This is a genomic window from Pseudomonas sp. EA_35y_Pfl2_R111 (assembly GCF_963970955.1).
Classification (GTDB): Bacteria; Pseudomonadota; Gammaproteobacteria; order Pseudomonadales; family Pseudomonadaceae; genus Aquipseudomonas.
On record NZ_CAXAOM010000001.1, the window covers coordinates 508,467 to 565,249 of the forward strand.

At 59.7% G+C, this 56,783-nt stretch carries 57 protein-coding genes (2 of these 57 cut by a window edge); 20 read left to right on the plus strand and 37 right to left on the minus strand.

The window, feature by feature from the left end; translation table 11 throughout:
• From AACY25_RS02610 to AACY25_RS02620, 3 genes are all read right to left on the minus strand, one after another.
• Positions 1–370, minus strand: partial view of an NAD(P)-dependent oxidoreductase gene (locus AACY25_RS02610; protein WP_339522343.1) — the beginning only. Its footprint begins 536 nt before the window's first position; 370 of the gene's 906 nt are visible here — the first part of the coding sequence; it begins with the start codon at positions 368–370; the stop codon falls past the left edge of the window.
• Positions 371–454: 84 nt separating this feature from the next.
• A complete protein-coding gene (locus tag AACY25_RS02615) occupies positions 455–823 on the minus strand; it encodes a DUF5064 family protein (RefSeq protein ID WP_339522344.1) in 369 nt (122 codons plus the stop codon).
• Positions 824–897: 74 nt separating this feature from the next.
• A complete protein-coding gene (locus tag AACY25_RS02620) occupies positions 898–1,215 on the minus strand; it encodes a DUF2288 domain-containing protein (protein WP_339522345.1) in 318 nt (105 codons plus the stop codon).
• A 309-nt stretch (positions 1,216–1,524) separates the two neighbouring features.
• Between AACY25_RS02620 and AACY25_RS02625 the strand changes: the two genes are divergently transcribed.
• The 12 genes from AACY25_RS02625 (at position 1,525) to AACY25_RS02675 (ending at position 11,943) form a co-directional block, all read left to right on the plus strand.
• Entirely contained in the window at positions 1,525–2,646 is a 1,122-nt protein-coding gene (locus AACY25_RS02625) for a branched-chain amino acid ABC transporter substrate-binding protein (RefSeq protein WP_339410013.1), read from the plus strand.
• 118 nt (positions 2,647–2,764) lie between these two features.
• Positions 2,765–3,688: a high-affinity branched-chain amino acid ABC transporter permease LivH gene (gene livH / locus AACY25_RS02630; RefSeq protein ID WP_339410014.1), complete on the plus strand. Its 924-nt coding sequence runs from the start codon at positions 2,765–2,767 to the stop codon at positions 3,686–3,688.
• Complete coding sequence (locus AACY25_RS02635; RefSeq protein ID WP_445262107.1) at positions 3,685–4,953, plus strand: high-affinity branched-chain amino acid ABC transporter permease LivM; 1,269 nt, start codon at positions 3,685–3,687, stop codon at positions 4,951–4,953. Before livH ends, AACY25_RS02635 begins: the two co-directional genes overlap by 4 nt.
• On the plus strand, positions 4,950–5,717 hold the full coding sequence (gene livG / locus AACY25_RS02640) for a high-affinity branched-chain amino acid ABC transporter ATP-binding protein LivG (protein WP_339522346.1): 768 nt from the start codon (positions 4,950–4,952) through the stop codon (positions 5,715–5,717). The genes AACY25_RS02635 and livG overlap by 4 nt, the downstream gene beginning before the upstream one ends.
• Positions 5,717–6,418 carry an ABC transporter ATP-binding protein gene (locus AACY25_RS02645; protein ID WP_339522347.1) on the plus strand — a complete coding sequence of 234 codons (702 nt, stop codon included), beginning with the start codon at positions 5,717–5,719 and terminating at the stop codon, positions 6,416–6,418. Before livG ends, AACY25_RS02645 begins: the two co-directional genes overlap by 1 nt.
• A gap of 170 nt (positions 6,419–6,588) precedes the next feature.
• Entirely contained in the window at positions 6,589–6,675 is an 87-nt protein-coding gene (locus AACY25_RS20880; protein ID WP_442963444.1) for a hypothetical protein, read from the plus strand.
• Positions 6,676–6,973: 298 nt separating this feature from the next.
• A complete protein-coding gene (locus AACY25_RS02650) occupies positions 6,974–7,684 on the plus strand; it encodes an rRNA pseudouridine synthase (protein WP_339522348.1) in 711 nt (236 codons plus the stop codon).
• Positions 7,685–7,732: 48 nt separating this feature from the next.
• Positions 7,733–8,194 (plus strand): YehS family protein, encoded by a 462-nt coding sequence (locus tag AACY25_RS02655; RefSeq protein ID WP_339522350.1) that lies wholly within the window; start codon positions 7,733–7,735, stop codon positions 8,192–8,194.
• A 120-nt stretch (positions 8,195–8,314) separates the two neighbouring features.
• Positions 8,315–9,085, plus strand: coding sequence for an SDR family oxidoreductase (locus AACY25_RS02660; RefSeq protein WP_339522351.1), 771 nt, complete (start codon positions 8,315–8,317; stop codon positions 9,083–9,085).
• A 163-nt stretch (positions 9,086–9,248) separates the two neighbouring features.
• Entirely contained in the window at positions 9,249–9,944 is a 696-nt protein-coding gene (gene tsaA, locus AACY25_RS02665; RefSeq protein ID WP_339522353.1) for a tRNA (N6-threonylcarbamoyladenosine(37)-N6)-methyltransferase TrmO, read from the plus strand.
• Between the two features lie 78 nt (positions 9,945–10,022).
• Positions 10,023–10,436, plus strand: a complete 414-nt coding sequence (locus tag AACY25_RS02670) for a VOC family protein (RefSeq protein WP_339522354.1) — start codon at positions 10,023–10,025, stop codon at positions 10,434–10,436.
• A gap of 175 nt (positions 10,437–10,611) precedes the next feature.
• A complete protein-coding gene (locus AACY25_RS02675; protein ID WP_339522355.1) occupies positions 10,612–11,943 on the plus strand; it encodes a sensor domain-containing protein in 1,332 nt (443 codons plus the stop codon).
• Between the two features lie 48 nt (positions 11,944–11,991).
• On the opposite strand, the gene fpr is transcribed toward AACY25_RS02675, so the two are convergent.
• The gene (gene fpr / locus AACY25_RS02680; RefSeq protein ID WP_339522356.1) at positions 11,992–12,771 is read right to left on the minus strand and encodes a ferredoxin-NADP reductase; all 780 of its coding nucleotides are present in this window, start codon (positions 12,769–12,771) and stop codon (positions 11,992–11,994) included.
• A 123-nt stretch (positions 12,772–12,894) separates the two neighbouring features.
• Here fpr and AACY25_RS02685 point away from each other — a divergent pair, with 123 nt between their 5' ends.
• The gene (locus AACY25_RS02685) at positions 12,895–13,821 is read left to right on the plus strand and encodes a LysR family transcriptional regulator (protein WP_275961221.1); all 927 of its coding nucleotides are present in this window, start codon (positions 12,895–12,897) and stop codon (positions 13,819–13,821) included.
• Between the two features lie 11 nt (positions 13,822–13,832).
• Here the strand turns inward: AACY25_RS02685 and AACY25_RS02690 are convergent, their stop codons facing one another.
• Together AACY25_RS02690 and erdR are read right to left on the minus strand one after the other, a co-directional pair.
• Positions 13,833–14,204: a diacylglycerol kinase gene (locus AACY25_RS02690; RefSeq protein ID WP_339523803.1), complete on the minus strand. Its 372-nt coding sequence runs from the start codon at positions 14,202–14,204 to the stop codon at positions 13,833–13,835.
• A 52-nt stretch (positions 14,205–14,256) separates the two neighbouring features.
• Complete coding sequence (gene erdR, locus AACY25_RS02695; protein WP_339410031.1) at positions 14,257–14,907, minus strand: response regulator transcription factor ErdR; 651 nt, start codon at positions 14,905–14,907, stop codon at positions 14,257–14,259.
• 199 nt (positions 14,908–15,106) lie between these two features.
• Between erdR and AACY25_RS02700 the strand changes: the two genes are divergently transcribed.
• Complete coding sequence (locus tag AACY25_RS02700) at positions 15,107–15,994, plus strand: DMT family transporter (protein WP_339522357.1); 888 nt, start codon at positions 15,107–15,109, stop codon at positions 15,992–15,994.
• Positions 15,995–15,997: 3 nt separating this feature from the next.
• Here the strand turns inward: AACY25_RS02700 and AACY25_RS02705 are convergent, their stop codons facing one another.
• Complete coding sequence (locus tag AACY25_RS02705) at positions 15,998–16,708, minus strand: tRNA-uridine aminocarboxypropyltransferase (protein ID WP_339522358.1); 711 nt, start codon at positions 16,706–16,708, stop codon at positions 15,998–16,000.
• 155 nt (positions 16,709–16,863) lie between these two features.
• The gene (locus AACY25_RS02710) at positions 16,864–18,561 is read right to left on the minus strand and encodes an OmpP1/FadL family transporter (protein WP_339522359.1); all 1,698 of its coding nucleotides are present in this window, start codon (positions 18,559–18,561) and stop codon (positions 16,864–16,866) included.
• Between the two features lie 310 nt (positions 18,562–18,871).
• On the opposite strand from AACY25_RS02710, the gene AACY25_RS02715 reads away from it, so the two are divergent.
• Positions 18,872–19,273 (plus strand): quorum-sensing-regulated virulence factor family protein, encoded by a 402-nt coding sequence (locus tag AACY25_RS02715; protein ID WP_339522360.1) that lies wholly within the window; start codon positions 18,872–18,874, stop codon positions 19,271–19,273.
• Between the two features lie 3 nt (positions 19,274–19,276).
• On the opposite strand, the gene AACY25_RS02720 is transcribed toward AACY25_RS02715, so the two are convergent.
• The gene (locus tag AACY25_RS02720; RefSeq protein ID WP_339522361.1) at positions 19,277–19,477 is read right to left on the minus strand and encodes a hypothetical protein; all 201 of its coding nucleotides are present in this window, start codon (positions 19,475–19,477) and stop codon (positions 19,277–19,279) included.
• A gap of 35 nt (positions 19,478–19,512) precedes the next feature.
• Positions 19,513–21,915, minus strand: coding sequence for a xylulose 5-phosphate 3-epimerase (locus AACY25_RS02725; protein ID WP_339522362.1), 2,403 nt, complete (start codon positions 21,913–21,915; stop codon positions 19,513–19,515).
• Between the two features lie 129 nt (positions 21,916–22,044).
• On the opposite strand from AACY25_RS02725, the gene AACY25_RS02730 reads away from it, so the two are divergent.
• Together AACY25_RS02730 and AACY25_RS02735 are read left to right on the plus strand one after the other, a co-directional pair.
• Positions 22,045–23,448, plus strand: coding sequence for an MBL fold metallo-hydrolase (locus AACY25_RS02730; RefSeq protein WP_339522364.1), 1,404 nt, complete (start codon positions 22,045–22,047; stop codon positions 23,446–23,448).
• 131 nt (positions 23,449–23,579) lie between these two features.
• Entirely contained in the window at positions 23,580–24,701 is a 1,122-nt protein-coding gene (locus tag AACY25_RS02735; protein ID WP_339522365.1) for an LOG family protein, read from the plus strand.
• A gap of 160 nt (positions 24,702–24,861) precedes the next feature.
• Here the strand turns inward: AACY25_RS02735 and recX are convergent, their stop codons facing one another.
• The 3 genes from recX to AACY25_RS02750 all read right to left on the minus strand — a co-directional run bounded on the left by recX (position 24,862) and on the right by AACY25_RS02750 (position 26,983).
• Positions 24,862–25,326: a recombination regulator RecX gene (gene recX, locus AACY25_RS02740; RefSeq protein ID WP_339522366.1), complete on the minus strand. Its 465-nt coding sequence runs from the start codon at positions 25,324–25,326 to the stop codon at positions 24,862–24,864.
• Between the two features lie 11 nt (positions 25,327–25,337).
• Entirely contained in the window at positions 25,338–26,381 is a 1,044-nt protein-coding gene (recA, locus tag AACY25_RS02745) for a recombinase RecA (protein WP_339522367.1), read from the minus strand.
• Positions 26,382–26,470: 89 nt separating this feature from the next.
• Positions 26,471–26,983, minus strand: a complete 513-nt coding sequence (locus tag AACY25_RS02750; RefSeq protein ID WP_339522368.1) for a CinA family protein — start codon at positions 26,981–26,983, stop codon at positions 26,471–26,473.
• Positions 26,984–27,061: 78 nt separating this feature from the next.
• Between AACY25_RS02750 and mutS the strand changes: the two genes are divergently transcribed.
• Positions 27,062–29,635, plus strand: coding sequence for a DNA mismatch repair protein MutS (mutS, locus tag AACY25_RS02755; protein ID WP_339522369.1), 2,574 nt, complete (start codon positions 27,062–27,064; stop codon positions 29,633–29,635).
• Positions 29,636–29,773: 138 nt separating this feature from the next.
• Positions 29,774–30,097: a ferredoxin FdxA gene (fdxA, locus tag AACY25_RS02760; RefSeq protein ID WP_090248347.1), complete on the plus strand. Its 324-nt coding sequence runs from the start codon at positions 29,774–29,776 to the stop codon at positions 30,095–30,097.
• 563 nt (positions 30,098–30,660) lie between these two features.
• Here fdxA and rpoS read toward each other — a convergent pair.
• From rpoS to AACY25_RS02805, 9 genes are all read right to left on the minus strand, one after another.
• The gene (gene rpoS / locus AACY25_RS02765; RefSeq protein WP_339522370.1) at positions 30,661–31,671 is read right to left on the minus strand and encodes an RNA polymerase sigma factor RpoS; all 1,011 of its coding nucleotides are present in this window, start codon (positions 31,669–31,671) and stop codon (positions 30,661–30,663) included.
• Positions 31,672–31,776: 105 nt separating this feature from the next.
• Positions 31,777–32,637 carry a peptidoglycan DD-metalloendopeptidase family protein gene (locus AACY25_RS02770; RefSeq protein WP_339522371.1) on the minus strand — a complete coding sequence of 287 codons (861 nt, stop codon included), beginning with the start codon at positions 32,635–32,637 and terminating at the stop codon, positions 31,777–31,779.
• A gap of 50 nt (positions 32,638–32,687) precedes the next feature.
• The gene (locus tag AACY25_RS02775) at positions 32,688–33,626 is read right to left on the minus strand and encodes a DUF368 domain-containing protein (RefSeq protein ID WP_339522372.1); all 939 of its coding nucleotides are present in this window, start codon (positions 33,624–33,626) and stop codon (positions 32,688–32,690) included.
• Positions 33,627–33,649: 23 nt separating this feature from the next.
• Positions 33,650–34,285, minus strand: coding sequence for a protein-L-isoaspartate(D-aspartate) O-methyltransferase (locus tag AACY25_RS02780; RefSeq protein WP_339523805.1), 636 nt, complete (start codon positions 34,283–34,285; stop codon positions 33,650–33,652).
• Between the two features lie 41 nt (positions 34,286–34,326).
• Complete coding sequence (gene surE, locus AACY25_RS02785) at positions 34,327–35,076, minus strand: 5'/3'-nucleotidase SurE (protein ID WP_339522373.1); 750 nt, start codon at positions 35,074–35,076, stop codon at positions 34,327–34,329.
• Entirely contained in the window at positions 35,064–36,122 is a 1,059-nt protein-coding gene (gene truD / locus AACY25_RS02790) for a tRNA pseudouridine(13) synthase TruD (RefSeq protein WP_339522374.1), read from the minus strand. The genes surE and truD overlap by 13 nt, the downstream gene beginning before the upstream one ends.
• Positions 36,119–36,592, minus strand: a complete 474-nt coding sequence (gene ispF / locus AACY25_RS02795; protein ID WP_339522375.1) for a 2-C-methyl-D-erythritol 2,4-cyclodiphosphate synthase — start codon at positions 36,590–36,592, stop codon at positions 36,119–36,121. The genes truD and ispF overlap by 4 nt, the downstream gene beginning before the upstream one ends.
• A 100-nt stretch (positions 36,593–36,692) precedes the next feature.
• The gene (gene fghA, locus AACY25_RS02800) at positions 36,693–37,538 is read right to left on the minus strand and encodes an S-formylglutathione hydrolase (RefSeq protein ID WP_339522376.1); all 846 of its coding nucleotides are present in this window, start codon (positions 37,536–37,538) and stop codon (positions 36,693–36,695) included.
• Between the two features lie 40 nt (positions 37,539–37,578).
• Positions 37,579–38,691, minus strand: a complete 1,113-nt coding sequence (locus AACY25_RS02805; RefSeq protein WP_339522377.1) for an S-(hydroxymethyl)glutathione dehydrogenase/class III alcohol dehydrogenase — start codon at positions 38,689–38,691, stop codon at positions 37,579–37,581.
• A 125-nt stretch (positions 38,692–38,816) separates the two neighbouring features.
• Here AACY25_RS02805 and AACY25_RS02810 point away from each other — a divergent pair, with 125 nt between their 5' ends.
• Positions 38,817–39,704, plus strand: coding sequence for a LysR family transcriptional regulator (locus tag AACY25_RS02810; protein WP_339522378.1), 888 nt, complete (start codon positions 38,817–38,819; stop codon positions 39,702–39,704).
• Here AACY25_RS02810 and ispD read toward each other — a convergent pair.
• The 15 genes from ispD to bamA all read right to left on the minus strand — a co-directional run.
• A complete protein-coding gene (gene ispD, locus AACY25_RS02815) occupies positions 39,701–40,411 on the minus strand; it encodes a 2-C-methyl-D-erythritol 4-phosphate cytidylyltransferase (RefSeq protein WP_339522379.1) in 711 nt (236 codons plus the stop codon). The genes AACY25_RS02810 and ispD overlap by 4 nt on opposite strands.
• Complete coding sequence (gene ftsB, locus AACY25_RS02820) at positions 40,408–40,689, minus strand: cell division protein FtsB (RefSeq protein ID WP_090248365.1); 282 nt, start codon at positions 40,687–40,689, stop codon at positions 40,408–40,410. The genes ispD and ftsB overlap by 4 nt, the downstream gene beginning before the upstream one ends.
• 65 nt (positions 40,690–40,754) lie before the next feature.
• Entirely contained in the window at positions 40,755–42,044 is a 1,290-nt protein-coding gene (eno, locus tag AACY25_RS02825; protein ID WP_339522381.1) for a phosphopyruvate hydratase, read from the minus strand.
• Positions 42,045–42,189: 145 nt separating this feature from the next.
• Positions 42,190–43,035, minus strand: a complete 846-nt coding sequence (gene kdsA / locus AACY25_RS02830; protein WP_339522383.1) for a 3-deoxy-8-phosphooctulonate synthase — start codon at positions 43,033–43,035, stop codon at positions 42,190–42,192.
• Positions 43,036–43,039: 4 nt separating this feature from the next.
• On the minus strand, positions 43,040–44,671 hold the full coding sequence (locus AACY25_RS02835) for a CTP synthase (protein ID WP_339522384.1): 1,632 nt from the start codon (positions 44,669–44,671) through the stop codon (positions 43,040–43,042).
• A 166-nt stretch (positions 44,672–44,837) separates the two neighbouring features.
• Positions 44,838–46,154, minus strand: coding sequence for a tRNA lysidine(34) synthetase TilS (tilS, locus tag AACY25_RS02840; protein ID WP_339522385.1), 1,317 nt, complete (start codon positions 46,152–46,154; stop codon positions 44,838–44,840).
• A 60-nt stretch (positions 46,155–46,214) separates the two neighbouring features.
• Positions 46,215–47,165 (minus strand): acetyl-CoA carboxylase carboxyltransferase subunit alpha, encoded by a 951-nt coding sequence (locus AACY25_RS02845; protein WP_339522386.1) that lies wholly within the window; start codon positions 47,163–47,165, stop codon positions 46,215–46,217.
• A 160-nt stretch (positions 47,166–47,325) separates the two neighbouring features.
• Positions 47,326–50,847 carry a DNA polymerase III subunit alpha gene (gene dnaE, locus AACY25_RS02850; protein WP_339522387.1) on the minus strand — a complete coding sequence of 1,174 codons (3,522 nt, stop codon included), beginning with the start codon at positions 50,845–50,847 and terminating at the stop codon, positions 47,326–47,328.
• A 111-nt stretch (positions 50,848–50,958) separates the two neighbouring features.
• The gene (rnhB, locus tag AACY25_RS02855; protein ID WP_339522388.1) at positions 50,959–51,555 is read right to left on the minus strand and encodes a ribonuclease HII; all 597 of its coding nucleotides are present in this window, start codon (positions 51,553–51,555) and stop codon (positions 50,959–50,961) included.
• Complete coding sequence (gene lpxB / locus AACY25_RS02860; RefSeq protein ID WP_339522389.1) at positions 51,555–52,688, minus strand: lipid-A-disaccharide synthase; 1,134 nt, start codon at positions 52,686–52,688, stop codon at positions 51,555–51,557. Before lpxB ends, rnhB begins: the two co-directional genes overlap by 1 nt.
• A 3-nt stretch (positions 52,689–52,691) precedes the next feature.
• On the minus strand, positions 52,692–53,468 hold the full coding sequence (lpxA, locus tag AACY25_RS02865; RefSeq protein ID WP_339522391.1) for an acyl-ACP--UDP-N-acetylglucosamine O-acyltransferase: 777 nt from the start codon (positions 53,466–53,468) through the stop codon (positions 52,692–52,694).
• Complete coding sequence (fabZ, locus tag AACY25_RS02870; protein ID WP_160015687.1) at positions 53,465–53,905, minus strand: 3-hydroxyacyl-ACP dehydratase FabZ; 441 nt, start codon at positions 53,903–53,905, stop codon at positions 53,465–53,467. Before fabZ ends, lpxA begins: the two co-directional genes overlap by 4 nt.
• 48 nt (positions 53,906–53,953) lie before the next feature.
• Positions 53,954–55,012 (minus strand): UDP-3-O-(3-hydroxymyristoyl)glucosamine N-acyltransferase, encoded by a 1,059-nt coding sequence (lpxD, locus tag AACY25_RS02875; protein ID WP_339522393.1) that lies wholly within the window; start codon positions 55,010–55,012, stop codon positions 53,954–53,956.
• Between the two features lie 2 nt (positions 55,013–55,014).
• Positions 55,015–55,518, minus strand: a complete 504-nt coding sequence (locus AACY25_RS02880) for an OmpH family outer membrane protein (protein ID WP_090248384.1) — start codon at positions 55,516–55,518, stop codon at positions 55,015–55,017.
• 43 nt (positions 55,519–55,561) lie between these two features.
• Positions 55,562–56,783 carry the 3' portion of an outer membrane protein assembly factor BamA gene (bamA, locus tag AACY25_RS02885; protein ID WP_339410071.1) on the minus strand. 1,127 nt of this gene lie beyond the right edge of the window, so the window shows 1,222 of its 2,349 coding nt (coding positions 1,128–2,349); the start codon falls outside the window, past its right edge — the gene reads right to left on this strand; it ends in the stop codon at positions 55,562–55,564.

The window sequence follows — 56,783 nt, forward strand, 5'->3', positions numbered from 1 at the left end:
CATCGATCCAGTGCATGCCGCAACTGGCGTGCAATTCGACAGCCATCTCGCGTGTGGCCGCGGGTTCCAGGCTGGAGAAGTCCACCAGCAGCTGACCAGGCTTACCCGTTTCCACAATGCCGCCCGGGCCAAACACCACTTCGCGTACTACATCGGTGTTGGCCAGGCAAAGCATGACGATATCCGCCTGATCACAAAGCTGCGCCGGGCTGGCAATAACCTGCGCGCCCAACGCGTGCAGGGGCGCGCACTTATCAGGGGAACGATTCCACACGCTCAGCGGATAACCGGCGGCCAGCAGCCGCTGGGTCATGGGCAGCCCCATCAGGCCAATACCAGCAAATGCCAAAGCAGGAAGGGAGGTGGACATAGGCAGACTCCGACTCATTGATGGCCGCCATCTTAACCTAGCGGCACTGGAACCTGTCCCGTCAGTCAACGCCCGAGCAACGACCTACAGACCGTCTTTTTCCAGATGATCGAGATTGACCGGCTCACCGCTGTGCGCACCGAGCTTGGCGCGAATATCTTCGAACATCAGGTCGTACTCGGCGTGGCTACGCATGATCAGGCTGCTGTTGGTCGGCAGGCCATGTTTGTGCGCCAGGCGCGTGGCCACACTGGCGAAGTTGTAGGCGGTATCGCGGTGCAGCTCGAAGACTTCTTCAAACGCCTTGCCGTCCACCTCCCCCTGCATACGCATATGCAACATTGGGCCTTCGGTTGGGTCCTGGCGTACTTCGTAATGGAGGTCAACGCTAAACAGCGGTGCGTCGTCCGTAGCCAAGGTATTGGCGCGATGCAAGTGTCCGGGTTCAAACATGCTGGCAGCTCCTGCAATCAGTCGTGGTGCTGCCAGCATAGTCACTCAGGCTGACCTGAGCTGCACGCGCCAGATCAGTGCAGCGGCGCACGCTCGCTACGTTCCTGCGCCAGCACCCAGGGCGCCACTACCACCGCCCACAGCTCTGGATCGCGCTTTAGCAGGTCTTCAGCGCGGCTGTCGTCAGCCTTGCTCAAGATACCTGCGGCCAACCAGGCGGCGACTTTGTCCTCATCGTTCTGCGCCACGGCCTGCGCCACTTCGATCAGATCCTGGCTGCCGTCGACCAGCAGCAAGGCGCCGCGAGCGAAGAAAGGTTGTAGCTCCTGCCAACTAATAGCTGCAGTTTCACCAAGCAGCTTGGCATAGAGGGTGCTAGGTTGTTCTGTCATGGATTGCCCTGTCATAGATGACCGCTTTTTAAATCGGCCGCCATGATAGCGTCGCCCAGCCCGCTGGCAAATTCGCAACGCAGTGCGCGACGTTGCCAACGGCGCGTAAGACACGCCGTTTTTCTATACGTTTATTGCGTTAAAGCGACACCCCAGGGTTTTGCCCCCAGCAAGCCGCTTTTCAAGCCGCAAAGCCGCGCTCTACACTGCACCGGTACAGTTGCCGGGGGGATGACCGGGGAAACAACCCGGTTCTGCAGCTTTGGCCGCCAGAACTACAACAATCAAAACCAATAAGAGTGGAGCACTATGAACAAGGCTACTAAGCAGATTTCCAAACTGTTTGCCGCCATGGCCATGGCTGGCGTTGCCAGCTACTCGGTAGCGGCTGACACCATCAAAATTGGCCTGGCAGGCCCAGTCACCGGCGCCGTCGCGCAATACGGTGAAATGCAGTTCATCGGTGCCAAGATGGCCATCGAGCAGATCAACAAGGCCGGCGGGGTGAACGGCGCAATGCTCGAAGGCGTGGTGTATGACGACGCCTGCGATCCGAAACAAGCGGTTGCCGTTGCCAACAAAATCGTCAACGACGAAGTTAAGTTCGTCGTTGGCCACCTCTGCTCCAGCTCCACTCAGCCAGCGTCCGACATTTACGAAGACGAAGGCATCCTGATGGTGACCGCGGCGTCCACCAGCCCGGACATCACCGCCCGCGGCTACGAGCTAGTGTTCCGCACCATCGGCCTGGACAGCCTGCAAGGCCCTACCGCCGGTAACTTTATCGCTGACCACGTCAAGCCGAAAGCTGTTGCCGTAATCCACGACAAGCAGCAGTACGGTGAAGGCATCGCCACCGCGGTCAAGCAGACCCTGGAAAGCAAAGGCACCAAAGTTGTTCTGTTCGAAGGCATCAACGCCGGCGACAAGGACTTCTCCGCCATGATCGCCAAGCTCAAGCAAGCCGGTGTGGACTTCATCTACTACGGTGGCTACCACCCAGAGCTGGGCCTGCTGCTGCGTCAGTCGGCTGAGAAAGGTCTGAGCGCCAAGTTCATGGGCCCTGAAGGCGTAGGCAACAAGGAAATTTCGGCCATTGCTGGCCCGGCTTCCGAAGGCCTGCTGGTAACCCTGCCGAAGTCGTTCGACCAGGACCCACGCAACCAGGCGCTGGTTGATGCGTTCAAAGCCAAAAATGAAGACTCCAGCGGTCCGTTCGTGTTCCCGGCTTACGCTGCGGTACAAGTGATCGCCGAAGGCATCACCAAGGCTGGCGATACCGACACCGCTAAAGTGGCCGCAGCCCTGCGCGCCAACAGCTTCGACACCCCGACTGGCAACCTGGCCTTCGACGAGAAGGGCGACCTGAAAGACTTCAGCTTCGTGGTTTACGAATGGCACCAGGACGGTACCAAGACTGAAGCCAAGTAAGCACTTCGCCTGAACCCAAAACCCACTGCTTCGGCAGTGGGTTTTGTTTATTAGAAAGAATTCCGGTTGCACGCTGCGCCATAAGCGCTGCATTGCGTGACGACCCAGGAGTTAGGCAATGCCTGATCTTTATCACTACCTGCAACAGCTGGTTAACGGTCTGACCGTTGGCAGCACCTATGCCTTGATCGCCATCGGCTACACCATGGTTTACGGCATTATCGGCATGATCAACTTCGCCCATGGTGAGGTTTACATGATTGGCTCGTACGTAGCCTTCATCGTGGTCGCCGGCCTGGCCATGTATGGCCTGGACAGTTTACCCATCGTGATGATTGCGGCCTTTGCCGCCAGCATCATTGTCGCCAGTGCCTATGGCTACAGCATCGAACGGGTCGCCTACCGCCCTCTGCGCGGCGGCAACCGTCTGATTCCGCTGATTTCCGCCATCGGCATGTCGATCTTCCTGCAGAACTTGGTACTCCTCTCCCAGGACTCCAAAGACAAATCGATTCCCAACCTGCTGCCGGGCAACTTCATCTTCGGTGAAAGCGCCATGAATGGCGTGGTGATTTCCTATATGCAGGTGCTGATTTTCGTCGTCACCTTCTTTGTCATGGTCGGCCTGACGCTGTTTATCTCCCGTTCACGCCTGGGCCGCGCCTGCCGCGCCTGCGCCGAAGACCTGAAGATGGCCAACCTGCTGGGCATCAATACCAACAACATCATCGCCCTGACCTTCGTTATCGGCGCCGCGCTGGCCGCTGTGGCCGCCGTGCTGCTGGGCATGCAATACGGCGTGATCAATCCGCACCTGGGCTTCCTCGCCGGAATCAAGGCGTTCACCGCAGCTGTACTCGGCGGTATCGGCAGCATCCCTGGTGCAGTGCTCGGTGGCCTGCTGCTGGGTGTAGCCGAAGCTTTCGGCGCCGATATCTTCGGCGACCAGTACAAAGACGTGGTGGCGTTCAGCCTGCTGGTACTGGTACTGCTGTTCCGCCCGACCGGTATCCTCGGCCGTCCGGAGGTTGAAAAAGTATGAGTACCTCCATTAAGAAAAACCTCAAGACCGCAATCTTCAGCGCCCTACTGGTGCTCGCTGTGGCCTACCCGGTTATCGGCCTGAAACTCTCCACGGTCGGTATCAAGCTCGAAGTACAGGGCGCTAGCCCGGCGGTTCTATGGACCATCTTCGGCTGCTCGATTGCCATGTTCTTCTGGCAATTGTTCCGTAACCACCTGAGCGCCGCCTGGAGCCACACGCCCAAGCTGCCTAGCATGCCGAGCAAAGCCAGTGAGTTTCTCACCCTGCCCTCGACTCAGCGCTGGATCGTTCTTGGTCTGATCGTCGTTGCCCTGGCCTGGCCGTTCTTCGGCTCGCGCGGTGCAGTAGATATCGCCACGCTGATCCTGATCTACGTGATGCTCGGTCTCGGCCTGAACATCGTGGTCGGCCTGGCCGGTCTGCTTGACCTCGGTTACGTGGCCTTCTACGCCGTGGGCGCCTACAGCTACGCGCTGCTGTCGTTCTACTTCGGCCTGAGCTTCTGGATCTGTCTGCCGATTGCCGGCCTGATGGCGGCGTTCTTCGGCTTTATCCTGGGCTTCCCGGTACTGCGTCTGCGCGGCGACTACCTGGCCATCGTCACCCTGGGTTTCGGCGAGATCATCCGCATCCTGCTGAACAACATGACCTGGCTGACCGGTGGCCCTAACGGCATCGGCTCGATCCCCAAGCCAACGCTGTTCGGCCTGTCGTTCGACCGCAAGGCCGCCGAAGGCATGCAGACCTTCCACGAGTACTTCGGGGTTGCCTACAACTCGATCAACAAGGTGATCTTCCTCTACCTGATCGCCCTGCTGCTGGTGCTGCTGACCCTGTTCGTGATCAACCGCCTGCTGCGCATGCCAATTGGCCGTGCCTGGGAAGCGTTGCGTGAAGACGAGATTGCCTGCCGTGCCCTGGGCATGAACCCCACCGCGATCAAGCTCTCGGCCTTCACCATCGGCGCCTGCTTTGCCGGTTTCGCTGGCAGCTTCTTCGCCGCGCGCCAAGGTCTGGTCAGCCCGCAATCGTTCACCTTTATCGAGTCGGCGATCATCCTCGCCATCGTCGTGTTGGGCGGCATGGGCTCGCAGCTCGGCATCATCCTCGCGGCAATCGTGATGATCCTACTGCCGGAGCTGGCACGTGAATTCAACGAATACCGCATGCTGATGTTCGGCGCGCTAATGGTATTGATGATGATCTGGCGTCCGCAGGGCCTGCTGCCCATGCAACGTCCGCACCTGGAGCTGAAGCAATGAGCCGCCCGATTCTAGAAGTAAGCGGCCTGTCCATGCGCTTCGGCGGCTTGCTGGCCGTTAACGGGGTGAACCTGCAGGTTGCAGAAAAACAAGTGGTGTCGATGATCGGCCCCAACGGTGCCGGCAAGACCACCGTATTCAACTGCCTGACCGGTTTCTACCAGCCCACCAGCGGCAGCATTCGCCTCAATGGCGAGCAGATCGAAGGCCTGCCTGGCCACAAGATCGCCCGCAAAGGCGTGGTGCGTACGTTCCAGAACGTGCGCCTGTTCAAGGACATGACAGCGGTGGAAAACCTGCTGGTCGCCCAGCACCGCCACCTCAACACCAACTACCTGGCGGGCCTGCTGAAGACTCCGGCGTTTCGCAAGAGCGAACGCGACGCTATGGAGTTCGCCGCGTATTGGCTGGACCAGGTCAACCTGACCGAGTTTGCCAACCGCACGGCCGGCACCTTGGCATACGGCCAGCAACGTCGCCTGGAAATTGCCCGCTGCATGATGACCCGCCCGAGCATCCTGATGCTCGACGAGCCAGCCGCCGGCCTCAACCCACGCGAGACCGACGACCTCAAAGCACTGATCCGTGTACTGCGCGATGAGCACAATGTCACCGTGCTGCTGATCGAGCACGACATGAAGCTGGTCATGAGCATTTCCGACCACATCTATGTGATCAACCAGGGCACGCCCCTGGCGGACGGCACGCCGGAGCAGATCCGCGAGAATCCGGACGTGATCAAAGCCTACCTGGGGGAAGCGTGATGCTGTATTTCGAGAACGTTTCCACCTTCTACGGCAAGATCCAGGCACTGCATGACGTCAACGTCGAAGTCCGTCAGGGTGAAATCGTCACCCTGATTGGCGCCAACGGTGCCGGCAAGTCGACTCTGCTGATGACCCTCTGCGGCTCGCCCCAGGCGAGCAGCGGCAGCATCCGCTACCAAGGTGAAGAGCTGATTGGCCAGGACACTCCGAGCATCATGCGCAAGAGTATTGCCGTGGTGCCGGAAGGTCGCCGGGTGTTCTCCCGCCTGACCGTGGAAGAAAACCTGGTGATGGGCGGTTTCTTCGGCAGCAAGGCCGACAATCAGGAGCAACTGGACAAGGTTCTGCACCTGTTCCCGCGCCTGAAGGAACGCTTTGCCCAGCGCGCTGGCACGATGTCCGGCGGTGAACAGCAGATGCTTGCCATCGGCCGTGCACTGATGAGCAAGCCCAAGCTGCTGCTGCTCGACGAGCCGTCACTGGGTTTGGCACCGATCATCATCCAGCAGATCTTCGACATCATCGAACAGCTGCGCAAGGAAGGAGTGACGGTGTTCCTGGTCGAGCAGAACGCCAACCAGGCGCTCAAGCTGGCCGACCGTGGCTATGTGCTGGAAAACGGCCGGATCGCTATGCAAGGCAGCGGTCATGACCTGCTGAACGATCCAAAGGTACGTGACGCCTACCTAGGCGGCTAACGCTCAAACAACAGCCCTTCGGGGCTGTTGTTCATTATGCGTAAGCGCCGTGTTCGTCTGCGCACTCCAACGCACAGCTACAACCGCCAAACGGCGCTGGCATTTTGTCGGAACGATGAGCCCTCAAGTCAGTCGGTATAAAAGAACCCGACGATTTATAGGAGCTGCACATGCTGAAATTTCTTGGTAGCACCATCGGCATAATTTTTCTTATTGGCCTGCTGGTTGTAATCGGACTGTTCATGCTGGTGTTCTGACTTGTCCTAATGGCTCGCCCCGGTACTCAAGCGCTGCTGACGGCAGCGCTTGCCTGATAAGAGCCCCTCTTCTACCCCCTCCCCTTTCAACGGTCATGCCGTCCATTACTCAACTGCAGCGATTTGACGCGACAGTTCATGGCCCAGGTTCCCCATGACGTGATCGCGAACAAACGTATCGCAATGTTCACTGGCAACTAGCGCGGCGCCGATTTTCCGCACCGTTCACCTGATTGATCCGCGCACAATGTCCGCGGGCAGTTACAATAGCCGCCCAATTCTGCTGACGAACCCCGTTATGACCGAGCCGACCCGTCTGTCCAAACGCCTGATCGAAGTGATCAGCTGCTCGCGCCGTGAGGCCGAACTGTATATCGAAGGCGGCTGGGTCACGGTGGATGGTGTGGTCGTAGAAGAGCCGCAATTCAAGGTCACCGAGCAGCGCGTTGAACTGCTACCCAATGCAGTGTTGGCACCGGCCGAGCCGGTCACCCTGCTGCTGAACGTGCCCAATGGCCACAACCCCGATCGCGCAGTGGAAGGCATTAACTCAGCCAGCCACTGGCCGGAAGACGGCTCAGGCATTCGTCCACTGAAAGGCCATTTCGCCCGCCTTATCTCCTGCATCCCGCTACAAGCCGGTGCCGATGGCCTGCATGTACTGACCCAGGACTGGCGCATCGAGCGCAAGCTCAAGGAAGACCTGAGCAAGCTCGAACAGGAGTATGTGGTCGAGGTTATCGGCACTTTGAGCGACAGCCAACTCAAACGCCTGGCTCACGGCCTGATCTTCAACGGCGTAACCTTACCGCCGTGCAAAGTCAGCTGGCAGAACGAAACCCGTCTGCGAATTGCCCTGAAGAACCCACTGCCCGGGCAGATCGTCTTTATGTGCAACAGCGTCGACCTCAAAGTGCTGGGCATGAAGCGCATCCGTATCGGCGGCGTGCCTATGGCCAAAGTCCCCGCGGGCCAGTGGCGCTACCTGGCAGGCAAAGAACGCTTCTAATTTTTTTGCTGATGCGTCATGTGTATCAGCCCATTTCAGGACCACCCCATGCTTAATAACGACGTACTGCGCAGCCTGCGCTACACCCTAGACATCAGCGATGCGCAGATGCTCGAGATCATCCAGCTCAGCGGCATGCAGGTCGCCCTCGATGACCTCGCAGCCATGCTCAAGAAGGATGATGAAGAAGGCTTCACTCCTTGTGACGACGAGCTGATGGCACATTTTCTCGACGGCCTGGTGTACTTCAAGCGCGGCAAGGACGACAGCCGCCCGGCGCAGCCGTTCGAGCTGCCGATCACCAACAATATGGTGCTGAAGAAACTGCGCGTGGCTTTCGAGCTGAAGGAAGACGACATGCACGCGATCATGAACAGCGTCGACTGCCCGGTTTCCAAGCCGGAGATGAGCGCGCTGTTCCGCAAGTTTGGCCACAGCAACTACCGCACCTGCGGCGACCAATTCCTGCGTAACTTCCTCAAGGGGCTGACCCTGCGCGTTCGCGGCTGAGTCCCAGCGCCTTGCTGCCATGCCTGGTCGCATGGCAGCGTATTTCCACGGGCAATGATGACTGCCATGGCGCAGTCAGATGATTAGGGTAGTGGCACTCATCCGCTAAAAGGATTCGCCATGCACCCTTATTTCAGCCTGCAAGGCCGCACCGCCCTGGTTACCGGCGGCACCCGCGGCATCGGCAAAATGATCGCCAAAGCCTTTGTCGAAGCTGGCGCTACCGTCTATGTGTGCGCCCGCGACGGCGAAGCCTGCGCGCAAACCGCTGCCGAACTGTCGGCCCTAGGCACCTGCCACGGCATCGCCGCCAACCTGGGTAGCGAAGAAGGCGTGCAGGTGTTGGCAGAGCAGCTAAACAGCACGATCGACAGCCTGGATATCCTGGTCAATAACGCCGGCACCACCTGGGGCGCACCGCTGGAGAGTTACCCGGCCAAGGGCTGGGAAAAGGTCATGCAGCTCAATGTGACCTCGGTGTTCAGCTGCATCCAGCAATTGCTGCCACTACTGCGCAAAGCCGGCAGTGCGGCGAGCCCAGCACGGGTGATCAATATCGGCTCGGTCGCCGGCATCACCTCCCACGGCGAAGACGCCTATGCCTATGGTCCGAGCAAAGCGGCGCTGCATCAGCTGTCGCGCATGCTGGCCCGTGAGCTGGTCGGCCAACATATCAACGTCAACGTAATCGCGCCGGGGCGCTTCCCGAGCAAAATGACCCAGTTTATCGCCCAGGACGATGCGGCCATGGCCGAAGACTGTGCGTTGATCCCCATGCAGCGCTGGGGCCGCGAAGAGGAAATGGCCGCTCTGGCCATCAGCCTCGCCAGCACCGCTGGCGCCTATATGACCGGCGCGATCATCCCCATCGACGGCGGCTTTCACCTCTAGAAGCACTTGACCGCAACTGCCGCACCCCTGTAGGAACCGCGGGATGCCTAATCCATGCGTGCGAATCACCGGCATGACCGGCTCCTACACGACAACGGCAAACGGTCTGTGACGCGACACGAGTCAGGTACTATGGCGGCGTTTTCCTGCCGATCATGCCGCCATGTCCTACGCCGTTTCCCCCATAGGTTTTATCCGCTCCTGCTTCAAGGAGAAGTTCGCCATTCCGCGTCAGCCGCAATTGGCACCGGCGGCCCGTGGCGTGCTGGAGTTGATCGCCCCTTTCGATAACGGCGATGCCGTACAGGGGCTGGAACAGGTCAGCCATGTCTGGCTACTGTTTTTGTTTCACCAGGCCCTGGAAGACAAACCGCGTCTCAAGGTCCGCCCGCCACGCCTGGGCGGCAATCAGTCGGTCGGCGTATTCAGCACCCGTGCCACTCACCGCCCTAATGGCATCGGTCAGTCGGTGGTCAAGCTGGATAAAGTCGAAGCCGGCAAGCTGTTGCTGTCCGGTATCGACCTGCTCGACGGCACTCCGGTGCTGGATATCAAACCCTACGTGCCCTATGCCGACAGCGTCGCTGGCGCCTACAACCGCATCGCCGACAGCGCGCCGGCGCTGATCGACGTTAACTGGCAGGACAACGCGCTGACCCAGGCCCATGCGCATGGACAACGTCTGAGTGAACCGCTGGTCGAGTTGATCGAGCAGTGTCTAGCCCAAGACCCGCGCCCGGCCTATCAACAACCCAGTCCCGAGCGCCGCTATGGCGTGCGCTTTTGGGATGTCGACGTGCACTGGCATTACCCGCAACCGGGCAGTATTTGCGTGCTGGAAGTCGTTATGGCTGGTTGATCCAGTAACGCGCATAGGCCAAACAGTTTTTTTGTCTTATATTTACCATGTGAATGTATACAAAATAGGATGCTTGCCATGCTCGAACGCCCCGGTCGCCTTAACGGCTTACGCCACATCGCCCTGCTGGTCCCCAATCTGGAAGCCTGCGAGCGCTTCTACGTGGATATTCTCGGCATGCAGGTGCTGCACCGCGCCAATGAAGACCTGGTCTATCTGACCTGCGGCAACGATAACCTCTCCCTGGGCCGCGCCTTTATGCCCAGCAGCGGTGAGCAGGCGGTGGATCACTACGGTTTTATCGTCGACAGCATCGATGAGCTGCACGCCTGGTACGCCTACTTCAAGGAACAGGGCGTGACCCTGCTTGACCGACCATTTGCTCATGGCGACGGTGCGCACAGCTTTCACTTGCTCGACCCTGCCGGCAACAAGGTGCAGCCAATCTACCATCCGGCCGTTTCCGGACAGCGCTTCAGCAGCGAGCAATAGCCTGGCAGCACGCCGCTGGCGCAACGTTCTACACTGGTCAAATGGCGGAGACCCGAAGACCGCAATCAAGCTTTCACTCTTCGGCACCATGCGGGTATGGTGAATAGGGCCGTAGTGCCAAAGCGCCAGCAGCGGCCCGGCTGAACCATCATCACCATCAATACAATGTGAGCGCATGAAAACCAGCACCTACGTGCCGACCGAGAACCTTGTCGATTTGCTGCTCGACGCGATCTGCGTGGTCGACAAACGTGGTCGCTTCGTTTTTGTCAGCGCCGCATGCCAGCGCATTTTCGGCTACAGCGCAGATGAGATGATCGGCCAGGTGATGATCGAGATGGTGCACCCCGAAGACCGCGCGAAAACCCTGCAGGCCGCCAAGGAAGTAATGGCCGGCGCGAATAAACCAAACTTCGAGAACCGTTACCTGCGCAAGGATGGCAGCACCGTGCACATCCTCTGGTCCGCGCGCTGGTCCGAGGATGATCAGGTACGTATCGCCGTCGCCCACGACATTACCGAACGCAAGCGCAGTGAAGCCCTGCAGACCGCGTTGTACGGCATCTCCGAAGCAGCCCATTCGGCCAAGGACCTGCTCGGGCTGTTTCAGCAGGTGCACCAGATTATTGGCGAACTGTTGCCGACTATCAGCTTTTCCGTGGCGCTGTACGATGAACAGAACGACGAGCTGAGCTTCCCCTACCCAGCCGAACAACCGTCAGCAAAGGCTGTGGATACGCCATTGAATGCCGCGGCACTCAGCGCGCAAGTGATTCGCAGCGGCAACACCCTGCTGCTGTCCAGCCCCGGCACGGGGCGGACTAAAACCCAACATAGCTGGCTGGGTGTACCGCTGCGCTCACATCGCGGGATCATCGGCGCACTGCTGGTAAGCAGCGCATCCACTCGCTATAGCGAGCGCGAGCAGGAGCTGCTGCAGTTTGTCTCGACCCAGGTGGCCACGGCCATCGAGCGCCAACAGATGCACAGTCGCCTGCAGTTTATGGCGCAGTACGATCAACTCACCCAGCTACCCAACCGCGAGCTGCTGCGCGACCGCCTGCACACGGCGTTGGCCCGCGCGCGCCGCGAGCAATCGCAGGTGGCGCTGCTGTTTCTCGATCTGGACAAGTTCAAGCAGGTCAACGACAGCCTCGGCCATGCCGCAGGCGATCAACTGCTGCAAGGCGTCGCCCAGCGTATCCAGCTGTGCCTGCGCGAGGCCGATACGGTGGCGCGCTTTGCCGGTGATGAATTCGTTGTGCTGCTGGAGGACTTCCATTCAGCCGATCACGCCAGCGTGGTGGCCGAGAAAATCCGCCAGAGCCTCAATCAGCCCTTCGAGCTGTGCGGGCAGAGCCAGACCATCCTGCCGAGCATCGGCATCGCCCTCTATCCGCAGCACGCCCAGGATGAACAACAACTGCTGCAGCACGCCGACAACGCCATGTACCGGGCCAAACAAAAAGGCGGCAACCGCGCGTACAGCGCCCTAGAGTTGGAATAGCGCACATAAAAAAGCCCGCCGATTGGCGGGCTTTTGACGACTGCAGGCTTACTTCTCGACGAAGGCGCGCTCGATCAAGTAATCGCCCGGCTCACGCATGCGCGGTGAGATTTTCAGGCCGAACTCATTGAGCACTTCGCTGGTTTCATCAAGCATGCTCGGGCTACCGCAGATCATCGCGCGGTCGTCCTGTGGGTTGATCGGTGGCAGGCCGATGTCCTGGAACAGTTTGCCGCTGCGCATCAGGTCGGTCAGACGGCCCTGATTCTCGAACGGCTCGCGGGTCACCGTCGGGTAGTAAATCAGCTTGCTCTTCAGCGCATCACCGAAGAATTCATTTTTCGGCAGGTGCTCGGTGATGAATTCACGGTAGGCCACTTCGTTCACATAGCGCACGCCGTGAACCAGAATCACCTTCTCAAAGCGCTCATAGGTTTCCGGGTCCTGAATCACACTCATAAAGGGCGCCAGACCAGTGCCGGTGCTGAGCAGGTACAGGTGCTTGCCCGGGTTGAGGTCATCGAGCACCAGGGTGCCGGTGGGCTTCTTGCTGATGATCACCTCGTCGCCTTCCTTGAGGTGCTGCAGCTGCGAGGTCAGCGGGCCGTCCGGCACCTTGATGCTGAAGAACTCCAGATGCTCTTCCCAGTTCGGGCTGGCGATCGAGTAGGCGCGCATCAGCGGACGGCCAGTATCCTGCTGCAGGCCGATCATCACAAACTGGCCATTCTCGAAGCGCAGACCCGGATCACGGGTGCACTTGAAGCTGAACAACGTGTCGTTCCAATGATGAACGCTGAGAATGCGCTCGGAGTTAAGGTTGCTCATGTGCCGGGGGCTCCGAAGAATGGACTAGGCCTGCGCGCCTGTGCGCAATTGCACGGCATTGTAATGAGCGGCAGAATATCTGTTAACTTGATTATCAAGATATAGGTTATCGGTTATATAGATATGCGATTTACCCTTAGACAACTGCAAGTCTTCGTCGCCGTGGCCCAGCACGAAAGCGTGTCGCGCGCGGCCGACTCCCTGGCCCTGTCGCAATCGGCAACCAGCACCTCGCTCAGCGAACTGGAGCGGCAGTCCGACTGCCAACTGTTCGACCGCGCTGGTAAACGCCTGTGCCTTAACGCGCTCGGCCTGCAGTTGTTGCCACAGGCGGTGGCGCTGCTCGACCAGGCCAAGGAAATTGAACGGCTGCTGGGTGGCAAGAGTGGCTATGGCTCGCTGAATGTCGGCGCCACCCTGACGGTGGGCAACTACCTGGCCACCCTGCTGATCGGCAGTTTTATGCAGCGCCACCCGGAATGTCGGGTCAAGCTGCAGGTGCACAACACCGCCTACGTGGTGCAGCAGATCGCCCACTACGAGCTGGACATGGGCATGATCGAGGGCGACTGTCAGCACCCGGATATCGAGGTGCAGCCCTGGGTTGAAGATGAGCTGGTGGTGTTCTGCGCGCCGCAGCATGCGCTGGCGCAGCGCGGTGAGGCGAGCCTGGAGGAGCTGACGCGCGAGGCGTGGATTCTGCGCGAGCAAGGCTCCGGCACGCGGCTGACCTTCGACCAGGCCATGCGTCACCACCCCAGCAGCCTGAATATCCGTCTGGAGCTTGAGCATACCGAGGCGATCAAGCGTGCGGTGGAATCAGGGCTGGGCATCGGCTGCATCTCGCGCCTGGCGCTGCGTGATGCGTTTCGCCGCGGCAGCCTGGTAGCGGTGGAAACTCCCGAGCTGGATCTACGCCGACAGTTCTACTTTATCTGGCACAAACAGAAGTACCAAACCGCCGCCATGCGTGAATTTATCGAGTTGTGCCGCGCCCTGACCGCAGGCGTGACGCGCAGCGATCAGATCGTCCTGCCAACCATCGCCTGAGGACGGCGAAATCAACCCAGCAGGATAATCGCCCACACCAGGGCAATCAGGCTGAGGGCGGTGAACTGGGCGGCGCTGCCCATGTCCTTGGCATTTTTCGACAGCGGATGCAGCTCCAGCGAAATGCGGTCAATGGCCGCCTCCACCGCCGAGTTGAGCAACTCGACAATCAGCGCCAGCAGGCACACCGCAACCATCAAGGCGCGCTCGACGCGGCTGACATCCAGGTAGAACGCCAAAGGCACCAATATCAGATTGATCAGCAGCAGCTGACGAAAGGCGGCCTCCCCAACAAAGGCAGCGCGCAGGCCGGCCAGGGAATAACCGGTGGCATTGAGAACACGTTTAAGGCCGGTCTGGCCTTTGAATGGCGACATCATCACAACCATCTGGAGAAAGCCCGGCAGGCTACGCCAAGCCCGGGAGAAAAGCACTTCAGCTAGACGGAATCGATTCCAGCTGCTGCAACAGCAACGCCGCCTGCGTGCGAGTGCGCACTCCGAGCTTGCGGAAAATCGCCGTGACATGGGCCTTTACCGTGGCCTCGGACACGCTCAGTTCATAAGCGATCTGCTTATTCAGCAGACCATCACAGACCATGGTCAGCACGCGAAACTGCTGTGGCGTCAGGCTGGCCAGACCGGCGCTGGCGGCCTTGGCTTCAGCCGACAGGGCAATCGCTTCCTGGGTCTGCTGCGGCCACCAGACTTCGCCATCAAGCACCAGACGCACCGCCTGCTGGATGGTTTCCAGCGGGCTGGATTTAGGGATAAAGCCGCTGGCGCCAAACTCCCGCGAACGCGCGACGATGGACGGTTCTTCCTGGGCAGAAATCATCACCACCGGGATGTGCGGGTATTGCCCACGTAGCAGCACCAGGCCGGAGAAGCCATAGGCACCGGGCATATTGAGGTCGAGCAGAACCAGATCCCAGTCAGTCTTCTGCGCCAGGCAGGCTTCCAGCTCGGCGATGCTGGCCGCTTCGACCAGCCGCACATCCGGGCCCAACCCCAGGGTCAGTGCTTGCTGTAAGGCACTGCGAAACAGGGGGTGATCATCGGCAATAAGGATTTCAAAAGCGGCCATGGTGAATCCTGTTTTTGTTATGTGGATACCCGCCAGGGGTACTGTCCAGGGCACGGTGAGCAACGCGCGCAGGCCACAGGGTCGCAGCGCAACCAGGCCTGAAAACGCAGAAAAGCGACCAAGCATGCCCAGCACTGACGGGGTGGTCAAGCACGACGCTTTGCGGCACAGTTCGCAACTTTGCCGACGAGAGCCTGAAATGCGAAGCCACGCCCTGCGCGCTGACCTGTTGATGCTGCTGACCGCAATGATCTGGGGCTCGGCTTTTGTCGCGCAGCGCCTGGGCATGGACTCCATTGGCCCCTTCCTCTATAGCGGCCTGCGCTTTGGCTTGGCGGCGCTGATTTTGCTACCCGTGCTGCGTTTGCTGGAAGGTCGCAGCAGCAGCGCGACGGTCGCGCCACTGAACCGCCAGTTGCTGCGTGGCGGCGTCCTCATGGGCCTGGCACTGGCCCTAGGGATTAACCTGCAGCAGGTTGGCCTGCTGTTTACCAGCGTCACCAACTCCGGATTTATCACCGGGTTGTACGTGATCATCGTGCCGCTGTTGGGTCTGTTTATTGGCCACAAGACCGGCCTGGGCATCTGGCTCGGCGCCTGCCTGGCGGTGGTCGGCATGTTCCTGCTCAGCGTTGGCGAAGGCTTCACCGTGGCCTCCGGTGACTGGCTGCAACTGGCCGGGGCCTTCGTCTGGGGTGTGCATGTGCTGCTGGTGGGCTTCTTTGCTGGCCGCCATGACCCGCTGCGCCTGGCCCTGGTGCAGTTCATCACCTGCGCGGTGATCAGCCTGGTGCTGGCGGTGATCTTTGAGGAAATCCAGCTGCACGCGATCATCGCCGCCGGGTCGGCGATTCTGTACGGCGGTATTTTCGGCGTAGCAATCGGCTTTACCTTGCAGGTGGTGGCGCAGAAAGACGCCATCGCCTCCCACGCCGCCATCATCCTCTCGCTGGAGGCAGTGTTTGCCGCCATCGCTGGAGCCTGGCTGCTGGGTGAATCACTGGAGCTACGCGGCTACTTCGGCTGTGCACTGATGTTTGCCGGCATGTTGTTGGCGCAGCTGTGGCCGAAAAAACTGGCCCACTAGCCGCTAGAGAAACTCGCGCAGGCGGTCGTGCATTGGATCATCCAGCGACACCGCACGCGGCGCCTTGGCGGCCAAGTAGTGCTGACTGAAGACATCCAGATAGGCATTCAAGCCATCGGCCGCGCGCTGGTCGCCGGCCAGTTCCAGGCACAAGGCAGCGACTTCAGCGGTGCAGAAATGGTCGTCGCGCTTGGAACGGCGCAGTTTGTAGCGCGATAGTTGCTCGGCCTGCAGACTGAGCACCGGCAGGCTGTCGAGGTAGGGGCTTTTGCGAAACATCTTGCGCGCCTCGCTCCAGGTGGCATCCAGCAGCACAAACAGCGGCCGCTTGCCCGGTGCTGGCTGCACCTCGCTGACCACCCGCTCGGCCGCGACATATTCACCGGGAAACACCAGATACGGCTGCCACTGCGGGTCGCGCAGCAACGCCGGCAACTCGGCATCCACTGCAACGCGTGACCAACCAAATGCCGAGGTATCGGCCAGCACGTCGGCAATCAGCCAGCCGGTATTGCTCGGTTTGAGCGCTTCGACATCGTGCATCAGCAGACACACCGCAGAGCTTGCGGCAATGCGCGGGCGCCAGGCGCACAGGCAGTGGGTCATCACCAAACGGCAGTCATCACAACGCACCGAGCGGCTGCCACGGGCCAGAAAAGGTTTGGCACTGCGGGCAATCCGCGCAGCCCGCAACCGTGCGACAGCGTGGTTCATTGCCGGCCTCGGACGCAGGCCGCGACAGATGGGCAGCTCGGTAGATAGAAACAAAAGCAGGACATGCGCGCCCCTGGCATATAACGAAGGGCGCGCAGTCTAGCAGGACAGAACGACTTATATCCCCGCGATGCGACAGCCTGCCAAGGCTGCGATCAAAAGCGATGATTCAGCGCCAGACCAATAAAATGAATCCGCGTTTCATACTCACCACTGTAGTTACCGCCATTACCTGTGCAGCGCTCACCACTGTCTTGGTATAGCCCTCCGCTACCCGGCACCCACCCCGCCGGAGAACAGTTGTCGGTGTAATCCATCTTGCCGGTAGCAAACTTGACGAAGCTGTAGGCCAGATCCACCGAGGTATCCCGAGTCACGCGGTAATTGGCCCCAAGCGATAGCCAGTAGCGGTCGGCGTCGGGAAATGCAGGATGGCGCAACTGCGTCGAGTTCACTGGCGATTTGTCATAGGCCACCCCTGTACGCAATAGCAGCTTATCGTCGTACTGATAGTTCATCCCCAAGGACAATTTATAGGTGTCCTTCCAGTCCTGTTTAACTGCCAGATCGCCCTCGGTCACACCGTTGAAATAGGGATAACCCGAAACCTGATCAAGGCCAATACGCACCTCATCGAGACGCGAATGACGTGTAAAGGTCAGGTCGGCCATCAGCGCAATCTGCTCGTTGAGCTGATGAAAGGCATTGAAGGACAGCATTTCCGGGGTATCAATGGCCGTCTTGGCCTTGCTGTTAGGGTGCAGCCGCTCCCCGGCAAAACGCCCCGGATTGATCCAGTTGCCTTCATCGAATAGCTGCTGCAACGCCTCAGCAGGCGGTACATAAATGTCAAATATCGGAATGGTAACCCCACCTTCCAACGACGTATCCGGCGATGGAACGCCCCCCTGCACGCCGGAGAAACTCCATTTACTTTCGCCTTCGAGCGTGTGGCGAATATTTGACCGGTACGACACGCCAAAGCGTGTCGACTCGGTAGGTTCCCACAAATAACCGATGTTCCAGCCAAACCCCCAGTCATCCCCCTTTACACGGAAATAACCATCGCCCTGAACGTTGTCGGCAAAGTTATTCGCCACACAGTCGACGAAGCCATCCCGGTCAGCCACGCCTCCGCAGGAGGTGATCTCGTCAGGCACAGGCACCCCGGCGATCAGGCCTACAACCGGTCCCAGAATCGGGTCGGCGGCATTGCGGGTACTGTCGTAGTTCGCATCGACAAATTGTCCGGCCAACTGCCGCGATGCACCTTTCACATCGGCCGCACCCCGCTGCACCGATTTGATGTATTGAGCGGAAATACCAAAACCAAAGCTGTGGTGTTCATTCAGGCGAAAAGCGATGCTCGGGTTGAAATTCACTGTTTCCAGGCTCGCCGATTGAATGCCATAGCGTCCGGCCCAGTCTTCCTTGTAGTCGAGCTTGGCGCCAAAGGGCGTGAAGATACCCAGACCAACGCTGAGCCATTCGTTGACCTCATGTGAGAAGTAAAGATTTGGCGCGGCTGCGGCCTCAGGAAGAAAAGAGCCTGCGTCGCCGCTCACCGGCTGCCCGAATACATCGGTACTGCCGGTATCCTGGTATTTGCCGTCCGGCAACAAAATGCTCAACCCTGACGTTACCTGGGTCCCCTCAAGCCGAGCCAGACCAGCCGGATTATAGAAAATGGTCGATGGGTCAGCCGCCTCGGCACCATTGGCATGGGCGGAGCCCTGAGCAGAAACAGATTGCGAACCGAAGTGGTACCCAGATGCCTGGACCATGCCAGATGGGGCGATTAGCGGAGCTGCGGCAAACAACACCAATGACCCACAGCGTGTAATTCTTGTCATTATTGGATGCACTCCTGCGCAAGACGGAAATACCCAGGGCTGCTCATACATAGTCTGGAAAGGCCAGAGCTACGAGCAATCACACCTGAATCGCTGGAATTGCTTGGCCAGCCTATTTCTCGGACTCAGAAGAACAGCGTCCGATCCCCCGTCTTTGGTCGTGGAGGTACGCTGCCGGTGGGCAAAGGTGTCGCGATTGGTAACAACACTGAGAGCGGTACAATCCACGCCAATGCGACCACCCCCTGCACACGAACATTTTTCCCGCGAGCGGGTCTACTCGCATTAACTGATTTTAGGGAGTCACACCATGCTGCGTTTCATCCTTCCAGCTCTCGCCTTTGGCCTGCTTTTGCCGGGCGCGCAGGCAGCCTCGCTAAGCGATTACGAACTGAATAAAACGCTGGAAAAAGTGGCGCGCGAAAGCAGCGTGGGCACGCCACGGGCAATTAACGAAGACATTCTCGATCAGGGCTACACCGTTGACGGCAGCGAGCTGGTCAACCACCTCAGCGTGCGCAGCGAGCATGCAGCGCAGATGCGTGGCAACCCGGATGTAGTACGCGCGCAACTGGCCAATAGCGTATGCCGCAATGCCGGTTACCGTCAGTTGCTGACGCGCGGTGCGGCGCTGCGCTATGAGTTCAGCGAATACAAGAGCAACCGCCCGGTGACCACCGAGCGCTTTAGCAAAGCGGATTGCGGCCTGTAAGGCTCAACCGCCACCCTGCTGCGCGCGCCGCTGCTCATCATCGGCGCGCAGATCTGCCAGCAAAGCGCTCATATAGCGCGAACGCCGCGCCGCACCTTCAAGCCGCTGTAAACACTCTTCTTCTAGGCTTACCTGGTTGTTGCGCGCGGCCTGCTGCAACAGGCGATACAAATCCACATCAAGATCCAAGGTCAACTTAGGCATACCTGCCCTCCTTTCCCGCACCCAACTGGCCTGCACTAACGCAGACAGTGTGGTTCTCCCCGCCCTAGTACGGCCGCCTGCTCCTCGGAGTTGAGCAACTCGCCAAGAGGTTTTTCCAGTAATTCGGCAGCGGCCTCCAGCACATGCGCCCAGCTCGCCTGATTGGCGAACAGCATGCCGGCTTCATCCAGGGTGCCACCCCGGTTACGGTAGCCCAGCACCCGGCTGTGCCCAGCATCACCGAGCAATGGCCACAGATGCCCACGGGCGACTTCCGCACGCATATGGGTCAGCAGTACGCGCCGCACGCTGGCAGCCGGGAATAGCCGCTCAACCCGCTCGGCATCGACAATCACCGCCTGTTCCCAGGTATCACGGGCCGCGCGAAAACGCCCCGGCTCCTGCAAGTAAACCAAACGCCAGGCACAACCGGCAGCGCTCAGACGAACGGCCGCGCGCTGCATTTCTGCCAATTGATAACTGCCGGTGGCGATCAGCAGCAAAGGCTGCTCGCCTTGCTGCTCGGCCAGCACAACGGCGCCATCCCGCGCCAACTGTTCGGCCTGCTCGCGCGTGAATACGCAAGGCCGCTCCCGCTTGGCAATCACCATGCAGGCGATCTGGCCGCGCGCCTGGTAGATGCCCGGCAGCAGCGCCAATACCGAGTTGTGATCGGCCGGAAACACCACCCGCACCATATCGCTCATCTCACCGAGCAAGGCCTCGCAGAAGGTGGTGTCCTGGTGCGATTGCTGATTCTTGCCGTTTTCCCAGGTGTGCGACGTCGCCACCAGCGGCCAGCCAAGCCAGCCTGCCGGGCGCCTGGCTTCTTTCTGCTGCCGGGCAAAAATGATCCGCTGGCGCACTGCGCCAAGCATCTTCACGCAGAAGGCCTCGTAGCTGGCCACCAGATTCAGACCACCCTGATTGGCCAGACAGGCGGACACCACGGCCTCTTCGTTGAGCGCGGTGATAATGGCGCCATCCAACGCTTCCAGCTCGCTCTCCGGCGCGCTCACCCGGTGCTTGAGTGCCTTGAGCACACCGCCCAAGCGATTGCTGGCCAGTTCATCGGGGTTACCGACACGCGGGCGCAACTGCGGATTAGCCTGCGCCAGATCGACAAAGAAGCGATCCAGGGCCAGCATCGGTGAGCAAGCGCTGTCCTGATACTGCAGCTCGGGCAGTTTTGGCAGCGCGGGTTGACGCAGCGCCAGCGGGTTATCGCGCTCCAGTGCTCGGGAACCTCTAGCCGCAAACAGCGCGCAGGCTTCACTTAGCTCATCCGGGGCGACCCAGAGCTGCGCCGCATGCTGATTGAAAAGCTCGCGGGCCGCCTCATCGTTATGCGGGTTGGCCGGCAATGGCAAGTTATGCGCCGCATTGCTGCCCGCGCCGTAGAAGCCGAAACCCTTGAGCGTTTCGGCAATGCCGTAGGGCATCGGCAGCGGATACTTCAGTACGCCGTTGCGCAGTTCCTGCACCCGATGACCCAGGCGTTGCTCCATATCCCACAGCGCACAGACAAAGGCGGCCGGATCGCGGCCATCGAAGCTCACAGGATCAAAGCCACAGTGGCGCAGGTGGTCGCGAAAGTTATCCAGCCCGGCGGGAGTCGCCAGCTCGGTGCGTTGTTCGATGCGCCGGCCATTGGCGATCATCAATGGCAGAGCCACCCCGCAGTCTTCGGCCCGCCACCAGCGCGGCATCCAATCACTGCCGCGTTGCTCCTCGGCCGCACCATCGGAGAGAAATGCCACCAGCTTCTCGCCGGGTAACGGCAGGTGGGCGTATTGCAGCTCGGCAAAGCCCAGATAACCACCCTCGGCAATACCGCCAGCCGTGTGCGGGTTGACGTGGCTGCCCAGCGGCGCGCTGACCTGGCCGGCGGCATTCTGTGCATAGCTGTAGAAGTCCGCCACCAGCCGGCTCATCCCGGCCTCATCACAGGAGTAGCGTTCAGCCTGCTCCGGGTGCTGGTTGGTCGTCAGTAGGTTGAGCGCCTCGATGGCCGCTACGCAGTGGCCCTGGCCCATCAACCAGCCACGGGTTTCTCCGGTCAGATTATTCAGCGCCAGGTAGCCGGCGTAGGCCGGCACCATATTCAGCGCGCCGCCGGTATGCCCTTCCGGCGACACCTTGAAATCCTCTGCGGCCAACGCCACACCATCGAGGCGCACCCGCTGGGCATAGGTCATATGCACCACCAGCCACAGCCCTGCGGCTGTCAGTCGATCCAGCGCGTGAAAGTGGCGGTAGGCACTCGGCAGATCCGCCTGCAAGCCCGCCTGCACCAGCTGGTGGGCCATACGGTAGACCGCAGCGCAGGTCTGCGGACTATGCTGCAAGGGACCATAACCACGCTGCCAGGCGGCAAAGGTCGGCTCAAGGCGGGCATGCTCGGCCAACTCGCTGGCGCTGGGAAGTAGCTGGGTCATATGCGGCTCCGATAGTTTTAGTCAGCTTAGAGCGCTGGATGCAGGCAGATGCTGACCTGCATCAAAACCCCCGGTTACCTGATACGACAGCCTCAAGCACCACCCATTCAACGTGTTCAAGGATTAGCTATGGCCCTGCTCAATTTCCTCGGCGCAATTCAACAAGTCACCGGCTCCTGTTACCTGATCGAAAGCCGTGACGGAGCACGGGTATTGCTCGACTGCGGCATGCGCCAGGGCCGCCGCGAAGAGGAAGACGGCAACCGCGCGCCGTTTGCCTTTGACCCGCACAGCCTGGACGCCGTGGTAATTTCCCACGCGCACATTGACCACACTGGCCTGCTGCCAAAACTCACGGCAGCCGGCTACCGCGGGCCGATCTTCGCCACCGACGCGACCTGTGAGCTGATGGAGCTGATGCTGCTCGACGCCGCGTTTCTTCAGGAGAAAGACGCCGAACGGGAAAACAAATGGCGCGCGCGGATGGGCAAGGCGCCAATCAGCCCGCTGTACACAACCGCCGACGCCGAACAGGCGCTGAGCCAACGCCGGCCGATGATTTATGGCGAAAGCCGCGAAGTGGCCAAGGGGGTGCAAGTGACCTTTCACGAAGCCGGACACATCCTCGGTTCGGCGATTGTCGAACTCGAAGTACAGGACCATCACCTGACTCGCCGCCTGGTGTTCTCCGGCGACCTGGGCAACACCTGCTCGCCCTTGATGCAAGACCCCAGCGCGCTAAACAAAGCCGATGTGGTGCTGCTGGAATCGACCTACGGCGATCGCGACCACCGCTGCAGTGAGGACACCCTAGAAGAACTGGCGGAGATTCTGCAGCAGGCCCATCGCGACGGCGGCAACGTGCTGATCCCCTCCTTCGCCGTTGGCCGCACCCCGGATCTGATCTACTACCTCGGGCGCTTCTACCACGAAGGGCGGCTGCCGCAGCAGGCGGTGTTTCTCGACAGCCCCATGGCGATACGCGCCAATGCCATCTACTCGCGTTTCCAGGACCAATTTGCCGCCGAAGATCGCGCGGCGTTGGCGGCCAAAAAGGTCAAGCACGTGGAGGACTGGCTACCCATCCCGCGCTGCACACCCAGCGTGGAAGAGTCGATGGCGATCAACCGGATCAAGAGCGGTGCAATCATCATCGCCGGCAGCGGCATGTGTACGGGCGGGCGCATCGTCCATCACTTCAAGCACAACCTCTGGCGCGACGACTGCCACCTGATCTTTCCCGGCTTTCAGGCCAAAGGCACGCTGGGACGTAATATTGTCGACGGCGCCGAGAACGTGAAAATCCTCCACCAGCGCATCGCGGTAAAAGCCAAGGTGCACACCCTCGGCGGCGTCTCCGCGCATGCCGGGCAATCACAGCTGCTCGACTGGGTCAGCCACTTCGAGCACCACCCCGAGCTGTACCTGGTGCATGGCGAGCTGGAGAAGATGCAGGCCCTGCAACTGGCCTTGCGCGAGCGACTGAACTGGATTGCTAACATTCCCGAACCTGGCGAGCAAATAGCCCTCTGATACTGTCCTGGCTTAGGTCGTCGACTCCTAGGCTGAGCGAACGCCGCACAACCCTCTGCCAGCGACCATACTCAGTACAAGGCCGGCACGGCAGTACGCGTCCTCGACCGGCAATCAGAAGGAGAAGTTGTATGCCCGATGAATCGGATGATTTCCTGTCCCGGCATTTCCAGACCAGCGGCGCCGACCTGACCACCTGCGTGGAAGAACTGGGCATCCTCGCCGCACCGCCCGACAGCCCCAACACCAAGCTATACCAGGCCATGCTCGGCACGGTTGTGCGCATGGCCCAGGCCGACCGCAACCGTTGGGATGCCAAGATCATGCTGCAGACCCTACGCGAAATGGAGCATGCCTTCAGCGCCCTGGAACAATTCAAGCGGCGGCGCAAGGTAACCGTGTTCGGCTCGGCACGCACCCCGCCCGACCACCCGGTTTACCGCCTGGCCCGCGATCTGGGCGCGACCCTGGCCAAACATAATCTGATGGTTATTACCGGTGCCGGTGGCGGCATTATGGCAGCGGCCCATGAAGGGGCCGGTCTGGAGAACAGCTTGGGTTTCAATATCACCCTGCCCTTCGAGCAAGGCGCCAATGCCACTATGCAAGGCAGCAACAACCTGCTGTCGTTTCACTTCTTCTTTCTGCGCAAACTGTTCTTCGTCAAGGAAGCCGACGGTCTGGTGCTCTGCCCTGGTGGTTTCGGCACCCTGGACGAAGCACTGGAAGTGCTGACCCTGATCCAGACCGGTAAAAGCCCGTTGGTGCCGGTGGTATTGCTTGACCAGCCTGGCGGCACTTTCTGGAGCAGTGCTCTGACCTTTCTGCAGGAACAGCTGCAGAACAATGGCTACATCCTGCCCAGCGACATGCGCCTGATACGCCTGGTACACAGCGCCGAAGAGGCGGCCGAGGAAATCGCCCAGTTCTACCGCAACTACCACTCCAGCCGCTGGCTTAAAGAACGCTACGTTATCCGCCTCAATCATCCGCTGAATGAAACGGCCATGCAGCAGCTGAACAATGAGTTCCTCGATCTGTGCAGCCACGGAGACTTCCAACAGCAAACCCGCTGTGAGCCCGAGCTGGACGAACCGGAGCTGTGTCATATGACGCGCCTGGTGTTCACCTTTAACGGCCGTCACCACGGACGCTTGCGCGAATTACTGGATTTGGTCAATCAGACGCACAACTGGGCGGAAATACCTGCGCTACCACTCCCTGCCGACAAGCTGCTCACAGGCTATCGGTAAACGCAGATTCGCTGGCCAACAAGGACAGATCGGTGGCCCGCCTTTCAGTACAAAAGCGTTTGCCGCCAGTACTGCTGCATCATCGGCGTGTGGCGTAGGTAGATCACGGGAAGAGCGGGGAGAACTGATACAGGCCGGTAAACGAGCTGCGAACTTCGGCTTAATCGTCCAGCGCACCACGTAGCAAGCGCCCGATCAGCTCCGGCGGATAACCTCGATAGCTAAGAAAGCGCCCCTGCTGGGCCCGCTCGCGGGCATCACGGGGCAGCTCACCGGCAAACTTGCGTTGCCAGGTTTCCTGCAGATGTTCACGCCAGTCAATGCCACTATCACGCAAGGCCTGCTCGACATCACTGCGGGCCAAACCGCGCTGGGTCAGCTCTTCACGAATACGTAACGGTCCATAGCCGGCACGCGCGCGGTAGCCGACAAAGGCCTCCAGATAACGCGCCTCAGACAACAGGCCTTCCTCGGCCAGACGATCGAGAGCGGCCTCAATCAACTCATCGGCCGCCCCACGACTGCGCAGTTTGCGAGTCAGCTCGACCCGGCCATGTTCGCGCCGCGCCAGCAGATCCATGGCCGCCCGCCGCACCGCGACGAGGTTATCCAGAGCAATGGACATAGACAGATAAATCAGGCGTCGGCGTCAGCCAGGTCATCAGCCGTGGAGTTGGCCTTGACGGCCGGGCTGACCACCAGCAACTTCTCACGGATCAAGCCTTCAACGGTGCGCGCCACTTCCGGGTTGTCTTCCAGATACTTGGCCGAGTTAGCTTTGCCCTGACCGATCTTGTTGCCCTGGTAGCTGTACCAAGCGCCGGATTTCTCAAGCAGACCGAGCTGTACGCCGAGGTCAATGATTTCGCCGTTACGGTAGATACCCTTGCCGTAAAGAATCTGGAATTCAGCCTGACGGAACGGCGGCGCTACCTTGTTCTTCACTACCTTGACGCGGGTTTCGCTGCCGACCACTTCATCGCCTTCCTTCACCGCGCCGGTACGGCGGATGTCCAGGCGAACCGAAGCATAGAACTTCAGCGCGTTACCGCCGGTGGTGGTTTCCGGACTGCCGAACATCACGCCGATCTTCATGCGGATCTGGTTGATAAAGATCACCAGGCAATTAGCGTTCTTGATGTTGCCGGTAATCTTGCGCAGCGCCTGGCTCATCAGACGGGCCTGCAGACCGACGTGCATATCGCCCATTTCGCCTTCGATTTCCGCTTTCGGCACCAGGGCAGCTACGGAGTCGATCACGATCACGTCGATGGCGTTGGAGCGCACCAGCATGTCGGTGATTTCCAGGGCCTGCTCGCCGGTATCCGGCTGCGAAACCAGCAGGTCGTCAACATTGACACCCAGCTTGCCAGCGTATTCAGGGTCAAGCGCATGCTCGGCATCGACGAAGGCGCAGGTGGCGCCGAGCTTTTGCGCTTCTGCGATCACCGACAGGGTCAGGGTGGTTTTACCGGAAGACTCAGGGCCATAGATTTCAACGATACGACCTTTCGGCAGACCGCCAATGCCCAGCGCGATATCCAGACCCAGCGAGCCGGTGGAGATGGCCGGGATCGCCTGACGATCGTGATCGCCCATGCGCATCACCGCACCTTTGCCGAATTGTTTTTCAATCTGGCCTAGGGCTGCCGCCAAGGCGCGCTTCTTATTCTCGTCCATTTAAGTCCTCACTAATCAAGAAGGGCCAGCTAGCGGCCACCAACAACTGTATAAGTAGACAGTATTATTCCACAGGGCAAGTCGCCCGCCTACCCCGCGTTTGGTTTTTCTTGCGCAAGCAGGCGCAACAGCCCAGCCAGTGCGGCCTCAACCGTTTGTCGGCGAACTTCGCTGCGGTCCCCAGCGAACTGGCGGCGCACGCTGAATAGCTGCTCACCATCGCCCCAGGCCAGCCAGACGGTGCCCACCGGTTTCTCCGCCGAACCGCCATCCGGCCCCGCGATACCGCTGACCGCCACCGCGAAGCGCGATCCACTATTAGCCTGCGCCCCCCGCACCATGGCCTCGACCACTTCCTGACTCACCGCACCAACCGTAGCGAACAGCGCCTCGGACACGCTCAGCTGTTTAGTCTTCTGCGCATTGGAGTAGGTGACATAACCGGCTTCAAACCAGGCAGAGCTACCGGGAATGCGGGTAATCGCCTCAGCAATGCCGCCGCCGGTGCAGGATTCGGCGGTGGTCACCTTAGCCTTGGCGGCAATCAATTGTGCGCCCAGTTCGGCAGCCAGTTGGGTCGAGGGATATTCATTAGCAGTCATCTGCACTCCGGGGTTAAAGCCAGCCAGGCCGATACCGTACACTAGGCGCTTTTGCGATTCAGCCGGACAGTTAAAACGATGAGCCAAAGCGACCTCAGTTCTCACACGCCAATGATGCAGCAGTACTGGAAGCTGAAAAATCAGCACCCGGAACAGCTGATGTTTTACCGCATGGGCGACTTCTACGAGATCTTCTACGAGGACGCGAAAAAGGCCGCCAAGCTGCTGGATATCACCCTCACCGCCCGTGGCCAGTCCGCCGGCCAGGCCATCCCCATGTGCGGGATTCCCTACCACTCGCTGGAGGGTTACCTGGCCAAGCTGGTCAAGCTCGGCGAATCGGTGGTGATCTGCGAGCAGGTCGGCGACCCGGCTACCAGCAAAGGCCCGGTGGAACGCCAGGTGGTGCGCATCATCACCCCGGGCACCGTCAGCGACGAGGCGCTGCTCGATGAGCGCCGCGATAACCTGCTGGCGGCAGTATTAGGTGACGAGCGCCTGTTCGGCCTGGCCGTGCTGGATATCACCAGCGGCCGCTTCAGCGTGCTGGAAATAAAAGGCTGGGAAAACCTGCTGGCCGAGCTGGAGCGCCTGAATCCGGTTGAACTGCTTATTCCCGATGACTGGCCGCAGGGCTTGCCCGCCGAAAAACGCCGTGGCGTGCGCCGCCGCGCGCCTTGGGACTTCGAACGCGACACAGCTCATAAGAGTCTGTGCCAACAGTTTGCTACCCAGGACCTGAAAGGCTTCGGCTGCGAGAACCTGACCCTGGCCATCGGCGCTGCCGGCTGCCTGCTGACCTACGCCAAGGAAACCCAACGCACCGCCCTGCCGCACCTGCGCAGCCTGCGTCACGAACGCCTGGACGACACGGTGATTCTCGACGGCGCCAGCCGGCGCAATTTGGAACTGGACGTTAACCTGGCCGGCGGCCGTGAGAATACCCTGCAATCGGTGGTCGACCGCTGCCAGACCGCCATGGGCAGCCGCCTGCTTAGCCGCTGGCTAAACCGTCCTCTACGCGATCGCGCGGTACTGGAAGCACGCCAGGAATCGATTACCTGTCTGCTGGAGCGCTACCGCTTCGAAACCCTGCAGCCGCAGCTCAAGGAAATCGGCGATCTTGAGCGCATCCTCGCCCGGATAGGCCTGCGCAATGCACGTCCACGTGACCTGGCGCGTTTGCGCGATGCCCTGGCCGCATTGCCCACGCTGCAAATGGCCATGACCAACCTGGAGGCGCCGCACCTGGCCGAGCTCGCGGGCGTGGTTAGCACCTATCCGGAACTGGCCGAGCTGCTGGCCCGCGCGATTATCGACAATCCACCAGCGGTGATCCGCGATGGCGGCGTGCTGAAAACCGGCTACGACGCCGAATTGGACGAGTTGCAGTCGCTCAGCGAAAACGCCGGCCAGTATCTGATGGACCTGGAAACCCGTGAGAAAGCCCGCACCGGCCTGGCCAACCTCAAGGTTGGCTACAACCGCGTGCATGGCTACTTTATCGAGCTGCCGAGCAAGCAGGCCGAATCGGCCCCGGCCGACTATATCCGCCGCCAGACCCTCAAGGGCGCCGAGCGTTTTATCACCCCCGAACTCAAGGAGTTCGAAGACAAGGCGCTATCAGCCAAGAGCCGCGCCTTGGCCCGAGAGAAAATGCTCTACGATGAATTGCTCGAACGTCTGATCGGCCACCTCGGTCCGCTGCAAGACAGCGCAGCAGCCCTGGCCGAGCTGGACGTGTTGAGCAACCTGGCCGAGCGTGCGCTGAACCTCGACCTCAATCGCCCACGGTTTGTCGACGAACCCTGCATGCGTATCGACCAAGGCCGTCATCCGGTAGTCGAGCAGGTGCTGACCACGCCGTTCGTGGCCAACGACCTGAGTCTGGACGATGACACGCGCATGTTGATCATCACCGGGCCGAACATGGGTGGTAAATCCACTTATATGCGCCAGACCGCGCTGATCGTGTTGCTGGCACATATCGGCAGCTTTGTACCGGCAAAAAGCTGCGAGCTGTCGCTGGTTGATCGCATCTTCACCCGTATCGGCTCCAGCGATGACCTGGCCGGTGGCCGTTCGACCTTTATGGTGGAAATGAGCGAGACCGCGAATATCCTGCACAATGCCAGCGAACACAGCCTGGTGCTAATGGACGAAGTGGGCCGCGGCACCAGCACCTTCGACGGCCTGTCGCTAGCCTGGGCCGCCGCCGAACAACTGGCCAAGCTGCGCGCCTACACCCTGTTCGCCACCCACTATTTCGAACTGACGGTGCTGCCGGAAAGCCAGCCTATCGTGGCCAACGTGCACCTCAACGCCACCGAGCATAATGAGCGCATCGTCTTCCTCCACCATGTGCTGCCTGGCCCAGCCAGTCAGAGCTATGGTTTGGCAGTGGCGCAACTGGCGGGCGTGCCTAGTGAGGTGATTTTGCGTGCTCGCGAACATCTGGCGCGCTTGGAAACCACCAGCCTGCCCCACGAACTGCCACCGACACAGCCGGGCCAGGCTGCCGCACCCATGCAAAGCGATATGTTCGCCAGCCTGCCGCACCCGCTGCAGGAGGAATTACGCAAGATCAACCCGGATGATCTGACTCCGCGTAAAGCGCTAGAACTGTTATATACATGGAAGACACGCTTCTAACGTTATTGCGCGCGAACTGTTAGAATCGCGCGCATTTTTATGACTGCCCGACTTAAAGCCTGAGCCGTGGCCATTACCCCTAGCCTGCTAAAGCCCGCATAGAACGGGGCAGGCTGGCGCCCGAGGAGAGAATCAGAAATGACCTTCGTCGTTACCGACAACTGCGTCAAATGCAAATACACCGACTGCGTAGAAGTCTGCCCGGTGGACTGCTTCTACGAAGGCCCGAACTTCCTGGTGATCCACCCGGACGAGTGCATCGACTGCGCACTCTGCGAGCCTGAGTGCCCTGCACAAGCCATCTTCTCCGAAGATGAGGTGCCGGAAGATCAGCAGGAATATATCGAGCTGAACGCTGATCTGGCCGAAGTCTGGCCAAACATCACCGAGAAGAAAGAGTCCCTGCCGGACGCTGAAGAGTGGGATGGCGTGAAGGATAAACTGCAGTACCTGGAACGCTAGTAACCGGCCCAGCTAGTTGCACAAAAACCCGCCTCGCGCGGGTTTTTACTTTTCTACGAACCCGGAATTGCCTGGAGCAAGGCCGGAGAATGACCTGCAAACAACGAGCAGCAAAAAGCGGGCAAAAAAAGGGGCGACTTGCGTCGCCCACTCTTTTGTCCCTAGTCCCTGTATTTCCCAGCTCATCATCCTGATGAATCGCTTCCTACGATGTCCTGATTGTCTTCCTGACAACCTGTGCTTGTCCCTGAGCACAGGTGTAATACTAGCGATTTCCGCCTTCCTAACAAGCGCTTAATACTCCATCGAGATGCTCTTCACTCTTCGCCAATAAAAATAAATATTGTTTAATAACAATAAGTTAATAACACATAGAGCGCCTAACCGGCCACCTTACACACCAATGGCTTACGCGCCTTGTAAGCAATGACTTACATAAGCACTCACAAACTCGCCAGGAGTATCCCCTGGGGTCATCCGTGATGATCGCTAGTAAGTGACGTCCATGTAACACAGGCACAAAAAACCCGGCCAAGGCCGGGCTCAGTGTCAGCGCATCGAAGTCACTGAAACAGTGAATCACTCGACAGGCCGTTCTTCTCCAGAATTTCCCGCAAGCGCTTGAGTGCTTCGACTTGAATCTGCCGAACACGCTCACGGGTCAGGCCAATTTCCTGACCAACTTCTTCCAAGGTGCAGCTTTCATGGCCGCGCAAGCCGAAGCGGCGAATCACCACCTCACGCTGCTTGTCGGTCAGTTCAGACAGCCACTGGTCAATGCTCTGCGACAGGTCATCATCCTGCAGCAACTCGCAGGGGTCAGTTGGGCGGTCATCGGTCAGGGTATCGAGCAGAGTTTTGTCCGAATCCTGGCCCAGTGAAACATCCACCGAGGAAACACGCTCATTCAGGCCGAGCATGCGTTTAACTTCACCCACCGGTTTTTCCAGCAGGTTGGCAATTTCTTCTGCCGAAGGCTCGTGGTCGAGCTTCTGGGTCAATTCGCGAGCAGCACGTAGATAAACGTTGAGCTCTTTGACCACATGAATAGGTAACCGAATGGTACGGGTCTGATTCATGATCGCCCGTTCGATGGTCTGGCGGATCCACCAGGTGGCATAGGTCGAAAAACGGAAACCGCGCTCGGGATCGAATTTCTCTACCGCGCGGATCAGACCGAGGTTGCCCTCTTCAATCAGATCCAGCAGGGACAAACCACGATTGACGTAACGGCGAGCGATCTTCACTACCAAGCGCAGGTTGCTTTCAATCATGCGCTTGCGGCCGGCAGGGTCACCCTTCTGCGCCAGGCGCGCGAAGAACACTTCTTCTTCAGGGGTCAGTAGAGGGGAAAAGCCGATTTCGTTGAGGTACAGCTGAGTGGCGTCGAGCGCGCGGGTGTAATCGATGTATTTGTGCTGCTTGCTGCTAGCGGAGGTAGCTTTTGCTTTACTGCGGGAAAGTGGCGGTTGCGCTTCTTCGTCTGAATCATCGTCAAGGACAATAGCAGGCTCCATCAGGAGCACTTCATCATCGACGTCAAACTCCGGCGCTTCTTTTTTATTGAGAGCCATTTTTGTTATTCCTTGCTGAGTTCGACAGCAAGCCCTAGCGCGACCAAATCCCTGGTTACACCAAAGCCCGTCCCGCCCACGTGGTGGAGACAGGCTAGCGCAAGGTCAACGTCGCGGCAGGTATTGCAGCGGGTCGACAGGTTTACCTTGGCGGCGCACTTCAAAATGAAGTTTCACCCGGTCGGTTCCTGTGGAACCCATTTCGGCAATTTTCTGCCCAGCTTTGACCTGTTGCCCCTCCTGCACCAACAGCCTGCGGTTGTGACCGTAGGCGCTTACGTAGGTATCGCTATGTTTGATGATCACTAATTCGCCGTAGCCCCGTAAACCACTCCCGGCGTAGACCACTGAACCATCAGACGCAGCTAAAACAGGCTGGCCCAATTCCCCGGCGATATCAATGCCTTTATTCAAACTGCCGTTTGAGGAAAAACGCCCGATAACCGGCCCGCTAGAAGGCCACAACCAACCCGATGCAGAGCGCTGGGTTGGCGGTAAGGCGGAGACGCTTGGGGTGGTCTTCACGGGTGCTGGCGGCTGCGTTTGCACAGGCCGAGTTTGGATGGGTGTAGTCGGCCGTCCGGGCGGCGGAACAACTACAGGAGCCTTCGCTACCACAGGCGGGCGGCTGGCTGGCTGTCCATCAAAACGAATGATCTGGCCAACGCGGATCAGATAAGGCGGCGCAATGCCGTTACGCGCAGCCAGCGCCTTCCAATCCCAGCCGAAGCGGAAAGCAATCGAGTACAACGTATCGCCACGTTGCACTTGGTACTGGCCACTGCTGACCGGCTGACGCTGCTGAGCCTGAGTGGTACCACCTTGGGTACGGTCAACCACCTTGACGCCACCCGGCGGCGGACTCGCACAAGCGCTGAGCAACGCACCGAGGACAAGGCCACTCAACAGGGTACGAGCACTGCTGGCGCGAATCGGCAATTGAATGGCTGTGAAACTCACCTGCATCTCCCTCGGGCAAAACTGCTTACATCTAACTGGCGTGCATTGTGCCGCAATTATGGGTTATCAGCAGCGCTTTGCGGGTTGCGCCCAGCTAGCCACTCCAGGCCTAGCACCAGCAGAACAGCGGCAACCACCAAGGTAATCGCCAGGAACAACTGCGGGTCTTGGCCACTGATTTCGGCGAACTGTTGAGGCAAGAGATTGGATTGAAGCAACGGCACTTGGTCACCATGACGGTCAGTGCGCCAGGTTAGGGTTTCCTTCCAGGGCCAGATCTTGTTCAGCGAACCGACCATTAGACCGGTGAGAAACGCCAGCGTCAGATCACGCCAGCGCGCCAGCAGCCAACGCAGAATCCCGGCAAAGCTGACAATCCCCACCAGGCAACCGCTGGCAAAGATCAGCAGAACAGTAATATCCAGCCCCTTAACCGCCGTCAGCACAAAGCTGTAGAGACCCAGCAACACCAGAATAAAACTGCCGGAAATCCCCGGCAGGATCATCGCGCAAATGGCAATTGCGCCGGCGAAGAACAGGCTCAGCGGGTCGTGTCCCAACTGCAGCGGCGAAGCCACGGTAATCCAGTAAGCGAATGCCGCCCCCAGTACCAGGCTAACTGCGCGCGTCCAATTCCAATGCTGAATCTCACGTACAACCAGGTGCGTGGAAACCAGAATAAGGCCGAAGAAAAACGACCACACAGGAATCGGCTGCTCGACCAGTAGGTAAGTGATCAGCCGTGCCAGGCTGAGTACGCTGGTCATGATGCCCAGCAGCAGCACCAGCAGAAACGTCGCGTTGGCGGCCTTCCACGCCTCGACAATACGCCCGCGCAGCAACAGGCCAAGGGCTACCGGCACGCTGGCAATCGAGCGCAGCAGCTCATCATAAATACCGGTAATAAACGCCACAGTGCCGCCCGACACGCCGGGCACCACGTCGGCCGCACCCATGGCAATGCCTTTGGCATAGAGCAGGAAATATTTCTTCATGAGTTCATCCGTAAACAATCGAGTCAGGCCAGAGGGCCGTTGAGCAAGGGTACAAAGCGCACCGCATCCAGCACATGCCGGGAGAAACCGTCTTCTTCACGGACGATCAACAGCAGTTCCTGCACATCACCCGCGCCGACCGGGATTACCAGGCGCCCGCCCAAGGCCAACTGATCGAGCAAGGCCTGTGGCACATTGGCCGCAGCAGCAGTAACGATGATGCCGTTATACGGCCCCAAAGCATTCCAGCCCTCCCAGCCGTCACCCCAGCGAAACACCACATTGCGCAGGTTGAGCTGGGTCAGACGCTCCTTGGCCTTGTCCTGCAGGTTTTGGATGCGCTCGACACTGAATACGCGCTCAACCAGCTGAGCCAGAATCGCGGTCTGGTAACCCGAGCCCGTACCGATTTCCAGCACCTTGTCCAAGGGTCCAGCGGCTAATAGCAGCTCGCTCATGCGCGCCACCATATAAGGCTGCGAGATGGTCTGGTTGTTGCCAATCGGCAGCGCTGTGTCTTCATAGGCGCGATGAGCCAGAGCTTCATCGACAAACAGATGACGCGGTGTGCGGCGAATGGCCTCCAGCACATGGGCGTTGGACAGCCCTTCCTCATACAGCCGCTGAATCAGCCGCTCGCGGGTGCGCTGCGAGGTCATGCCAATGCCGCGATGGTGCAATTCGTCTTGTTCACGGCGGATCACAGCAGGCCCTCCAGCCAGGGTTGCAGACTGTTGAGCCCGTCGGCAAAGGTGCGATCCAGCTGCAGCGGGGTGACCGAAACATAGCCCTGCATCACCGCATGAAAATCCGTACCAGGGCCGCCATCTTCCGCCTCACCGGCCACCGAGATCCAGTAACCCTCCTTACCACGTGGGTTGACCACTTTGACCGGTGCCGCCGCGCGGGCGCGATGGCCCAGACGGGTCAACTGGATACCGCGGATATGCTCCAGCGGCAGATTGGGGATATTTACGTTGAGTACGGTGCGCGGAGGCAAATCAAGCTGCTCGTGGGCCTCGACCAACTTGCGGGCGAAATAGGCCGCAGTCACCAAATTGTCCGGCATACGCGAAAGCAGGGAGAAAGCGAACGCCGGGCGAGCCAGAAAACGCCCTTCAAGGGCTGCGGCCACGGTGCCGGAATACAGCACGTCGTCACCCAGATTGGCACCTAGATTGATGCCCGAAACCACCAGATCCGCCACGTGCGGCAGCAGACCATTGAGACCCAGGTGCACGCAATCGGTCGGTGTGCCATTGAGGCTGATATAGCCATTGGGCAAGGTAGTTGGGTGCAGGGGCCGGTCGAGGGTCAGCGAGCTGCTCGCGCCGCTCTTGTCCTGATCAGGGGCAATCACCGTGCACTCGGCATAGTCGGCCAGCGCCGCATGCAGCGCAGCAAGGCCTGGCGCAGCGACGCCGTCATCATTGGAAATCAGAATACGCATGGGTTGTCCGTCTGCCCTGCAGGCAACAGATCGACGAGCTCACGCACCAAGACGGTAGCGAAGCATCCAGCCGGCAGGACGAATTCCAGTTGCAGAATGTCAGGCTCGGGATAATGCCACGACAGGCCGCCAATGGGGAGGCGCAGGATACGCCGTTCGTGCGTCATGTCCGCTTCTGCCAACCAATCGACCAAGGCACTTTCACGCGCGCCAATCTGTTGTTCCAGCGCTTGCGCGACACCACCGGCGGTAGAAACACCCGCACCCCACAACGGGCCCGTCGGATGCAGATCGAGAATCGCCAGGCGCGGATCGCTGCACTCCGCCTCGCCGGCAGTAAAGAAGCTGCGGCTGTCGGTAAAGGCCAGCAGATCACCGAGCAGCGCCTGATTCCAGGTGCCGGCGGCGACCCGCTCGGCCAGCACCTGATTGAACAGATAGCTGCGCGCCGCCGAGAGCACCCGCGAGCGCACATTGCGCTTCTCCGGCAGGCTCTTGTTCGCCGCAAAATGCCGGGCATGGGCGACATTGCCGCCTTCATGACCGAAGCGCTGCAAGCCGTAATAGTTGGGAATGCCCTGAGCGGCGATTTGCTTGAGGCGTTGATCCAGCGCTTCGCGATCTGCAGCGAGCCGGGTCAGACGCAGAGTAAAGCCGTTGGCCGCATGGGCGCCGCGCTGCAGCTTACGGGTATGCCGCACCTGGTTAAGGATGCTCAGGCTGGCATCTTCGGCGGCACTCAGGTCGGGATCGAGCTTGCCCGGCAGATGCAAGCTAAACCACTGACGGGTCAGGGCCTGACGATCCTTGAGGCCGGCATAGCTGATCAGTTTCAGCGGCACTCCGGCGGCACGGGCGATGCGTTTGGCGGCCTCTTCGGTGTTCAGCTCGCGCTTTTCTACCCACAGCCAGAGGTGTTCGCCCTCACCAGCCAGGGGAATATCCAGCACTTCATCCACCTGAAAATCCTCCGCCACGGCCTTGAGCACCGCAGTGCCGCAGGGTTCGCCATAGGCACGCGGGCCTAGCAGCTCAAGCTCGTTCATCGGGCAACCAACAGCGCAACGGCATGCACGGCAATGCCTTCTTCACGGCCGGTAAAGCCAAGCTTCTCGGTGGTGGTGGCCTTGACGTTGACCTGATCCAGACCCACTTGCAGGTCTTCGGCAATCCGCGCACGCATGGTCTCGATGTGCGGTGACATCTTCGGTGCCTGAGCGACGATGGTGGCGTCGACATTGCCGACCTGCCAGCCTTTGCCATGAATCAACCCGAGCACATGGCGCAGCAGCACACGGCTGTCGGCGCCCTTGAAGGTCGGGTCGGTATCGGGGAAGTGTTTGCCGATATCGCCCAGCGCGGCCGCGCCGAGCAAGGCATCGCTCAGGGCATGCAGCAGCACGTCGCCATCGGAATGGGCCAGCAGGCCAAACGTGTGAGGGATTTGCACGCCGCCCAAGGTAATAAAGGAGCCCTCACCGAAGCGGTGCACATCGTAGCCGTGGCCAATACGCATAAGAAACAACGCCCTGAAAAAGTCAGGGCGTGATTCTAACTGAAAGCTACCTATAGGGGCCGGCTAGCTGGCGCACCGAACTTTGTCCGCCAGCACCGGCTCAGCTCAATAGCGCCTTGGCGTGATGACGCAGGTGATCATCGATAAAGCTGGCGATAAAGTAGTAGCTGTGGTCGTAGCCCGGCTGCAGGCGCAGGGTCAGCGGATGGCCAGCTGCCTGCGCCGCTGCTTTGAGGGCATTGGGCTTGAGCTGGTTTTCCAGGAAGTCATCACGATCACCCTGGTCGACCAGAATCGGCAGCTTTTCTGTAGCTTCGGCGAGCAAGGCGCAGGCATCCCATTCGCGCCAGCGCGAACGTTCATCGCCCAGGTAGCGCGACAACGCCTTTTCACCCCAAGGGCAGTTGCTTGGGTTGCTGATAGGCGCAAAGGCCGACAGCGACTGATAGCGCCCTGGGTTGCGCAACGCACAGACCAGCGCACCGTGGCCGCCCATGGAGTGGCCGCTGATGCCGCGCTTGTCGGATACCGGGAAGTTCGCCTCGATCAGCGCCGGCAGCTCCTGCACCACATAGTCATACATGCGGTAATGCCGCGCCCAGGGTTCTTGGGTGGCGTTCAGGTAGAAGCCTGCGCCCAGGCCGAAATCCCAGGCCTTGTCCGGGTCATCCGGCACATCGGCACCGCGCGGGCTGGTATCCGGCGCGACGATGATCATCCCCAGCTCGGCCGCCAACTTATGTGCGCCGGCCTTCTGCATAAAGTTCTCATCGGTACAGGTCAGCCCGCTCAGCCAATACAGCACCGGCAATTTACCGCCCTGCTCGGCCTGCGGCGGCAGGTACACGGCAAACACCATGTCGCAGCCCAGCACCGCCGACCGGTGGCGGTAACGCTTGTGCCAGCCGCCGGCACTCTTCTGGCAGGAAATATTTTCCAAGGTCATGGAGCCTCCATTGGGCGGCCGCGACAGCCGCCCAGCGCAATCAGAAGTGGATAACGGTGCGGATGCTCTTGCCTTCATGCATCAGGTCAAAGGCCTTGTTGATGTCTTCCAGCGGCATATTGTGGGTAATAAAAGTATCCAGCGGGATTTCGCCTTTCTGCGCCTTTTCCACATAGCTCGGCAGCTCAGTACGGCCCTTGACGCCGCCGAAGGCCGAACCGCGCCAGACGCGACCGGTCACCAGCTGGAACGGCCGGGTGCTGATTTCCTGGCCGGCACCGGCCACGCCTATGATCACCGACTCACCCCAACCCTTGTGCGCGCATTCCAGCGCCGCGCGCATCAGTTGCACATTGCCGACGCATTCGAAGGAATAGTCCACGCCGCCGTCGGTCATCTCGACGATAACTTCCTGAATTGGCTTGGCGAAATCTTTCGGGTTAACGAAGTCAGTCGCGCCCAACTCACGGGCCACCTCGAACTTGGCTGGATTGATATCGATGGCGATGATCCGCGAGGCCTTGGCCATCTTTGCGCCGATGATTGCCGCCAAGCCGATGCCACCGAGACCGAAGATCGCCACGGTGGCACCCTCTTCCACTTTGGCAGTATTGAGCACGGCGCCGATGCCGGTGGTCACGCCGCAGCCAAGCAGGCAGACCTTCTCCAGCGGCGCGTCCTTGGGGATCACCGCCAGGGAAACCTCCGGCAGCACGGTGTATTCGGAGAAGGTCGAACAGCCCATGTAGTGATAGATCGGCTCGCCGTTGTAGCTGAAGCGACTGGTACCGTCCGGCATCAGGCCCTTGCCCTGGGTGGCGCGTACCGAGCTGCACAGGTTGGTTTTGCCGGACTTGCAGAATTTGCAGGAACGGCATTCGGCGGTATACAGCGGAATCACGTGGTCACCCACCTTGACCGAGGTCACGCCCTCACCGATCGCCTCGACTATGCCGCCGCCTTCATGACCGAGAATCGCCGGGAATACCCCTTCGGAATCTTCACCCGACAAGGTGTAAGCATCGGTGTGGCACACGCCTGTGGCGACAATGCGCACCAGCACTTCCCCGGCCTTGGGCGGCGCCACGTCGACTTCGACGATTTGCAGCGGCTGATTGGGGGCAAAGGCTACGGCAGCACGGGACTTGATCATGATCGCTCTCCAGCGGATTCAACGGTGGCGCAGAGTGTAGATCAGTGATGCAGATAGATAATCTGCGAAAAAACAAAACATTCTTGCTATACAGGGACAATCAAACCGTACCAAGGACATCCGCCATGAATCGCTGGGAAGGCCTCGATGAATTTGTCGCCGTAGCCGAGTGCGGTCAGTTCACCGCCGCCGCCGAACGCCTGAGCCTGTCGTCATCCCAGGTCAGCCGACAGATCGCGCGCCTGGAAGAGCGCCTGCAAACCCGCCTGTTCTACCGCAGCACCCGTCGCGTGGCGCTGACCGAAGCCGGGCAGACGTTTTTGCAGCATTGCCAGCGCCTGCAGGATGCCCGCGAAGAAGCCTTACGCGCGGTGGGCGATCTGGGCAGCGAACCCAAGGGGCTGCTGCGCATGACCTGCGCGGTGGCCTACGGCGAGCGCTTTATCGTGCCGCTGGTCACCGACTTTATGCTGCAGCATTCGCAGCTGCGGGTGGATATCGAGCTAAGCAACCGCACCCTCGACCTTCTGCATGACGGCCTCGACGTGGCCATCCGCCTGGGTCGCCTGCAGGACTCAAGGCTGGTGGCCACCCGCCTGGCACCACGGCAGATGTATCTGTGCGCCGCCCCCGAGTACCTGCAGCGCTACGGCAGGCCGCACTCGTTGTCGGAACTGACGCGGCACAACTGCCTGATCGGCAGTTCGGACCTCTGGAGTTTTCAGGCCAGCGGCCGCGATTCCAGCCTGCGGGTGCAGGGCAATTGGCGCTGCAACAGCGGCCAGGCAGTACTGGAAGCCGCATTACGCGGCCTTGGACTGTGTCAGCTACCGGATTATTACGTGCTGGAACATTTGCGCAGCGGCGCGCTGGTCTCGTTGCTTGATAACCAGCAACCGCCGGACACTGCGGTGTGGGCGCTGTATCCGCAGCAACGCCACCTGTCACCCAAGGTGCGGCAGCTGGTGGAGTTTCTTAAACAGGGATTGGCGCAGCGCAGCGAGTATCGCTAGCTCTTCAGGTGCCAAAGGCTGGCAAGGCTGCGTAAATCTTCCGGGCGAGTGACCTTCAGGTTATCCGCACGCCCCTCGATTAGACGCGGCGCTTGCCCGGCCCACTCGATGGCCGAAGCTTCGTCGGTAATCGCCTGACCGGCAATCAGCGCATCGGCCAGCGCATGCTGCAACTCACCCAAACGGAACATCTGCGGGGTAAAGGCCTGCCAGATGATCGAGCGATCTATGGTGGCCTGCACCCGGCCATCCGCTCCAGCGCGCTTTAGCGTATCGCGGGCGGGCACGGCGAGCAGGCCACCCACCGGATCGTTAGCCAGCTCACTGAGCAGCAGGTCCAGATCGCTGCGAGCCAGATTGGGCCGCGCGGCGTCATGTACCAGTACCCAATCCTGTTCCTGAGCACCCAGCTCACTAAGACGCAGCAACCCGCTGAGTACCGAATCGGCGCGCTCGGCACCGCCATCAGCGCGCTGGATACGCGAATCACTGGCACAGCTCAGGGCCGGCCAGTAAGGATCGTCCAGCGCCAGGCTGACCACTACCGCGCGCAGCTGCGGATGATCGAGAAAGCACGCCAGGGTGTGTTCAATAATGCTTTTGCCGGCCAGTTGCAGGTACTGCTTGGGCCGGTCGGCGCGCATCCGGCTGCCAATGCCAGCAGCCGGAATCAACGCCCAGAAAGGGGGTAACTCAGAGGTATTCATTCAGCCAACTGATAGAGGGTTTCGCCCTCTTTAAGCATGCCCAGCTCATGCCGCGCACGCTCTTCGACGGTTTCCATACCGCTTTTCAGCTCCAGCACTTCCGCTTCGAGAATCCGGTTACGCTCTTGCAGCTGCTGGTTTTCACCCTGCTGATCGGCGATCTGCTGCTGCAACTGGGCCACCTGCGCCAAGCTGCCATCACCCACCCACAGGCGATATTGCAAGCCTGCCAGCACGGCAATCAGCACGATAAATACCCAGTAGAAATTATTGCGCATAGCGTAAAGAGCTTCCGAACGAAAAAGGGGCGACTCGCGCCGCCCCTCTTTTACCATGCCTGGGTTCAACCACGGAACTCGGCGCGGCCATTGTAAGGTGCCTTACCGCCCAACTGCTCTTCGATACGCAGCAATTGGTTGTACTTGGACACGCGGTCCGAGCGGCACAGCGAGCCGGTCTTGATCTGGCCCGCAGCAGTACCCACAGCCAGATCGGCGATGGTGCTGTCTTCGGTTTCACCCGAGCGATGCGAAATCACCGCAGTGTAACCCGCGGCCTTGGCCATCTGGATGGCTTCCAGAGTCTCGGTCAGAGTGCCGATCTGGTTGAACTTGATCAGGATCGAGTTGCCGATCGACTCGTCGATGCCGCGCTTGAGGATCTTGGTGTTGGTCACAAACAGATCGTCACCGACCAGCTGTACCTTGCTGCCGATCTTCTCGGTGAGGACTTTCCAGCCAGCCCAGTCGGACTCGTCCATGCCGTCTTCGATGGAGATGATCGGATAACGCTCGGACAGGCCAGCCAGATAGTCGGCGAAGCCGGCAGCGTCAAACACTTTGCCTTCGCCAGCCAGATCGTACTTGCCGTCCTTGAAGAACTCGCTGGAAGCGCAGTCCAGCGCCAGGGTGACGTCGTCGCCCAGGGTGTAGCCGGCATTGGCCACGGCTTCGGCGATGGCAGCCAGCGCATCTTCGTTGGACGCCAGGTTCGGCGCAAAACCGCCTTCATCACCGACCGAGGTGCTCAGGCCACGGGCCTTCAGCACGGCTTTAAGGTGGTGGAAAATCTCGGTACCCATGCGCAGCGCGTCGGCGAAGGTCTTGGCGCCAACCGGCTGAACCATGAACTCCTGTATGTCGACGTTGTTATCGGCGTGCTCGCCGCCATTGATGATGTTCATCATCGGTACCGGCATGGAGTAAACGCCTGGAGTGCCGTTCAGATCGGCGATATGCGCGTACAACGGCACACCCTTGGCCTGAGCGGCAGCTTTGGCTGCGGCCAGGGACACGGCGAGGATGGCGTTGGCACCCAGGGTGGCTTTGTTTTCAGTACCGTCGAGGGCAATCATCGCCAGGTCGAGGGCTTTCTGGTCAGTGGCATCTTTGCCCAGCAGCAGGTCGCGGATCGGGCCATTGATGTTGGCCACGGCCTTTAGCACGCCCTTGCCCAGGTAACGGCTCTTGTCGCCATCACGCAATTCCAGCGCTTCACGCGAACCGGTAGAGGCACCGGACGGCGCGCAGGCGCTGCCCATGATGCCGCCGTCGAGAATTACATCGGCTTCCACCGTTGGGTTACCACGGGAATCGAGAACCTCACGGCCTTTGATGTCGACGATCTTTGCCATTGCGTGTAGCACTCCAAAAAATTGACGAAAAGGGTAGTACCGAGTTGCACACTCATTGCGCGCGGGTGGTTATTCCAGCGCACAATATGTACTGACTATTTAGTCAGATTGTATACAAATGGTACTTTACCGGAGATTTGCCGTTTCAGGCAGTCTCAATCGGCGCAAAACTCTTGATCAAATCATCCAGCTGCTTGAGCTGGGTGAGGAACGGCTCCAGCTTGTCCAGACGCAGGGCGCAAGGGCCGTCGCATTTGGCATTGTCCGGGTCCGGATGGGCTTCGAGGAACAGACCGGCCAGGCCTTGGCTCATGCCCGCCTTGGCCAGATCAGTGACCTGAGCACGACGACCACCAGCGGAATCGGCGCGGCCACCCGGCATTTGCAGGGCGTGGGTCACGTCGAAGAACACCGGATAGTTCATCTGCTTCATGATGCCGAAGCCGAGCATGTCCACCACCAGGTTGTTGTAACCAAAGCTGGAACCGCGCTCGCAGAGGATCAGCTGGTCATTGCCCGCCTCTTCGCACTTGGACAGGATGTGTTTCATCTCCTGGGGCGCGAGGAACTGGGCCTTCTTGATATTGATCACCGCGCCGGTCTTGGCCATGGCCACGACCAGGTCGGTTTGCCGCGAAAGAAACGCAGGCAACTGAATAATGTCGCAGACCGCTGCCACTGGGGCTGCTTGCTCAGGCTCATGCACATCGGTAATCACCGGCACGCCAAAGGTCTTTTTGATTTCCTCGAAGACCTTCATACCCTCTTCAATGCCTGGGCCGCGGAATGAGGTCACAGACGAACGGTTGGCCTTGTCGAAGCTGGCTTTGAACACATAGGGGATGCCGAGCTTCTCGGTTACGCGCACGTACTCTTCACAGGCGCGCATGGCCAGGTCGCGGGATTCAATTACGTTGATCCCGCCGAACAGCACGAACGGCTTATCGTTGGCGATTTGAATGTCACCAACCTTGATAATTTTCTGCGTCATATCCTTATGCCTTCTTCGCTTTCTGGGCCAGCGCGGCGTTGACGAAACCACTGAACAGTGGATGACCATCGCGCGGAGTGGAGGTGAATTCCGGGTGGAACTGACATGCAACGAACCATGGATGGTCAGGTGCCTCGACCACTTCAACCAGTGCGCCGTCGCCGGAGCGGCCGGTAATATTCAGACCAGCCTCGATCAGCTGTGGCAACAGGTTGTTGTTGACTTCATAACGATGACGGTGGCGCTCGACGATCACATCCTTGCCGTAGCACGCACGCACGTTCGAGCCGGCCATCAGTTGGCAGTCCTGCGCACCCAGGCGCATGGTGCCGCCCAAGTCGGATGCGTCAGTGCGCTGCTCGGTAACACCGGTTGCGTCCTGCCATTCGGTGATCAGACCGACCACTGGATGAGTGCTGACGGCGTCGAACTCGGTGGAGTTGGCATCAGTCCAGCCCAGCACATTGCGAGCGAACTCGATAACCGCGACCTGCATCCCGAGGCAGATACCCAGGTAGGGAATCTTGTTCTCACGGGCGTACTGCACGGTCTTGATCTTGCCTTCCACGCCGCGCAGACCGAAACCGCCGGGCACCAGAATGGCATCTACGCCTTCAAGCAGCGCTGTACCTTTGTTCTCGATATCCTCGGAGTCGATATAACGCAGATTGACCTTGGTGCGGTTCTGGATACCGGCATGGCTCATCGCTTCAATCAGCGATTTGTAGGCATCCAGCAGCTCCATGTACTTGCCGACCATGGCGATGGTGACTTCGTGCTCCGGGTTGAGCTTGGCATCAACCACCCGATCCCACTCGGACAGGTCAGCACCGTTGCATTCCAGGCCAAAACGTTCGACGACGAAATCATCCAAACCCTGGGCATGCAGCACGCCCGGGATCTTGTAGATGGTGTCGACGTCTTCCAGGGAAATTACCGCACGCTCTTCAACGTTGGTGAACAGCGCGATCTTGCGGCGCGACGACACGTCTACGGGGTGGTCGGAGCGGCAGATCAGCACGTCTGGCTGCAGACCGATGGAACGCAGCTCTTTCACCGAGTGCTGAGTCGGCTTGGTCTTGGTCTCGCCAGCGGTGGCGATATACGGCACCAGGGTCAGGTGCATCAGCATGGCGCGCTTGGCGCCTACTTCCACACGCAGTTGGCGAATGGCTTCGAGGAACGGCTGCGACTCGATGTCGCCGACCGTGCCGCCGATTTCAACCATGGCCACATCAGCATCGCCGGCACCCTTGATGATGCGGCGCTTGATTTCGTCGGTGATGTGCGGAATGACCTGAATGGTCGCGCCCAGATAATCACCACGGCGCTCGCGGCGTAGCACGTCTTCGTAGACGCGACCGGTGGTGAAGTTGTTGTTCTGGGTCATGGTGGTGCGGATAAACCGCTCATAGTGGCCCAGATCGAGGTCGGTCTCAGCGCCGTCGTGGGTGACGAACACCTCACCGTGCTGGAACGGGCTCATAGTGCCCGGATCGACGTTGATATAGGGATCCAGCTTGAGCATGGTGACCTTCAGGCCCCGCGCCTCCAGGATAGCCGCCAATGAAGCCGAGGCGATGCCTTTCCCCAATGAAGAAACAACACCACCCGTGACGAATATGTAGCGCGTCATGAAAAACCCTAGAAGTCTGCGTTAAGCGGTCAGTGCCGCCGGGAAAAGCGAAGGAGTACCCAAGCCACTTGCTGCAACACACTGCAATAAGCTAGCCCTGCTGATTCCCAAGGGAGTCAACAAAAGCACTAGTAAGACGGGAGCGTAGTCTACCGGAAAGGGCTTATCAGCTCAAACCTTGATCATTCGTCGGTGGCTGCCAATGCAACTGCCAGCTGCCATCAGCGGCACCTTGCATACCTGACAGGTTGGCGATTGCCACCACCCGATTATTCAAGCGCAGCAGCGGCAGACGATCCCGTACAAAAGCCGGAATACGTAACTCATTGAACAACCGTTTGAGATCACGGTGGCCGCGACCTGGTAACAACATCAGATCACCGGCCTGGCGATAACCCAACTGCCAGTTGCCCGCTGGTGGCTGCCCCTCAATTCGTACACTGCCATTGGCGGGCAATATCAGTTGCTGATTGCCTTGAACCTCAGCGCTGAGCGGCGCTGGTTCGCGCAGCCAATCACCTGATAGCCACCACAGACGCTCATCACTGCGGCGCAGCTCCCCCGCCGCCAACTTCCAGACGGGCGCAGCATCCACCGCCGCATCACGCAGCGTTTGCCAACCAGCCCAATGTTCGCTGTCGGGCATAGCCGTCAGAGGGCGCAGCCAAAAACGCAAAGCATTGCGTTGGCGCGGCTCACTCAGTCCCCGCAACGCAGGCAGCACCAGATTGGGCAGAGACAGCCAAGGAAACTCACCCGGCACGTCAGCCACAGCCATATCCTGCTGCGCCAACTCATCGAGCAACTGCGCAGCCTCACTTAAGTGCGCGGCACTGCGGACCACATTGGTGACGGCCTGCGGCCAGCGACTGAGCAATGCAGGCATTACCTGACGGCGCAGGTAATTACGCGAGAAGCGCTCATCGGCATTTGACGGATCTTCGATCCAGGTCAGCCTGTGCTCACGGGCATAAGCCAACAGCTCATCGCGCGAGCAGCTCAGCAACGGTCGAACCAACTGCCCGGCTCCCAGGGCTCGACTTACCGGCATCGCCGACAACCCCTGCACCCCAGCACCGCGCAATAGGCGAAACAACAGAGTTTCCGCCTGATCAACGCGATGCTGCGCGGTCAGCAGCAACTCATCAGCCCCCAGATGCGCAGCAAAGGCCGCATAACGGGCATCGCGCGCGGCCTGCTCAAGACTGGCACCGGGCGCCACCCGCACATATTCAATCTGCAACGGCACGGATAAAGCCGCGCACAGCTCACGACAATGCGCCGGCCAGGCATCAGCCGCAGCCTGCAAACCATGGTGGATATGGATAGCGGAAAGAGGCGGCAATACCTCACGTTGCGCGAGGCTGGCCAACAAGTGCAACAGCACCGTGGAATCCAGCCCGCCGGACAGGGCGACACACCAACCAGGGGCACTACGCCAGGGCTGCAGGGCATCACGCAAACGAATAAGCACAGGAGTCATTGGCCAAGCTTAAAACAACAACGGGCCCGAAGGCCCGTTGTATGCGCGACTGCCGAGCAATCAGGCAATCCCGTAGCTCATCAGACGCTCATAACGACGCTTGAGCAGCGCGTCGGTATCGAAAGCCTTGAGCATGTCCAATTGCGAACGCAGCGCCTGACGTACTGACTCAGCAGCAGCAGCTGGATCACTGTGCGCGCCACCGAGTGGCTCACCGATCACCTGATCAACAATGCCCAGGCCCTTCAGGCGCTCAGCAGTGATGCCCATAGCTTCAGCAGCATCCGGAGCCTTCTCTGCGGTTTTCCACAGAATCGAGGCGCAGCCTTCCGGCGAGATCACCGAGTAGGTGGAGTACTGCAGCATGTTCAGCTGATCGCACACACCAATCGCCAACGCACCGCCGGAACCACCCTCACCGATTACAGTGGCGATGATCGGGGTTTTCAGGCGTGCCATAACACGCAGGTTCCAGGCGATGGCTTCGCTCTGGTTACGCTCTTCGGCGTCGATACCTGGGTAGGCACCCGGGGTGTCGATAAAGGTCAGGATCGGCATCTTGAAGCGCTCTGCCATTTCCATCAGGCGGCACGCCTTGCGGTAACCTTCCGGGCGCGGCATGCCAAAGTTGCGGCGTACCTTTTCACGAATCTCGCGGCCTTTCTGGTGACCGATGACCATCACCGGATCACCGTCCAGACGAGCAACGCCGCCCACCAGGGCCGCGTCGTCGGAGAAGTGACGGTCACCATGCAGCTCATCGAACTCGGTAAAGATGTGCTGCAGGTAATCTAGGGTGTAAGGGCGGCGTGGGTGGCGCGCCAGCTGGGCGATCTGCCAGCTGCTCAAATTGCCGAAAATAGTTTCGGTCAGCGAGCTGCTCTTATCCTGCAGGCGGGCGATTTCATCGTTGATGTTCAACGAGTTGTCGTTACCAACCAGGCGAAGCTCTTCGATCTTGGCTTGCAGGTCGGCGATCGGCTGTTCGAAATCGAGAAAATTCGGGTTCATAGTCATCCGTCTTGCGTCGACGGCCAAGTGGCCGGGAGCTGTATCCGTTATCGCGCCCTACCTTATAGCAGCAGGCGCATTAAGGTCGACACCGGACTGCAGGTAAACCGTGCAGCCGTTCAGGCGTCGTAACTGAAACGCGAAGCCTGAGCCTCGCAAATCAGCGGTAGTGCAAAAAGACGTTGTCGCGGCCGAACTGGTCACGCAATGCCTGAATCAGACTGTCAGCCGGCTCGATGCGCCAGCCTTCGCCAAACTGCAATTGCGCCTTGGCATCTGCCCCGCTGTAGTCGACGGTGATCGGGCACGCGCCGCGATGACGACCGCACAAGTCGGCCAGCCAACGCAGCCGATCGCCCTGCAAGGCGCTGCTGGCGACCTTCAGACGCAGGCTGTCGGCCAAGCCGGTACGTGCCTCCTCCAGGCTCATCACCCGTTTGGCACGCAAGCGCAGGCCTCCAGAGAAATCATCGTTGCTCACCTCGCCCTCAACCACGACCAGAGCGTCGGTCTGCAGCAGGGCCTGGGCGCTGTTGAACGCTTCGGCAAACAAGGAGGCCTCGATCCGCCCGGAACGGTCATCTAGGGTGATAAACCCCATCTTGTCGCCCTTCTTGTTCTTCATCACCCGCAGGTTAACCACCAGGCCGGCAATCGTCTGATCGCCGCGCGCGGCTTTCAGGTCGACGATGCGCTGGCGAGCAAACCGCCGTACTTCACCTTCGTACTCATCAATCGGGTGACCGGTCAGGTACAGGCCCAGGGTGTCTTTCTCGCCCTTGAGGCGCTCTTTCAACGTCAGTTCGCGTGCGCGTAGGTGATTGAGGTAGACATCCGCCTCGGCATCGGCGAACACCCCGCCGAACAAGTCCATATGCCCGCTCTCGGCACTGCGCGCGGTTTGTTCGGCGGCTTGCACGGCCTCCTCCATCGCGCCTAGCAATACCGCACGATTGCGATCGATGTTGGCTTTGTAAGCTTTCAGCTCCTCATGGAAGTGCGGCCCCAAACGATCCAGCGCGCCGCTGCGAATCAGCGCCTCGAGGGTGCGCTTGTTGATGCGCTTGAGGTCGACCCGTGAACAGAAGTCGAACAGGTCCTTAAACGGTCCGTCCTGACGCGCCTCGACGATGGCCTCCACTGGCCCCTCGCCTACGCCCTTGATCGCGCCCAGGCCGTAGACGATCCAGCCTTCGTTGTTAACCGTGAACTTGAATTCGGAGATGTTCACATCCGGCGCATCGAGGCGCAGCTTCATGCTGCGGCACTCCTCGATCAGGGTGACCACCTTGTCGGTGTTGTGCATATCCGCCGACAACACTGCCGCCATAAAGGCCGCCGAGTGATGAGCCTTGAGCCAGGCCGTCTGATAAGAGAGCAAGCCATAAGCAGCGGAGTGGGACTTGTTGAAGCCGTAACCGGCGAACTTCTCCACCAGATCGAAGATGTTACCTGCCAGGTTCGCATCGATCCCGTTGCTGGCGCAGCCTTCAATAAAGCCGCCGCGCTGCTTAGCCATTTCCTCGGGCTTTTTCTTACCCATGGCGCGGCGCAGCATGTCCGCGCCGCCGAGGGTGTAGCCGGCCATGACCTGGGCGATCTGCATCACCTGTTCCTGGTACAGGATGATGCCGTAGGTCGGCTTCAGCACCGGCTCAAGACCTGCGTACTGATAGTCCTGATGCGGGTAGGAAATCGGCTCGCGACCGTGTTTACGGTTGATAAAGTCGTCCACCATGCCCGACTGCAGCGGCCCAGGACGGAACAGGGCCACCAGAGCGATCATGTCTTCCAGGCAGTCCGGCTTGAGCTTCTTGATCAGCTCCTTCATACCACGCGATTCAAGCTGGAACACCGCAGTGGTTTCGGCTTTCTGCAGCATGCTGAACGTCGGTTTGTCATCCAGCGGGATAAAGTCGATGTTCAGGTCCGGCAAGCCCTTCTTGGCCTGCTCGCGGTTGATGGTCTCCATCGCCCACTTGATGATGGTCAGGGTACGCAGGCCGAGGAAGTCGAACTTCACCAGGCCGGCGGATTCCACATCGTCCTTATCGAACTGGGTAACCAGTCCGCCGCCTTCGTCATCGCAGGCAATCGGCGAGAAGTCGGTAAGTTTGGTTGGCGCGATCACTACACCACCGGCGTGCTTGCCGGTACCGCGACAGATGCCTTCTAGCTTGAGCGACATTTCCCAGATTTCCCGGGCGTCTTCGTCGACCTTGAGGAAGTCGCGCAGCGGCTCTTCCATCTCGTAGGCTTTTTCCAGGGTCATGCCGACTTCGAAGGGAATCATCTTCGACAGGCGGTCGGCCAGGCCGTAGGACTTGCCCTGCGCCCGCGCCACATCGCGCACCACAGCCTTGGCCGCCATGGTGCCGAAGGTGATGATCTGGCTCACCGCATTGCGGCCGTATTTCTCGGCCACGTAATCAATTACCCGGTCGCGGCCGTCCATGCAGAAGTCGACGTCGAAGTCGGGCATGGAAACCCGTTCCGGGTTGAGGAAACGCTCGAACAGCAGGTCATAGGCCAGCGGGTCGAGGTCGGTGATCTTCTGTACATAGGCCACCAACGAGCCGGCACCCGACCCACGGCCTGGACCCACCGGCACGCCGTTGTTCTTCGCCCACTTGATAAAGTCCATTACGATCAGAAAATATCCGGGGAAGCCCATCTGGATGATGATATCCAGCTCGAAATTCAACCGGTCGATATAGACCTGGCGCTTCTCTTCGTAATTCGGCGTGGTGTCCTTCGGCCAGAGCACCGCCAGGCGCTCCTCCAAGCCCTCAAACGAGACCTGGCGAAAGTATTCGTCCATGGTCAGGCCGGCCGGCACGGGGAAGTCCGGCAGGAAGTATTTGCCCAGCTGCACTTCGATATTGCAGCGCTTGGCGATCTCGATGGTATTTTCCAGCGCTTCCGGCAGATCACTGAACAGCTCGGCCATTTCCTCCGGGCTTTTCAGGTACTGCTGATCGGAATAGGTGCGCAGACGGCGCGGGTCATCCAGGCTGCGGCCTTCGCCAATACACACGCGGGTTTCGTGGGCGGCGAAGTCGTCCTGCTTGATAAAGCGCACATCGTTGGTCGCCACCAGCGGCGCGCCGACCTTGTCGGCCAGGGCTACCGCAGCGTGCAGATGCTCTTCATCATTAACCCGGTTGGTGCGCTGCACTTCCAGATAGAAACGCTCTGGGAACACTTCCAGCCACTCGCGCAGAATGGCTTCGGCCGCTGCAGGCTCGCCATCGAGCAAGGCATGGCCAACTTCGCCCTCCTTCGCGCCAGACAGGGCAATCAGGCCTTCGGCCGCTTGCTTGACCCAGTCACGCTGGATGATCACCAGGTCATTGCTCTGCCCTTCGCTCCAGCCGCGCGAAACCAGTTCGGTGAGGTTGCGATAACCCTTGGCATTCATCGCCAGCAGTGTCATGCGGCTGAGCGGACCGTCTTCATCAGCACTGGCCAGCCAGATGTCGGCACCGCAGATCGGCTTGATGCCGCCGCCCATGGCGGCTTTATAGAACTTCACCAGTGAGCACATATTGCTCATATCGGTAACCGCCACCGCCGGCATACCGGCTGCCGCCACCGACTTGATCAGCGGCTTGACCCGCACCAGCCCGTCGACCAGGGAAAACTCGGTGTGTAAACGCAGGTGGACGAACGAAGCGGTCATGGCAGTCCTATACAAAACGCAAAAACGACAAGGCTGGGATTGTACAACCGCAGCAGCGCGCGACAAGCGCTAGCGGGCACAGGACAGCGAGGGAATCTCAGAAGCGTGGTATCAGACGTCCAACAACGCACGTACCGGGGCAAAGGAGCGTCGGTGAATCGGGGTAGGTCCCAGGCGCCGCAAGGCTTCCAGATGGACAGCGGTGGGATAACCTTTATGCCCGGCGATACCGTAACCGGGGTATTGCGCATCAAGCAGTTGCATTTCCCGATCACGGCTGACCTTGGCCAGAATGGATGCCGCAGCAATTGCCGGCACCTGGCTGTCACCCTTGACCACCGCAGAGCTGGGCATCTGCAAGACCGGGCAGCGATTGCCGTCGATCAACGCCAGCTTGGGCATGATGCCCAAACCCTCGACCGCGCGTTGCATGGCCAGCATGGTGGCGTGGAGAATATTCAGCTGGTCGATCTCTTCCACCTCGGCGCGGGCGATACACCAGGACAAGGCTTTTTCGCGAATCTCGTCAAAGAGCCTTTCCCGGCGTGCCTCGGTAAGCTTTTTCGAGTCGTTCAGCCCGACAATCGGCCGCAATGGATCGAGAATCACCGCCGCCGTCACCACTGCGCCGCAGAGCGGACCACGGCCGACCTCATCGACGCCTGCCACCAGCTCCTGTACCAGGGTGAAATCCAGTCCGAGCTGCATCAGCCGCGACCTGTCAGTTGCAGCACAGCCTGAGCGGCTTGCACCGAGGCATCACGTCGCAACGCCCGGTGAATCACATCAAAGCCTTCGGTCTGCACCTCGCCGCTATCAAGCAGCGGAGCCAGCAACTGGGCCAATGCTTCAGGCGTGGCAGCATCCTGAATCATTTCCGGCACCAGCAAACGCTCGGCCAGCAGATTCGGCAGGGAAATATAAGCACTGGTAACCAGGCGTTTGAGGATGCGATAGGTCAACGGCGCAACCTTGTAGGCCACCACCATCGGCCGCTTGTACAGCAGGGCTTCAAGAGTCGCCGTGCCGGAAGCGATCAGCACAGCATCACAGGCGGCCAGCGCCTCATGGGAACGACCGTTGAGCAAGGTCAGCGGCAGGTCGCGCCCCACCAACATCTGCTCAAGTTGTGCACGACGCTCCGGGCTGGAACACGGCAGAACAAACTGGATACCGGGGCGCAAGGTGCGCAAACGCACGGCCGCGTCGAGAAACAGGCTACCCAGGCGCGACACTTCGCCGCCACGGCTGCCAGGCATCAGGGCAACTACCGACTGATCATGCGATAGATTCAGCGCATCACGGGCCGCTGCACGATCCGCCTGTTGCGGAATGGTATCGGCCAGCGGGTGACCGACAAAGCGCACCGGCACCTGATGATCCTGATAGAACTGCGCCTCAAACGGAAACAGGGTCAGCATCAGGTCGCAAGCCTCACGAATCTTCAGCACGCGCTTCTGCCGCCAGGCCCACACGGATGGGCTGACGTAATGCACTGTCTTGATGCCGGCCTGACGCAACTTGAGCTCAAGGGCCAGGTTGAAATCCGGCGCATCAATGCCGATAAACACATCCGGCTTGGCCTCGATCAAGGACTTGATCAGGCGCTTGCGCCGTGACAGCAGCTCAGGCAGACGGCCCAGTACCTCGACCAGCCCCATCACCGACAGACGCTCCATCGGGAAATAGGAACTCAGCCCCTGGGCCTGCATCAGCGGACCACCGACACCGATAAATTCGATCTGTGGGTTTTGGGCTTTGAGGGCCTGCATCAGGCCCGCACCGAGAATATCGCCAGACGCCTCGCCGGCGACCAGCGCGACACGCATCAGGTCAGTCATAAATTATCGGGTAATGCCGCGGCTTGAAGCCTGAATGGAATCGCGGAAGATCGCGACTTCGGGAAATTCTGCGGATGACTCGGCCAGCTCGGTCATCGCCTGCTCAACCGTAAGCCCCTGGCGATAGACAATCTTGTAGGCGCGGCGCAAGGCGGCAATCGCCTCGGCACTGAAACCACGACGGCGCATGCCTTCGAAATTCATGCTGCGCGCTTCAGCCGGATTGCCGAATACCGTGACAAACGCCGGTACATCCTTACCGATCGCCGTGCCCATGCCGGAGAAGCTGTGCGCACCGATACGACAGAATTGATGGACCAGGGTGAAGCCGGAGAGAATCGCCCAATCATCGACCCACACATGCCCAGCCAACGCGGTGTTGTTGACCAGGATGCAATGGTTGCCGATCACGCTGTCATGGCCGATGTGGGCATAAGCCATGATCAGGTTGTGGTCACCAAGGGTGGTTTCGCTGCGATCCTGCACGGTGCCGCGGTGGATGGTGACACCCTCGCGGATCACGTTGTGATCGCCAATTACCAGGCGGGTCGCCTCGCCCTGGTACTTGAGATCAGGGGTGTCTTCACCCACCGAAGAGAACTGATAGATGCGGTTATGTTTACCGATCCGCGTCGGCCCCTTAAGGATTACATGGGGGCCGATCACTGTACCCTCGCCAATTTCTACATCGGCCCCGACTATCGACCAAGGGCCGACGACAACGTCGTCAGCCAACTTGGCGCTGGGATCGATGATGGCGCGAGGGTCAATCAAACTCATAGCTTGCGTTCCGCACAGATGATTTCTGCCGAGCATACTTCCTTGCCGTCGACGCTGGCCTTGCACTCGAACTTCCAGATGCTGCGCTTGCTGCTCAGGTAGCGGGCTTCGAGGATCAGCTGATCACCGGGCACCACGGGCTGGCGAAAGCGTAGCTTGTCGGAGCCGACAAAGTAATACAGGGTGCCATCGGAGGGCTTCAGATCCATCATCTTGAAGCCGAGAATACCGGCTGCCTGAGCCATGGCCTCTATGATCAACACGCCCGGCATGATCGGGTGCTCAGGAAAATGCCCGTTGAAAAACGGCTCATTGATGCTGACATTCTTGTAGGCACGAATACGCTTGCCTTCAATATCCAGCTCAGCCACCCGATCCACCAAAAGGAACGGATAGCGGTGCGGCAAGTATTCGCGAATCTGGTTGATGTCCATCATGTGCAGAGAAGCCTGTAAGAGAAAAAAGAGAAGCCGGCAAACACCGGCTCAGGCATCAGATGAAGTGTCGGCAGCTGAGGTCACGGCGGCCAGCTGCTTTTCCAACTGTTGCAGGCGCCGCGCCATGTCATCCAACTGACGAATCCGTGCCGCGCTCTTGCGCCACTCAGCCGCTGGCTGCATGGCGGTACCCGAGGAGTAGGAGCCCGGCTCGGTGATCGAACGGGTAACCATGGTCATGCCGGTAACAAACACGTTGTCGCACACTTCAATATGCCCAACCATGCCCACACCACCAGCAATCATGCAGTTCTTGCCAATCTTGGTACTGCCGGAAATACCCGCGCAACCGGCCATGGCCGTGTTGTCGCCGATTTGCACGTTGTGCGCGATCATGATCTGGTTATCCAGCTTTACGCCGTTGCCAATCAGCGTATCTGACAGCGCGCCACGGTCGACGGTGGTGTTAGCACCGATCTCGACGTCATCACCGATGGTCACCCCGCCGATCTGCGCGATCTTCTGCCAGACGCCCTTCTCGTTGGCAAAGCCGAAGCCCTCACCACCGATCACTGCGCCCGATTGAATAACCACCCGCTTGCCGATCCGTACATCGTGATACAGCGTGACTCGCGGGGCCAACCAACCGCCCTCACCGATCACCGAGCGCGCACCGACAACGCACTGCGCACCAACGGTTACGCTAGCGGCAATCTGCGCGCCACTCTCGATCACCGCATAGGCACCGATACTGGCAGTCGCGTCGATCTGCGCATCTGCAGCCACCACCGCCGTTGGGTGCACGCCAGGCTTGGCTTGAGGCTTGCGATCAAACAGATGGGAGAGTTCGGCATACGCCAGATAAGGATTAGCAACGACCAAGGCATTACCGGCATAGCCTTCCGCATCAACGGCGGTCAACAGCACCGCGCCAGCCTGGCAGCCCGAGAGAAACTTGCGGTACTGCGCATTGGCGAGAAAGCTCAGCTGATCAGCGCCGGCTTCCTGCAGGGTGGCCAAGCCGCTGATCGGCTTGTCTGTGTCGCCACGCAAGGTGGCGCCCAGACGCTCGGCCAACTGGCCAAGGGTATAAACCGTTGCACTCATGGTCAGCGCAGCTGATTCATGCGCTCGATAACCTGGCGGGTGATGTCGAACTGAGGCTTGACATCAATCACCGCGCCGCGCTCCAGCACCAGATCGAAGTTACCGGTCTTGATAACTTCTTCCACGGCCTTGTCCAGATTCGGCTTGAGCTTCTTCAGCATTTCACGATCAGCAACAGCCTTGGACTCATTCAGCTCCTTGGACTGGAACTGGAAATCACGGGCTTTTTGCTTGAATTCAAGCTCAAGGCGCTCACGCTCGGCGGTCTGCATTTTTTCGCCATCTTTAACCAGACGGTCCTGAATGCGCTTGGCGTCGCTTTCCAGGGTTTTCAGTTTGTTCAGCTGCGGGCCGAATTTCTTCTCGGCATCCACGGCATAACGCTTGGCAGCGTCAGATTCCAGCAAGGCCATTTGATAGTTCAATACCGCTACTTTCATCTCGGCAAAAGCCGGAGTTGCCAGCAGGGCAACGCTTAACAAAACCAGTTGAGTCAACTTACGCACGGTGCAACTCCTGCAAAACTGTTGGTATTCAAAAATCCGACGTTTAGAACGTCTGACCGAGAGAGAACTGGAAAATCTGCGTATCAGCATCATCCGGCTTGATGATTGGCATGGCCAAGCTGAAGCTCAACGGACCCAGGGCGGTGATCCACGTCAGACCAACACCAACGGAGCTTGCCAAGTTACCAGGGTCGATACTGCCGCACTCTTCCTGGGACTTACCACAGCTAGTGTCGAAGACATTACCCACATCCCAGAACAGGGCAGTACGCAGAGAGCGCTGATCCTTGACGAACGGCATGGGGAACAGCAACTCAGCACCACCTTGAATCAGGACGTTGCCGCCGAACGGCAGTGGATCTTGATCAGGATCGAAGGCTGTCCCCGGGTTAGTACCTCGGCTCGGCGTACTGCGCGGACCCAGGCTGCTGTCTTTGAAACCACGTACCGAGTTAAAACCACCGGCGTAGTAGTGCTCATAGAATGGCAGGTCAGACGTAGAGCCGTAGCTTTCACCATAACCCAGCTGGCTATGCAGACGCAGGGTATAGGTGTTGCTTAGCGGCTTGAAGACCTGACCACGGTAATCCACCTTGAAGAATGACAGGTCACTGCCCGGTACTGTGGTTTCGAATACCAGACTTTGCGAGTGACCACGGTTCGCCAGCACGCCACGGTTCAGTGTCGACTCAGACCAGCCAACCGACGCCTTGAGGTTCAGGTAACTGTCACCTTCGGCATCGATAAAGTCGAAGATTTCGTCAACGGTATACACGCCGGTGCCGATGCTGTCGTTCTGTATGGTCAAGCCATAAGTCAGACGCGAGGTGTCACTGATTGGATAACCGATGCTTGCGCCCGCACCGTAGCTGTCCACCGAGTAGCTGGATACATCAGTATTCAGCTCGTCGTAATCGGTCTCACGGAAGAAGGCGTTGTAGCCCAAGCTGACACCGTCTGGCGTCCAGTAGGGGTCAACAAAACCGAAATTGTAGTTGCTCTGGTATTCGCTACGGGTCAAGCCGACGCTGACCTTATTACCGGTGCCGAGGAAGTTGTTCTGAGTGATCGAGCCACCGAGAATCAGGCCCGCATTCTGAGCAAAACCAACACTGGCCGTGATCGAGCCGGAAGCCTGCTCTTCAACGCTGTAGTTGACGTCGACCTGGTCATCGGTACCCGGCACCTGCGGGGTTTCAACGTTGACTTCCTTGAAGTAGCCCAGACGCTCCAGACGAGTCTTGGACTGATCGATCAAGTAGGTT

Bases quoted from the DNA above. Each gene is read 5' to 3' on its own strand.
- AACY25_RS02615 (WP_339522344.1), bottom strand. From the start codon at position 823: ATGTTTGAACCCGGACACTTGCATCGCGCCAATACCTTGGCTACGGAC.
- AACY25_RS02620 (WP_339522345.1), bottom strand. From the start codon at position 1,215: ATGACAGAACAACCTAGCACCCTCTATGCCAAGCTGCTTGGTGAAACT.
- AACY25_RS02625 (WP_339410013.1), top strand. From the start codon at position 1,525: ATGAACAAGGCTACTAAGCAGATTTCCAAACTGTTTGCCGCCATGGCC.
- livH (WP_339410014.1), top strand. From the start codon at position 2,765: ATGCCTGATCTTTATCACTACCTGCAACAGCTGGTTAACGGTCTGACC.
- AACY25_RS02635 (WP_445262107.1), top strand. From the start codon at position 3,685: ATGAGTACCTCCATTAAGAAAAACCTCAAGACCGCAATCTTCAGCGCC.
- livG (WP_339522346.1), top strand. From the start codon at position 4,950: ATGAGCCGCCCGATTCTAGAAGTAAGCGGCCTGTCCATGCGCTTCGGC.
- AACY25_RS02645 (WP_339522347.1), top strand. From the start codon at position 5,717: ATGCTGTATTTCGAGAACGTTTCCACCTTCTACGGCAAGATCCAGGCA.
- AACY25_RS20880 (WP_442963444.1), top strand. From the start codon at position 6,589: ATGCTGAAATTTCTTGGTAGCACCATCGGCATAATTTTTCTTATTGGC.
- AACY25_RS02650 (WP_339522348.1), top strand. From the start codon at position 6,974: ATGACCGAGCCGACCCGTCTGTCCAAACGCCTGATCGAAGTGATCAGC.
- AACY25_RS02655 (WP_339522350.1), top strand. From the start codon at position 7,733: ATGCTTAATAACGACGTACTGCGCAGCCTGCGCTACACCCTAGACATC.
- AACY25_RS02660 (WP_339522351.1), top strand. From the start codon at position 8,315: ATGCACCCTTATTTCAGCCTGCAAGGCCGCACCGCCCTGGTTACCGGC.
- tsaA (WP_339522353.1), top strand. From the start codon at position 9,249: ATGTCCTACGCCGTTTCCCCCATAGGTTTTATCCGCTCCTGCTTCAAG.
- AACY25_RS02670 (WP_339522354.1), top strand. From the start codon at position 10,023: ATGCTCGAACGCCCCGGTCGCCTTAACGGCTTACGCCACATCGCCCTG.
- AACY25_RS02675 (WP_339522355.1), top strand. From the start codon at position 10,612: ATGAAAACCAGCACCTACGTGCCGACCGAGAACCTTGTCGATTTGCTG.
- fpr (WP_339522356.1), bottom strand. From the start codon at position 12,771: ATGAGCAACCTTAACTCCGAGCGCATTCTCAGCGTTCATCATTGGAAC.
- AACY25_RS02685 (WP_275961221.1), top strand. From the start codon at position 12,895: ATGCGATTTACCCTTAGACAACTGCAAGTCTTCGTCGCCGTGGCCCAG.
- erdR (WP_339410031.1), bottom strand. From the start codon at position 14,907: ATGGCCGCTTTTGAAATCCTTATTGCCGATGATCACCCCCTGTTTCGC.
- AACY25_RS02700 (WP_339522357.1), top strand. From the start codon at position 15,107: ATGCGAAGCCACGCCCTGCGCGCTGACCTGTTGATGCTGCTGACCGCA.
- AACY25_RS02705 (WP_339522358.1), bottom strand. From the start codon at position 16,708: ATGAACCACGCTGTCGCACGGTTGCGGGCTGCGCGGATTGCCCGCAGT.
- AACY25_RS02710 (WP_339522359.1), bottom strand. From the start codon at position 18,561: ATGACAAGAATTACACGCTGTGGGTCATTGGTGTTGTTTGCCGCAGCT.
- AACY25_RS02715 (WP_339522360.1), top strand. From the start codon at position 18,872: ATGCTGCGTTTCATCCTTCCAGCTCTCGCCTTTGGCCTGCTTTTGCCG.
- AACY25_RS02720 (WP_339522361.1), bottom strand. From the start codon at position 19,477: ATGCCTAAGTTGACCTTGGATCTTGATGTGGATTTGTATCGCCTGTTG.
- AACY25_RS02725 (WP_339522362.1), bottom strand. From the start codon at position 21,915: ATGACCCAGCTACTTCCCAGCGCCAGCGAGTTGGCCGAGCATGCCCGC.
- AACY25_RS02730 (WP_339522364.1), top strand. From the start codon at position 22,045: ATGGCCCTGCTCAATTTCCTCGGCGCAATTCAACAAGTCACCGGCTCC.
- AACY25_RS02735 (WP_339522365.1), top strand. From the start codon at position 23,580: ATGCCCGATGAATCGGATGATTTCCTGTCCCGGCATTTCCAGACCAGC.
- recX (WP_339522366.1), bottom strand. From the start codon at position 25,326: ATGTCCATTGCTCTGGATAACCTCGTCGCGGTGCGGCGGGCGGCCATG.
- recA (WP_339522367.1), bottom strand. From the start codon at position 26,381: ATGGACGAGAATAAGAAGCGCGCCTTGGCGGCAGCCCTAGGCCAGATT.
- AACY25_RS02750 (WP_339522368.1), bottom strand. From the start codon at position 26,983: ATGACTGCTAATGAATATCCCTCGACCCAACTGGCTGCCGAACTGGGC.
- mutS (WP_339522369.1), top strand. From the start codon at position 27,062: ATGAGCCAAAGCGACCTCAGTTCTCACACGCCAATGATGCAGCAGTAC.
- fdxA (WP_090248347.1), top strand. From the start codon at position 29,774: ATGACCTTCGTCGTTACCGACAACTGCGTCAAATGCAAATACACCGAC.
- rpoS (WP_339522370.1), bottom strand. From the start codon at position 31,671: ATGGCTCTCAATAAAAAAGAAGCGCCGGAGTTTGACGTCGATGATGAA.
- AACY25_RS02770 (WP_339522371.1), bottom strand. From the start codon at position 32,637: ATGCAGGTGAGTTTCACAGCCATTCAATTGCCGATTCGCGCCAGCAGT.
- AACY25_RS02775 (WP_339522372.1), bottom strand. From the start codon at position 33,626: ATGAAGAAATATTTCCTGCTCTATGCCAAAGGCATTGCCATGGGTGCG.
- AACY25_RS02780 (WP_339523805.1), bottom strand. From the start codon at position 34,285: ATGACCTCGCAGCGCACCCGCGAGCGGCTGATTCAGCGGCTGTATGAG.
- surE (WP_339522373.1), bottom strand. From the start codon at position 35,076: ATGCGTATTCTGATTTCCAATGATGACGGCGTCGCTGCGCCAGGCCTT.
- truD (WP_339522374.1), bottom strand. From the start codon at position 36,122: ATGAACGAGCTTGAGCTGCTAGGCCCGCGTGCCTATGGCGAACCCTGC.
- ispF (WP_339522375.1), bottom strand. From the start codon at position 36,592: ATGCGTATTGGCCACGGCTACGATGTGCACCGCTTCGGTGAGGGCTCC.
- fghA (WP_339522376.1), bottom strand. From the start codon at position 37,538: ATGACCTTGGAAAATATTTCCTGCCAGAAGAGTGCCGGCGGCTGGCAC.
- AACY25_RS02805 (WP_339522377.1), bottom strand. From the start codon at position 38,691: ATGATCAAGTCCCGTGCTGCCGTAGCCTTTGCCCCCAATCAGCCGCTG.
- AACY25_RS02810 (WP_339522378.1), top strand. From the start codon at position 38,817: ATGAATCGCTGGGAAGGCCTCGATGAATTTGTCGCCGTAGCCGAGTGC.
- ispD (WP_339522379.1), bottom strand. From the start codon at position 40,411: ATGAATACCTCTGAGTTACCCCCTTTCTGGGCGTTGATTCCGGCTGCT.
- ftsB (WP_090248365.1), bottom strand. From the start codon at position 40,689: ATGCGCAATAATTTCTACTGGGTATTTATCGTGCTGATTGCCGTGCTG.
- eno (WP_339522381.1), bottom strand. From the start codon at position 42,044: ATGGCAAAGATCGTCGACATCAAAGGCCGTGAGGTTCTCGATTCCCGT.
- kdsA (WP_339522383.1), bottom strand. From the start codon at position 43,035: ATGACGCAGAAAATTATCAAGGTTGGTGACATTCAAATCGCCAACGAT.
- AACY25_RS02835 (WP_339522384.1), bottom strand. From the start codon at position 44,671: ATGACGCGCTACATATTCGTCACGGGTGGTGTTGTTTCTTCATTGGGG.
- tilS (WP_339522385.1), bottom strand. From the start codon at position 46,154: ATGACTCCTGTGCTTATTCGTTTGCGTGATGCCCTGCAGCCCTGGCGT.
- AACY25_RS02845 (WP_339522386.1), bottom strand. From the start codon at position 47,165: ATGAACCCGAATTTTCTCGATTTCGAACAGCCGATCGCCGACCTGCAA.
- dnaE (WP_339522387.1), bottom strand. From the start codon at position 50,847: ATGACCGCTTCGTTCGTCCACCTGCGTTTACACACCGAGTTTTCCCTG.
- rnhB (WP_339522388.1), bottom strand. From the start codon at position 51,555: ATGCAGCTCGGACTGGATTTCACCCTGGTACAGGAGCTGGTGGCAGGC.
- lpxB (WP_339522389.1), bottom strand. From the start codon at position 52,688: ATGACTGACCTGATGCGTGTCGCGCTGGTCGCCGGCGAGGCGTCTGGC.
- lpxA (WP_339522391.1), bottom strand. From the start codon at position 53,468: ATGAGTTTGATTGACCCTCGCGCCATCATCGATCCCAGCGCCAAGTTG.
- fabZ (WP_160015687.1), bottom strand. From the start codon at position 53,905: ATGATGGACATCAACCAGATTCGCGAATACTTGCCGCACCGCTATCCG.
- lpxD (WP_339522393.1), bottom strand. From the start codon at position 55,012: ATGAGTGCAACGGTTTATACCCTTGGCCAGTTGGCCGAGCGTCTGGGC.